The organism is Acinetobacter sp. YH12254 (genome assembly GCF_013417415.1).
In the GTDB taxonomy this organism is placed as follows: Bacteria; Pseudomonadota; Gammaproteobacteria; order Pseudomonadales; family Moraxellaceae; genus Acinetobacter; species Acinetobacter pseudolwoffii.
In genome coordinates this window covers 1-57,671 of record NZ_VPEB01000013.1, presented here as the reverse complement: position 1 = coordinate 57,671, position 57,671 = coordinate 1, and the positions used below count along the sequence as shown (strand labels likewise).

The 57,671-nt window shown below is 44.1% G+C and carries 53 protein-coding genes; 32 read left to right on the top strand and 21 right to left on the bottom strand.

Annotated features, from left to right (window positions below; genetic code table 11):
- Positions 1 to 397: 397 nt before the first annotated feature.
- A complete protein-coding gene (locus tag FTV29_RS10655; RefSeq protein WP_159138497.1) occupies positions 398 to 2,584 on the bottom strand; it encodes a carboxy terminal-processing peptidase in 2,187 nt (728 codons plus the stop codon).
- 199 nt (positions 2,585 to 2,783) lie between these two features.
- Between FTV29_RS10655 and nagZ the strand changes: the two genes are divergently transcribed.
- Both nagZ and FTV29_RS10645 read left to right on the top strand, forming a co-directional pair.
- Entirely contained in the window at positions 2,784 to 3,806 is a 1,023-nt protein-coding gene (gene nagZ, locus FTV29_RS10650) for a beta-N-acetylhexosaminidase (RefSeq protein ID WP_005172743.1), read from the top strand.
- A 121-nt stretch (positions 3,807 to 3,927) separates the two neighbouring features.
- Positions 3,928 to 4,794, top strand: coding sequence for a class I SAM-dependent methyltransferase (locus tag FTV29_RS10645; RefSeq protein WP_005172745.1), 867 nt, complete (start codon positions 3,928 to 3,930; stop codon positions 4,792 to 4,794).
- 24 nt (positions 4,795 to 4,818) lie between these two features.
- Here FTV29_RS10645 and FTV29_RS10640 read toward each other — a convergent pair whose 3' ends face one another.
- The gene (locus tag FTV29_RS10640; protein WP_005172747.1) at positions 4,819 to 6,156 is read right to left on the bottom strand and encodes an alpha/beta fold hydrolase; all 1,338 of its coding nucleotides are present in this window, start codon (positions 6,154 to 6,156) and stop codon (positions 4,819 to 4,821) included.
- A gap of 322 nt (positions 6,157 to 6,478) precedes the next feature.
- Here FTV29_RS10640 and FTV29_RS10635 point away from each other — a divergent pair, with 322 nt between their 5' ends.
- The 4 genes from FTV29_RS10635 to FTV29_RS10620 all read left to right on the top strand — a co-directional run bounded on the left by FTV29_RS10635 (position 6,479) and on the right by FTV29_RS10620 (position 11,975).
- Positions 6,479 to 7,744 carry a glutamate-5-semialdehyde dehydrogenase gene (locus FTV29_RS10635; RefSeq protein WP_034609142.1) on the top strand — a complete coding sequence of 422 codons (1,266 nt, stop codon included), beginning with the start codon at positions 6,479 to 6,481 and terminating at the stop codon, positions 7,742 to 7,744.
- Positions 7,745 to 8,193: 449 nt separating this feature from the next.
- Positions 8,194 to 9,414, top strand: a complete 1,221-nt coding sequence (locus FTV29_RS10630; RefSeq protein WP_005172750.1) for an acetate/propionate family kinase — start codon at positions 8,194 to 8,196, stop codon at positions 9,412 to 9,414.
- A gap of 54 nt (positions 9,415 to 9,468) precedes the next feature.
- A complete protein-coding gene (gene pta, locus FTV29_RS10625) occupies positions 9,469 to 11,607 on the top strand; it encodes a phosphate acetyltransferase (RefSeq protein ID WP_100329250.1) in 2,139 nt (712 codons plus the stop codon).
- 227 nt (positions 11,608 to 11,834) lie between these two features.
- The gene (locus tag FTV29_RS10620) at positions 11,835 to 11,975 is read left to right on the top strand and encodes a hypothetical protein (RefSeq protein ID WP_159138498.1); all 141 of its coding nucleotides are present in this window, start codon (positions 11,835 to 11,837) and stop codon (positions 11,973 to 11,975) included.
- Positions 11,976 to 12,401: 426 nt separating this feature from the next.
- Here FTV29_RS10620 and FTV29_RS10615 read toward each other — a convergent pair whose 3' ends face one another.
- Positions 12,402 to 12,641, bottom strand: coding sequence for a DUF2171 domain-containing protein (locus FTV29_RS10615; RefSeq protein ID WP_005095591.1), 240 nt, complete (start codon positions 12,639 to 12,641; stop codon positions 12,402 to 12,404).
- Between the two features lie 731 nt (positions 12,642 to 13,372).
- On the opposite strand from FTV29_RS10615, the gene FTV29_RS10610 reads away from it, so the two are divergent.
- On the top strand, positions 13,373 to 14,899 hold the full coding sequence (locus FTV29_RS10610) for a fumarate hydratase (RefSeq protein WP_159138499.1): 1,527 nt from the start codon (positions 13,373 to 13,375) through the stop codon (positions 14,897 to 14,899).
- A 431-nt stretch (positions 14,900 to 15,330) separates the two neighbouring features.
- On the opposite strand, the gene FTV29_RS10605 is transcribed toward FTV29_RS10610, so the two are convergent.
- From FTV29_RS10605 to tig, 4 genes are all read right to left on the bottom strand, one after another.
- The gene (locus FTV29_RS10605) at positions 15,331 to 16,047 is read right to left on the bottom strand and encodes a DUF2846 domain-containing protein (protein WP_100357538.1); all 717 of its coding nucleotides are present in this window, start codon (positions 16,045 to 16,047) and stop codon (positions 15,331 to 15,333) included.
- A gap of 170 nt (positions 16,048 to 16,217) precedes the next feature.
- On the bottom strand, positions 16,218 to 17,528 hold the full coding sequence (gene clpX, locus FTV29_RS10600; protein ID WP_005095585.1) for an ATP-dependent protease ATP-binding subunit ClpX: 1,311 nt from the start codon (positions 17,526 to 17,528) through the stop codon (positions 16,218 to 16,220).
- A 29-nt stretch (positions 17,529 to 17,557) separates the two neighbouring features.
- Positions 17,558 to 18,163: an ATP-dependent Clp endopeptidase proteolytic subunit ClpP gene (gene clpP / locus FTV29_RS10595; protein ID WP_005095582.1), complete on the bottom strand. Its 606-nt coding sequence runs from the start codon at positions 18,161 to 18,163 to the stop codon at positions 17,558 to 17,560.
- A gap of 195 nt (positions 18,164 to 18,358) precedes the next feature.
- Positions 18,359 to 19,690, bottom strand: a complete 1,332-nt coding sequence (gene tig, locus FTV29_RS10590) for a trigger factor (RefSeq protein ID WP_005095580.1) — start codon at positions 19,688 to 19,690, stop codon at positions 18,359 to 18,361.
- A gap of 265 nt (positions 19,691 to 19,955) precedes the next feature.
- Here tig and FTV29_RS10585 point away from each other — a divergent pair, with 265 nt between their 5' ends.
- The 8 genes from FTV29_RS10585 (at position 19,956) to rdgB (ending at position 30,920) form a co-directional block, all read left to right on the top strand.
- The gene (locus FTV29_RS10585; RefSeq protein ID WP_159138501.1) at positions 19,956 to 22,205 is read left to right on the top strand and encodes a TonB-dependent receptor domain-containing protein; all 2,250 of its coding nucleotides are present in this window, start codon (positions 19,956 to 19,958) and stop codon (positions 22,203 to 22,205) included.
- 314 nt (positions 22,206 to 22,519) lie between these two features.
- Positions 22,520 to 24,850 carry a TonB-dependent siderophore receptor gene (locus FTV29_RS10580; RefSeq protein ID WP_159138502.1) on the top strand — a complete coding sequence of 777 codons (2,331 nt, stop codon included), beginning with the start codon at positions 22,520 to 22,522 and terminating at the stop codon, positions 24,848 to 24,850.
- A 79-nt stretch (positions 24,851 to 24,929) separates the two neighbouring features.
- The gene (locus FTV29_RS10575; protein ID WP_159138503.1) at positions 24,930 to 25,613 is read left to right on the top strand and encodes a Fe2+-dependent dioxygenase; all 684 of its coding nucleotides are present in this window, start codon (positions 24,930 to 24,932) and stop codon (positions 25,611 to 25,613) included.
- 428 nt (positions 25,614 to 26,041) lie between these two features.
- Positions 26,042 to 27,739, top strand: coding sequence for a 2-isopropylmalate synthase (gene leuA, locus FTV29_RS10570; protein WP_180075496.1), 1,698 nt, complete (start codon positions 26,042 to 26,044; stop codon positions 27,737 to 27,739).
- A gap of 112 nt (positions 27,740 to 27,851) precedes the next feature.
- Entirely contained in the window at positions 27,852 to 29,012 is a 1,161-nt protein-coding gene (locus FTV29_RS10565) for a homoserine O-acetyltransferase (protein WP_180075495.1), read from the top strand.
- The gene (gene metW / locus FTV29_RS10560) at positions 29,012 to 29,605 is read left to right on the top strand and encodes a methionine biosynthesis protein MetW (protein ID WP_005095565.1); all 594 of its coding nucleotides are present in this window, start codon (positions 29,012 to 29,014) and stop codon (positions 29,603 to 29,605) included. The genes FTV29_RS10565 and metW overlap by 1 nt, the downstream gene beginning before the upstream one ends.
- On the top strand, positions 29,602 to 30,192 hold the full coding sequence (locus tag FTV29_RS10555; protein ID WP_005095562.1) for a tetratricopeptide repeat protein: 591 nt from the start codon (positions 29,602 to 29,604) through the stop codon (positions 30,190 to 30,192). The genes metW and FTV29_RS10555 overlap by 4 nt, the downstream gene beginning before the upstream one ends.
- 101 nt (positions 30,193 to 30,293) lie before the next feature.
- Positions 30,294 to 30,920 (top strand): RdgB/HAM1 family non-canonical purine NTP pyrophosphatase, encoded by a 627-nt coding sequence (rdgB, locus tag FTV29_RS10550; protein ID WP_180075494.1) that lies wholly within the window; start codon positions 30,294 to 30,296, stop codon positions 30,918 to 30,920.
- Between the two features lie 130 nt (positions 30,921 to 31,050).
- Here the strand turns inward: rdgB and FTV29_RS10545 are convergent, their stop codons facing one another.
- Entirely contained in the window at positions 31,051 to 31,932 is an 882-nt protein-coding gene (locus tag FTV29_RS10545; protein ID WP_100534627.1) for a permease, read from the bottom strand.
- A 185-nt stretch (positions 31,933 to 32,117) separates the two neighbouring features.
- Here FTV29_RS10545 and tatA point away from each other — a divergent pair, with 185 nt between their 5' ends.
- From tatA to FTV29_RS10525, 4 genes are all read left to right on the top strand, one after another.
- The gene (gene tatA / locus FTV29_RS10540; RefSeq protein WP_100355649.1) at positions 32,118 to 32,336 is read left to right on the top strand and encodes a Sec-independent protein translocase subunit TatA; all 219 of its coding nucleotides are present in this window, start codon (positions 32,118 to 32,120) and stop codon (positions 32,334 to 32,336) included.
- 9 nt (positions 32,337 to 32,345) lie between these two features.
- Positions 32,346 to 32,768: a Sec-independent protein translocase protein TatB gene (gene tatB, locus FTV29_RS10535; protein ID WP_180075493.1), complete on the top strand. Its 423-nt coding sequence runs from the start codon at positions 32,346 to 32,348 to the stop codon at positions 32,766 to 32,768.
- Positions 32,765 to 33,541: a twin-arginine translocase subunit TatC gene (tatC, locus tag FTV29_RS10530; protein ID WP_100355647.1), complete on the top strand. Its 777-nt coding sequence runs from the start codon at positions 32,765 to 32,767 to the stop codon at positions 33,539 to 33,541. Before tatB ends, tatC begins: the two co-directional genes overlap by 4 nt.
- Positions 33,542 to 33,735: 194 nt before the next feature.
- A complete protein-coding gene (locus FTV29_RS10525; RefSeq protein ID WP_180075492.1) occupies positions 33,736 to 35,988 on the top strand; it encodes a PhoX family phosphatase in 2,253 nt (750 codons plus the stop codon).
- Between the two features lie 52 nt (positions 35,989 to 36,040).
- Here the strand turns inward: FTV29_RS10525 and FTV29_RS10520 are convergent, their stop codons facing one another.
- Complete coding sequence (locus FTV29_RS10520) at positions 36,041 to 36,823, bottom strand: NRDE family protein (protein ID WP_005095550.1); 783 nt, start codon at positions 36,821 to 36,823, stop codon at positions 36,041 to 36,043.
- A gap of 93 nt (positions 36,824 to 36,916) precedes the next feature.
- Between FTV29_RS10520 and lgt the strand changes: the two genes are divergently transcribed.
- From lgt to FTV29_RS10505, 3 genes are all read left to right on the top strand, one after another.
- Entirely contained in the window at positions 36,917 to 37,726 is an 810-nt protein-coding gene (lgt, locus tag FTV29_RS10515) for a prolipoprotein diacylglyceryl transferase (RefSeq protein ID WP_005095548.1), read from the top strand.
- A gap of 90 nt (positions 37,727 to 37,816) precedes the next feature.
- Positions 37,817 to 38,209, top strand: a complete 393-nt coding sequence (locus tag FTV29_RS10510) for a hypothetical protein (RefSeq protein WP_100534632.1) — start codon at positions 37,817 to 37,819, stop codon at positions 38,207 to 38,209.
- The gene (locus FTV29_RS10505; RefSeq protein ID WP_180075491.1) at positions 38,202 to 38,588 is read left to right on the top strand and encodes a hypothetical protein; all 387 of its coding nucleotides are present in this window, start codon (positions 38,202 to 38,204) and stop codon (positions 38,586 to 38,588) included. The genes FTV29_RS10510 and FTV29_RS10505 overlap by 8 nt, the downstream gene beginning before the upstream one ends.
- An 18-nt stretch (positions 38,589 to 38,606) precedes the next feature.
- Here FTV29_RS10505 and FTV29_RS10500 read toward each other — a convergent pair whose 3' ends face one another.
- Positions 38,607 to 39,122: a hypothetical protein gene (locus FTV29_RS10500; RefSeq protein WP_005103142.1), complete on the bottom strand. Its 516-nt coding sequence runs from the start codon at positions 39,120 to 39,122 to the stop codon at positions 38,607 to 38,609.
- Positions 39,123 to 39,522: 400 nt separating this feature from the next.
- Between FTV29_RS10500 and FTV29_RS10495 the strand changes: the two genes are divergently transcribed.
- From FTV29_RS10495 to msrA, 6 genes are all read left to right on the top strand, one after another.
- Positions 39,523 to 40,014, top strand: coding sequence for a lipocalin family protein (locus tag FTV29_RS10495; protein ID WP_100329265.1), 492 nt, complete (start codon positions 39,523 to 39,525; stop codon positions 40,012 to 40,014).
- A gap of 181 nt (positions 40,015 to 40,195) precedes the next feature.
- Positions 40,196 to 41,038, top strand: coding sequence for a thymidylate synthase (thyA, locus tag FTV29_RS10490; protein ID WP_159138509.1), 843 nt, complete (start codon positions 40,196 to 40,198; stop codon positions 41,036 to 41,038).
- Between the two features lie 97 nt (positions 41,039 to 41,135).
- Positions 41,136 to 41,648, top strand: a complete 513-nt coding sequence (locus FTV29_RS10485; protein ID WP_159138510.1) for a dihydrofolate reductase — start codon at positions 41,136 to 41,138, stop codon at positions 41,646 to 41,648.
- A 26-nt stretch (positions 41,649 to 41,674) separates the two neighbouring features.
- Positions 41,675 to 42,721, top strand: a complete 1,047-nt coding sequence (locus FTV29_RS10480) for a DUF4105 domain-containing protein (RefSeq protein WP_159138511.1) — start codon at positions 41,675 to 41,677, stop codon at positions 42,719 to 42,721.
- Between the two features lie 101 nt (positions 42,722 to 42,822).
- On the top strand, positions 42,823 to 43,284 hold the full coding sequence (locus tag FTV29_RS10475) for an META domain-containing protein (protein ID WP_100355793.1): 462 nt from the start codon (positions 42,823 to 42,825) through the stop codon (positions 43,282 to 43,284).
- A gap of 102 nt (positions 43,285 to 43,386) precedes the next feature.
- Positions 43,387 to 43,911 carry a peptide-methionine (S)-S-oxide reductase MsrA gene (gene msrA / locus FTV29_RS10470; RefSeq protein WP_180075490.1) on the top strand — a complete coding sequence of 175 codons (525 nt, stop codon included), beginning with the start codon at positions 43,387 to 43,389 and terminating at the stop codon, positions 43,909 to 43,911.
- A 65-nt stretch (positions 43,912 to 43,976) separates the two neighbouring features.
- Here the strand turns inward: msrA and FTV29_RS10465 are convergent, their stop codons facing one another.
- The 5 genes from FTV29_RS10465 to FTV29_RS10445 form a co-directional block, all read right to left on the bottom strand.
- Positions 43,977 to 44,381, bottom strand: a complete 405-nt coding sequence (locus tag FTV29_RS10465) for a biopolymer transporter ExbD (protein WP_180075489.1) — start codon at positions 44,379 to 44,381, stop codon at positions 43,977 to 43,979.
- Positions 44,381 to 45,004 carry a MotA/TolQ/ExbB proton channel family protein gene (locus FTV29_RS10460; RefSeq protein ID WP_005095531.1) on the bottom strand — a complete coding sequence of 208 codons (624 nt, stop codon included), beginning with the start codon at positions 45,002 to 45,004 and terminating at the stop codon, positions 44,381 to 44,383. The genes FTV29_RS10465 and FTV29_RS10460 overlap by 1 nt, the downstream gene beginning before the upstream one ends.
- A gap of 25 nt (positions 45,005 to 45,029) precedes the next feature.
- Positions 45,030 to 45,800 carry a hypothetical protein gene (locus FTV29_RS10455; protein WP_005095529.1) on the bottom strand — a complete coding sequence of 257 codons (771 nt, stop codon included), beginning with the start codon at positions 45,798 to 45,800 and terminating at the stop codon, positions 45,030 to 45,032.
- Positions 45,801 to 45,993: 193 nt separating this feature from the next.
- Positions 45,994 to 46,860 carry a formyltetrahydrofolate deformylase gene (gene purU / locus FTV29_RS10450; protein WP_005095527.1) on the bottom strand — a complete coding sequence of 289 codons (867 nt, stop codon included), beginning with the start codon at positions 46,858 to 46,860 and terminating at the stop codon, positions 45,994 to 45,996.
- A 47-nt stretch (positions 46,861 to 46,907) separates the two neighbouring features.
- Positions 46,908 to 47,639 (bottom strand): TetR/AcrR family transcriptional regulator, encoded by a 732-nt coding sequence (locus FTV29_RS10445; RefSeq protein ID WP_034437998.1) that lies wholly within the window; start codon positions 47,637 to 47,639, stop codon positions 46,908 to 46,910.
- A gap of 115 nt (positions 47,640 to 47,754) precedes the next feature.
- On the opposite strand from FTV29_RS10445, the gene FTV29_RS10440 reads away from it, so the two are divergent.
- From FTV29_RS10440 to FTV29_RS10425, 4 genes are all read left to right on the top strand, one after another.
- Entirely contained in the window at positions 47,755 to 49,203 is a 1,449-nt protein-coding gene (locus FTV29_RS10440; RefSeq protein WP_005261753.1) for a coniferyl aldehyde dehydrogenase, read from the top strand.
- A gap of 165 nt (positions 49,204 to 49,368) precedes the next feature.
- Positions 49,369 to 49,605, top strand: coding sequence for a 50S ribosomal protein L28 (gene rpmB, locus FTV29_RS10435; protein WP_000048256.1), 237 nt, complete (start codon positions 49,369 to 49,371; stop codon positions 49,603 to 49,605).
- Positions 49,606 to 49,617: 12 nt separating this feature from the next.
- The gene (gene rpmG, locus FTV29_RS10430; RefSeq protein WP_001205031.1) at positions 49,618 to 49,773 is read left to right on the top strand and encodes a 50S ribosomal protein L33; all 156 of its coding nucleotides are present in this window, start codon (positions 49,618 to 49,620) and stop codon (positions 49,771 to 49,773) included.
- Between the two features lie 135 nt (positions 49,774 to 49,908).
- On the top strand, positions 49,909 to 51,624 hold the full coding sequence (locus tag FTV29_RS10425; RefSeq protein ID WP_159138513.1) for a cation:proton antiporter: 1,716 nt from the start codon (positions 49,909 to 49,911) through the stop codon (positions 51,622 to 51,624).
- Between the two features lie 223 nt (positions 51,625 to 51,847).
- On the opposite strand, the gene FTV29_RS10420 is transcribed toward FTV29_RS10425, so the two are convergent.
- The 6 genes from FTV29_RS10420 to FTV29_RS10395 form a co-directional block, all read right to left on the bottom strand.
- Positions 51,848 to 52,126 (bottom strand): hypothetical protein, encoded by a 279-nt coding sequence (locus FTV29_RS10420; protein WP_004278462.1) that lies wholly within the window; start codon positions 52,124 to 52,126, stop codon positions 51,848 to 51,850.
- 105 nt (positions 52,127 to 52,231) lie between these two features.
- Positions 52,232 to 52,735, bottom strand: coding sequence for a DUF6586 family protein (locus tag FTV29_RS10415; protein ID WP_159138514.1), 504 nt, complete (start codon positions 52,733 to 52,735; stop codon positions 52,232 to 52,234).
- A 204-nt stretch (positions 52,736 to 52,939) separates the two neighbouring features.
- Positions 52,940 to 53,191 carry an RNA-binding protein gene (locus FTV29_RS10410; RefSeq protein WP_005095517.1) on the bottom strand — a complete coding sequence of 84 codons (252 nt, stop codon included), beginning with the start codon at positions 53,189 to 53,191 and terminating at the stop codon, positions 52,940 to 52,942.
- Positions 53,192 to 53,274: 83 nt separating this feature from the next.
- Positions 53,275 to 55,263: an ATP-dependent helicase gene (locus FTV29_RS10405; RefSeq protein ID WP_180075488.1), complete on the bottom strand. Its 1,989-nt coding sequence runs from the start codon at positions 55,261 to 55,263 to the stop codon at positions 53,275 to 53,277.
- Between the two features lie 294 nt (positions 55,264 to 55,557).
- Entirely contained in the window at positions 55,558 to 56,703 is a 1,146-nt protein-coding gene (locus FTV29_RS10400; RefSeq protein WP_159138515.1) for a glycerate kinase, read from the bottom strand.
- 64 nt (positions 56,704 to 56,767) lie between these two features.
- Positions 56,768 to 57,523, bottom strand: coding sequence for a hypothetical protein (locus tag FTV29_RS10395; protein ID WP_005172813.1), 756 nt, complete (start codon positions 57,521 to 57,523; stop codon positions 56,768 to 56,770).
- Between the last annotated feature and the right edge of the window lie 148 nt (positions 57,524 to 57,671).

Genomic DNA, 57,671 nt, shown 5'->3' with positions numbered 1-57,671 from the left:
TTCTATTTCCACCTGTTCAAGTTTAAAGCCGTCAGAATCGTAAAGTTGACAAGCAATGCACATGTGTCGCTGTGCAAAGCCTCTGGTTTTAAATAAAATTAGAATTTATATTTCTTTAATTCAGTGTCGAGAACAGATTCTGAAATCATGATGAGCATCAGCATAAAATATGACTTCTATCTTATGAGTCTTGAAAATTTTAGCAAATGTTTAAATCTATTTTTCCAGTTTATTTATTCGACCACCGTCACAATTTTTTTCTTTTTATTTAGACAGCTAGCAATTCATGTGAAAAATTTATTCTGATTTTTAAATAGCCGGATATCATAAAAAAATAGCCTGTCGAAACAGGCTATTTTTTTAGATCCTTAGATACTTAAATGGACATGCTTAAAAGTTACTGTTTGGCCTGTAACTTGGCATAGTCCAGTAACACATTTGCCGCTTCAATTACAAAAGCTTCTTCCTCAGGCAAAGCCGGACGTTCTTTGGCCTTCATCTTGGCACGTGTTTCAATCAAGGCATCCAGCGAAGCCTGATAACTTTCCCAATTTGGATAAGGTTTCAGACCTGTTGCAGCACGGCGAGTGTTTTCTGCGTCCAGCGTTTTTTGCTCCATGGCAATCAACTCAGCTTTACGCTGTTGCAAGTCCAGTACCTGACGTTTCTCTTCTTCGGCTTTCTTCATCACGGCTTTACGCTGTTCTAAATACTTGAACTGAGAATCCAGTGTGACCCGTTGCTGAGAAAGTTTAGCCAATTCAGGAACGTATTTCTGTACAGCGCCTTCACGTTTAAATGGTGCCGTTGGAATGGTATCCCACTGCAAGGCATTTTTAGCCTTACGCTCACCAAACTCTTCGTTATAAATATCGACCAGTTTAATGTCCGGAACGACGCCTTTATTCTGGGTACTGCCACCGGTCACACGGTAGAATTTACGCTGCGTCAATGTCGCCTGACCATGCGCCAGACTATCCAGTTGTACTTGTGCTGTACCTTTACCGGTGGTAGTACTGCCAATCACAATCCCGCGTTCATAATCCTGAATCGCAGCAGAGTAAATTTCACTGGCCGATGCAGAGGCAAGATTCACCATCACTGCCAGTGGACCCGCATAGGTTTGTGCACCGCCATCATCATCTTCAAAGACGCTAACATTGCCATTACCATCACGAATCTGCACCACTGGGCCAGATTTAATCACCTGCCCCAACATACGTGCCACTTCTTCTAGTGAGCCACCCGGGTTATTACGCAAATCGACAATAATTCCGGCAACATTTTTGGCCGCCAGTTCTTTTAAAGCCTTATTGGTATCTTCAGAGACTGAACGATAATCTGTACCGGCACGACGTGCACGATAGTTCAGGTAGAACGACGGGATTTCAATCACACCATATTGATATTTCTTGCCATCGCGCTGAATGTCGACGACACGCGTACGCACACCGGCATCTTCTTCCTGAATCACATCACGGGTAATGGTCACGTTACGTGCCTGCCCCATGGTCGCGCCTGCACCGAGTAAACGTAGAGTGACTTTAGTGCCACGCTTGCCGCGAATCAGACCGACAATTTCATTGCTTGGCCAGCCAATCACATCGACCATCTGTTCGCCATCCTGGGCTACACCAATGATACGATCACCCGATTTCACCTGACCGGATTTACTCGCAGGACCACCTTCGACAATGGTTTCAATCTTGGTGTAATCTTCATTGCCACGTTCAGGACGAATCGAGACCCCAACCCCTTCGAGCTGCAAAGTGGTCTGACGATTCAGCTCCATCGCATCTACAGGCGGGAAATAATTACTATGCGGATCATAGGTCAGCATCATCGCATTCAAGGTCTTGTCGAGCACATCATCACTCTTGATCCGGCTGACACGTTCCAGCTGACGGGTATAACGCTTGGTCAAGGTTTGTGCAGGCGTCAGATCTTCAGGACCGGTAAGGTCTTGTCCATTGGCCAGTTCTGGATTGGCCTTCAGTGCTTTCTGTTTGGCCTGTTCTTCTTCTTTACTGATGGTCAGATTGATCAGCTGGGACACCAGCATTTTTGACCAGTGCGCGCGCTGTTCAGCCTCAGTTTTAAAGAATGGTGCTTTTTCACGATCCGTTTCGATATAGACATTTGGCTGATTCAGGTTCTGTGGTTTTTTCAGCTCATCCAGCATATAAGTATAGAACTGAGTCAGGCGCTGACGATATTGCGCATGGATTTCATAAGAACCCGACAAATTGCCAGCTTTCAGGTGAGCACCGAAATTGGCCCCATAACGTTTCTTGTAATTTTCAACTTCTGGTGCCAGAAATAAGCTATGTTCCGGATCCAGACTATCGATATAGAAATCGAAAATACGCTGCGAAGTCTGGGCATCCAGACGCATATTCAAATAGTGCTGACGATCCACCAGCGTCGCCAGTTGACGTGATACCAATGCCTGTTCCTGAGATGGCTGAATGGCTTTGCTGACCACTTCTGCACTATTGGCTGCAATCGCATCATTCACGACATGGGTAAAAAAGAAGCCACCTGTCGCAATCGCAACGGCGCAAGCTATCGTTTGAAATTTCATAAATAATTCGTACTTCCTTGGCCTAGAGACCAATGTGACCGTGTTGCTTTTCGACCAGAATTTAAAGTATTCAGCATCTTAAACAACTTAATATGTTTATGTCGTGTAGTTTTATCATATTCTGTGCTGACAAAGTGTAGCAAATCATTGCAGAAATCAGGTATTGTTTCCCGGAAAAATTCTAAAACGGATTCCGCATATGATTGGCGCATTGATGCTCGACATCGCAGGCACAACCCTGACTCAAGAAGATATTGAACTATTCGGTGCGCCGCAAGTCGGTGGAGTCATTTTATTTGGACGTAACATCGAATCTGCGGCTCAAGTCCGTGCCTTAACCGATCACATGCGCCAGATTCGTCCTGATATTTTGATTGCAGTCGATCAGGAAGGTGGACGTGTGCAGCGCTTAAGACAGGGCTTTACCCTGCTCCCTGCGATGGGGAAATTTGGCGAACTGTATGCTCATGATTCGCAGCGTGCTTTAGATTTGGCCGAAAAATGCGGCTGGCTGATGGCGATTGAAGTACTGGCTGTCGGGATTGATTTCAGTTTTGCGCCGGTGCTGGATTTAAACGACATCAGTGATGTGATTGGTGACCGAAGCTTTGCCAGAAATATTTCAGATATTATTCCACTGGCCAGCGCATTTTTAAAAGGGATGAAACGTGCAGGAATGGCATCAACTGGGAAACATTTCCCGGGTCATGGTTCAGTCAAAGCGGATTCACATGTTGCCGCAGCCATTGATATGCGCAGCTATGAAGACATTCAGCAAAAAGACATGCAGACCTTTATCCAGTTACAGCCGCAACTCGATGCTTTAATGCCAGCGCATGTGATTTATAGTCAGGTAGATCCCAATCCGGCCGGATTCTCGGAATTCTGGATTCAGAAAGTTTTGCGTCAGCAACTCGGTTTTGACGGCGTTCTGTTCTCGGATGATTTAAGCATGCAGGCCGCCTGTGTGGCAGGCGGTGCCGATGCCCGAATTCAGGCCGCACTGAAAGCCGGGTGTGATATGGGGCTGGTCTGTAATGATCGTGCAGCACAATGTATTGCACTGGAAGGCATTGCCGACCTGCCGTTGCCAAATCAGGAACGTTTAGAACGTATGCGCGGTCAAATTCCAGCGATTCAAATTGGCACTGAACTGGATCTGGGTGATGAATGGCGCAAGATTCGTGATGAAATACTGGTATTCAAGCAGCAGACTAGCTGAAACTTTTTAAATCCAATCAATATGATAAAGGAACACGACAAAGTGTTCCTTTTTTATTATGATGTTAAAAAGGCGCTACTTCTGTAGCACCCAACTAAAATAACAATAAGGTCAGAACCCTATGCCAAAATCACTTTCGCAGCATCGCCATATTTCTTTTACAGCACATTATACCGGCTATATCTGGTATCAAATGGGGATCTCACATCCGGTTTTTGCCACGACTAAAGGCAAGTTTCTGGCCACACTGCTACATCCACTCGAAGTATGGGCAGAACGCTCTGTGGGTGGCAGTATGCGTACCACACTCAAGCAGCGTCATCAGATGATTGATGAACATCTGTGTCAGTTGATCGAGCAACATCCACAACTTCAGATTCTTGAAATTGCCTGCGGTTTGTCTCCACGTAGCTGGAATTTCAGACAAAAATTTCCCGAGATTGATTATCGCGAACTGGATCTTCCCGACATGGCCAGAATCAAGACCCAAGCCTTGCAGCAGATTGATCAGCAGGCTCCCGAAGTGCTCACTGCAGATATTTTTAGTGAAGAGTTGGACTGTATCTTTCAGATGTTTGATCCCGACCAACCTTTGGTGGTAATTAATGAGGGGCTGATTAATTACTTTGATCAACGCATGTTGCGTATTCTGTTGCAAGGTATTGCAGAGAATGCACGACATTTTCCAGCCTTGCATTACCTTAGCGACATTTACCCAGAACCCGTCAAAAATAAATTGGCGAATTTTATTTGGAGCTGTAGCCGTCTGCTTAAATTCATGTCACGCAGTGCATTTACCTTTCATTTTAAAACCCCCCAAGAATTACAGCACTTTTTTCAAGATGCCGGTTTCAATCAGGTTGAGGTACAACAACCGCAACGTTATTTTGCCGAGCCTCGTCAGCAAAATCTGACACCGGAGCAGGATGAACATCTCGGTGATCTGGTCTGGATGATTCATGCAGTGAAAAAAAACAGCGTTAAATGACGCTGTTTTTTTATTAAGCCCCGATTAAATCACTGCATCGAAAGCGTCTTCTTGCTGAAGGATTTTCTGTTGTTGCACAAAAGCCAATAAACGTTCTGCCACTTCAAAACTGCCATGTTTAAACAGGGCCCGCACTTGAGTCTCATCCTGTTCAAAGATCAGACATTCGATCTTGAACTCGCCGTTTTCATCTTCCAGATGCAAGGCCAGATCACGCGGATAAGCTGCGGCACACTCTGTCTGTCCTGCGTCTAACTCCAGCAATACTCCAAAGAAATTCATGTCGATAATTTCTACATTCAACAGCAGATCCGAATGACGATGACTCAAATAACGTTGTGGCTGTTGCACACAAATCCGTTCTTCACCGCGCCGTTCAATCTGCTGCATCTGTTCACGGCTAAACGGAATAATTCCCGGCAACTGCTCGACTGCTTCATCACGCAAGAAGGTGGCAAACAGATGCATAGTTTCTTTCCTGCGCTGCAACTGAGGCACATGGTCAGCACCGGCAATTTGTACATACTGCATATTTGGACATTGCAGGGCAAAATTGGCATTCTCATGTGGCAAGGTAAAACTGTCATATTGACCACAGGCCACCAGAACCTTGCACTGTGGAATCGGCACGTGGGTCAGACGCAATAGACGGTTGCAGTTAATATCATAACGCTCTTGTTCGGTCACCGTGAATTCTGACATCTGCTTGAAGAATAAGCGCTTTGCTGTTGGTGACATGCGGGTTTCTTTGAGACGGGCATGATTGACCAGATATAAAATGACCGCCTGACCAAATTCATCCATGCGCTGTTCTTTCATCAGATGCAAGGATTCTTCCAATAGCATGCGCCAGCTTTTGCGGGTTTTCTGCATTACGCCCATCAGGATCATCCGATCCACCAGTTCAGGGCGCTGGTCTGCCAGACAGGAGGCGACTACTGAGCCTAAGGACATGCCTAAAATTGAAACTTGAGGAAGTTGCATCTGCTCCAGCCATTGCCCCAGCATGGCAGCAAGGTCTTCAAGCTCTAGAGTTCCAGCCGACAGACCAGTATCCACATTGCTGATCTGCTGGTTGGCTCCCATCGAAGGCAAGTCAATCAGAATGATCGGGCCGGCAGCGAAGAGCTGTTCGACACAATATTTATAGGAATTAAAATTCTGGAAGGCGCCCCCAATGATCACCATCGGCCTGAGATGCAAGGTATCCGGACGGGCAATCGCCATATATTCGATTTTCCAGCCATCCATCCAGGTGCTTCGTGCTGGCTGCTTAAAACTGTGCTTATCATAAAGATCAAAAAAACCATAATGGCTTTGCGAATCCAATACATGGGCATCCATGTGGATAATGGAATTCATTTTCCTTTTCCTCCGTCCTTGCCTTATTTTTATTGTGCAAGTCATGATTAACAGATCTTATGCTTCAGACACATTCCGATGAGCCTGAACACGCATCCTGCTCTTTAATAATTATATATGACTTCAATGTCGCTTATTTCATTCTATACAGAGCGGCTTTTCACAAGCAACCGCTTCAGCGACCACTTATCTGCTTTTAAACAGAAAACAATTTCAAAATGTTTAGAAGTCCGCGAAAACGGATGATTTTTAACAGATGGGCTTCATTGTCCGGCAGCAGACTGTTAATATCGAAGTGAAATTTCTAAGTGATCAAAGCGCTATGCAAGAGTCTATTGAACAATATATGCAAACGGTAGGACAGCAGGCACGCCAGGCTTCTCGCATTTTGGCTCGTGCGTCCACCCAAACCAAAAACAACGCACTATCGGCTATTTATACGGCTTTGGAAAATAGCCAGCCGGCTATTTTGGCTGCCAACCAGAAAGATATGACCAAAGCGCATAATAACAATCTGGACAGTGCCCTGCTTGATCGCTTAGAACTCAACCCCGCACGCTTTAAAGGTATGTTAGAAGGCCTGAAAGATGTGATTGGCCTGAAAGATCCGATTGGTGAAATTAGCGATATGGCTTATCGCCCATCTGGCATTCAACTGGGCAAGATGCGTGTACCTTTAGGTGTGGTCGGCATGATTTATGAATCACGTCCCAACGTGACCCTGGAAGCGGCTTCACTGGCGCTGAAATCAGGCAATGCGATTATTTTACGTGGCGGTTCAGAAGCACTGGAATCCAATCAGGCGATTGCCGCGGCAATTCAACATGCGCTGAAAATTTCCGGCCTGCCAGAATCAGCAGTACAAGTGATCAATACCGTTGATCGTGCTGCAGTCGGCCAGCTCATTACCATGACCGAATATGTCGATGTGATTGTGCCTCGTGGCGGCAAGAGCCTGATCGAGCGCATTACTGAAGAAGCTCGTGTCCCGGTGATCAAACATTTGGATGGTAATTGCCATATCTATGTGGAAGCACAGGCGGATCTGTTAAAAGCCTTACCCATTGCTTTAAATGCTAAAACCCATCGTTATGGCGTGTGTAATGCCATGGAAACTTTGCTAGTCGATGAAAAAGTCGCTGAAGAGTTCTTGCCCCGCATCGCAGAACTTTATCAGGAGAAAAAAGTAGAGCTCCGTGGTTGCAAAGAAACCCAGCGTATTCTTGCTGATGCAGTGATTGCGGCCACTGAAGAAGACTGGTATACCGAATATCTGGGCCCAATTCTGGCCATCAAAGTGGTTTCTGGCATAGAAGAAGCGATTGAACATATTAATCAGTATGGCTCACATCATACCGATTCGATCATTACTGAAAATTACAGTCTGGCACGCGAGTTTTTGGCCGGTGTCGATTCGAGTTCGGTGATGATCAATGCCTCGACCCGCTTTGCTGATGGTTTTGAATATGGCTTAGGCGCGGAAATCGGAATTTCAACCGATAAAATTCATGCCCGTGGTCCGGTTGGTCTTGAAGGCCTGACCTCACAAAAATGGATCGTATTTGGTGATGGTCAGATTCGCCAATAACTATTTCAGCTGATCACTTTAAAAATCAGCTTTGTTCGCAAGGCTGATTTTTTATGGATATAAAAATTAAAACCGAAATGGATCAGAACCTTTGGGTCATTTTATTGATGAATCTCTGTATAGAATTGTATGTATAAGTCATATTTGCTGTTTTAGGCACTAAACTGAAAGCAATCTGTTCCAGTACGACATTGAAAATAGAATTTGGCAGCTTTATTGATTATATTTTCAGCATCATTTTATTTATAAATGAAAACTATGAACTGATAAATTTTAGTTATTATTGTCAGCCTGGTCGATAATGCTTAAGTCTAATCTGCTAAAGTCTATCTAGGACAGAAAAAAAACAAATGTTAAAACATCAATATTGATTCAGCTTAGTGCCTTTTTGCTGATCACTGGATCAAGTCAATGGACGAGAATTTTAATTAAAAATCGGGTAATCAATCGTGTCTAAATCAGTATTAGTTATTAATTGTGGCTCTTCTTCAATCAAGTTTGCATTACTTCTTGAGGAACAGAACTTCCGTATTCATGGTTTAGCTGAGAACTTAGGCACAGAGAATGCTCGTATCAAAGGCGTGACTGTCGGTAACGAACCAGTCGATATCCATATTCCATTTGCAGATCATAAAAAAGCCCTTGAAGTTGGTTTGGAGCGTCTGGCTAACTATCGCCCAGATGCGATTGGTCACCGTGTGGTACATGGTGGCAGCCTGACCAAAGCAGAATTGATCAATGATGAAATTATTGAAAAGATTCGTGAAGCAACGCCGCTTGCGCCCTTACACAATCCGGCACATCTGATTGGCATTGAAGCCACCAAACGCTTGTTCCCAGACTTACCGCAAATAGCAGTATTTGATACCGCATTCCATCAAAGCATGCCAGCACATGCATATCGCTATGCCCTGCCAAAATTCTTATATACAGCCCATGGTGTGCGTCGTTATGGTTTCCACGGCACCAGCCATGCTTATGTTTCAGACCGTGGTTCTGAACTGGCAGGTAGCCTGAAACAAGGCGGCTGGTTAACAGCACATCTCGGTAATGGCAGCTCGACCTGTGCCGTGTGGAATGGGAAAAGTGTAGATACGTCAATGGGCTTAACCCCGCTTGAAGGTATTGTCATGGGCACCCGCAGTGGCGATGTCGACCCAAGCCTGCACAGCTTCCTGGCAAAGAACCTGGGTTGGGATATCTATAAAATTGACAAGATGCTGAATAGCCAGAGCGGTCTGTTGGGTCTGTCTGATTTGTCGAATGACATGCGTACCCTGATTGAAGCATCGGAACAAGGTAATGAAGATGCTGCATTAGCGATTGAAGTATTCTGCTACCGTCTAGCCAAATCTCTGGCAGCACTGAGCTGTGGTCTGCCACGTATTGATGGCTTGTTCTTCACTGGCGGTATTGGCGAAAATTCTGCCTATATCCGTGAAAAAACCATGACTTATCTGCCCCACTTCGGCTTCAACCTGGATAAAAGTGCCAATAATGACCTGAAACGTGGCACTGAAGGCCGTATCGATTCAGGTACAGGTCCACAAATCTGGGTAGTGCCAACAGACGAAGAAGGTCGTATCGCTCAAGAAGTACATAGCGTTGTAGAACTTGAAGTGGAGCAAAAAAACGCAAAAAAGTCTGAAGCTGAGGTAGCGCTTGCATAAGCAAGCAGGGCCACTTTTTAACTGATTTTTATTATTGTGTGACTGACGTAACTTATGAAAACGATTCTATTGGTTCCCACTGGGGAAGGCGTAGGCTTAACTTCTGCATGTTTAGGCCTGATTTATGCACTGGAATGCCAAGGGGTTAAAGCTGGCTTTCTCAAACCTTTTGCTCAGGAATTGAATGAAGTCGAAGACCGTACTACGGCTTTGTATCGTCATATTTCTCAAAGTGAAACTGTTGAACCAATCCGTTATAGCAAAGTCTTGCAGCAGATTAATCTGGGTGAACAGGATGAACTGCTGGAAGAAGCGGTACGTCTGCATCGTCAAATTGCCAGACAACATGACCTGATTATTGTCGAAGGTCTATTGCCAAATGCTCAGGACAGTTTTGCCGATGATCTGAATGCCTCGCTGGCGCAGGCTTTGGATGCCAAAGTGATTGTGGTCAGCAATGCCAATATCCAGCAGCCAGGTCAGACTGCCGATAAAGTTGAAAACCAGATTCGCAACTTTGGTGGCGCCAGTTCAACCCGCCTGTCTGGCATCCTGTTGATGCGAACCAAAGGTCTGCCTGAAGAATCTGCACAGATTCCTGTAACGCTTGATCCGGATTTACGTCTTGCAGAAGAAACCACACAATTTATTCGTGCCATCCAGCAAACCCATCCACATATTGGTTCAGAAAAGTTACCTGTAATTGGACTGGTGCCTTTCAGTAAAACTTTAAGTGTGCCGCGTATATCTGATCTGGCGGCACATATTCAGGCCTACTGGATTAATGAAGGCGAAGCGAAACAGCGCCGTGTCCAGCACAGCAGCCTGATTTCGGCCAATATTGAACATGAATTGCATAAATTTGTAGCGGGTGAATTGATCATCAGTGCATCTGACCGGATTGATGTGTTATTGGCCAGCAGTCTGGCCAGCAGCAATGGTATTCCTTTGGCTGGCTTGGTGCTAACTGAACATCATCAACCAAATGATCACGTACTGGAATTTTGCCAGACCGCCATCAAACAAGGTTTACCAATTTTACATACACCGCTTAGTACCTTTGAAACCGCACAAAAACTGGTAAATCTCAGCAATGAAATTCCAGTAGATGATACGGAACGTGCAGATCAGGTCACGCGCTTTGTTTCGAGTCACATCAATCCGGAATGGCTCGGTCAGATGTTGAATGGTTCTTATAAGCCACGTCTCTCGCCTTCAGCCTTCCGGCATGAACTGGTACAAAAATCGATTGCGGCCAAAAAACGTATTGTATTACCTGAAGGTGATGAACCACGTACGATACAAGCTGCAGCAATCTGTCAGTCGCGTGGCATTGCACAATGTATTTTATTGGCCAATCCCGAATCTGTTTTAGAAGTGGCAAAAGCTCGTGGTATCGAATTGCCTGAAGATCTGGAAATTCTGGATCCGGATCTGATTCGTGATAACTATATCGACAAGATGGTCGAGCTACGTAAAGGCAAACTCAACGAACTGCAAGCGCGTGAACAGCTGCAAGACACTGTGGTGCTCGGCACCATGATGCTGGCGCTGGATCAGGTTGATGGTCTGGTCTCTGGCGCGGTACATACCACGGCCAATACCGTACGTCCTGCCTTTCAGCTGATCAAGACTGCACCGGATTATTCATTGGTTTCTTCTGTGTTCTTTATGCTGCTGCCAGATGAAGTCTATGTTTATGGCGACTGTGCGATTAATCCTGATCCAGATGCAGAGCAGCTGGCCGAGATTGCGATTCAATCAGCAGATTCTGCCAAAGCCTTTGGCATTGACCCGCGGATTGCCATGATTTCTTACTCTACCGGAACTTCAGGTATGGGTGCCGATGTCGAGAAAGTGGCTGAAGCAACACGAATTGCCAAAGAACGTCGTCCTGACCTGCTAATTGATGGGCCATTACAATATGATGCTGCCTCGGTTGAAAGTGTTGGCCGTCAAAAAGCACCAGATTCACAAGTGGCCGGACGTGCCAATGTCTTTATTTTCCCGGATTTAAATACGGGTAATACGACTTATAAAGCTGTGCAACGTGCTGCCAATGTAGTCAGTGTCGGGCCAATGTTGCAAGGTTTGAACAAACCGGTGAACGACCTGTCTCGTGGTGCTTTGGTCGATGATATTGTATTTACCATCGCCTTAACCGCGATTCAGGCAGAACAGCAGGCTCAATAAATTTAATAGCTCCGCACTCACCACCCTCTCGCAAGATGGGGTGGTTTTTTTAATCATTTTTGTTCTAAAGTCGGACATTCTATAATCTGTCGATTACTTTTCTAAAAATAAAAAATGCTCTCAAAGAGCATCACATCAACACTGATCTTAAATGGAACCGCATCTACTTACACTTACTGAAAGTTAAAAATCTACTCACATTTTTAGCGCTCACGCAAATCGATGAAATGCGTTATATGACCGGCTTGAAATGGCATTTTACACTTGAAGATATGCAGGCACATAGTCAGCGCTGTTTGGCTGATCCAACCCGTTATGACTTTGCGATTTGTTTAAACCATCATGATGAAATGATCGGTAAACTTTGAATTCTAGAAATCAATCTTGTGCTCAACATGCTGAATTTTGTATTGCAATCTCAACAATCACTTGGACAGCTCAAGGCTGTGGCAGTGAAGCGCTCAAGTTGGTCAAAGAGTTTTTCTTTAAGCCATTACAACTCAAAAGTCTTTGGACATAATTGAGGTGGAAGTCGTGCCTAGGAAAAATGTGGTTTTCAAACGCTAAAAATCATACAAAATGGTTTTGAATATGAAGGGAAATTTTCAGATAAAATCATCATACAGGCTCAAAATCCATTTCTGGCAGAATGCAAAACCAAATAAAAAAGAATCAACTACGCATAATAAATGCCAGTCTTTCGAACTGGCATTTTCAACGATTACTAATAAAGTCTGTGACATAAAAAATTAAGCTGAGACAGCCCTGCTTTTCAGTCCATTGACTTTAATTTTTTATAAGGTGGTCCACTCTTTACGCACATCTTCTGCTGTTTTATTGAGCACTACGCTATCGTCTTTGATTTCGCTTACCCAACTCAAGGGAATCAGATGATGCTCATTATTTTCATCATCACTTCTTGTCAATTTAATTGAATCCTGACCTTCTAAATGGTCTACCTTCCCGACTTGAGTACCACATGAAGCAATGACTGAAGCATGTTCTTTAATATCACTTGCATTAAAATTGTTCATTCTACTTGCCTGTTTCTAGAAGTTGGGAGAAACAGTCTAAGCAATAAAAAACGCCACATGTGTAAGGCTTTTCAGGCTTTGGGTTTTGAAGGGTTAAGAATGTAAACGCTTAGCACGGTTTAACCCACTACATAACAAAAATGCTTTTTGAAGTTGAGTATTCAGATATTTTTATAGCTTGATGAATTGGATGTGAAGATGTGAAGATTTGAAGATTTGAAGATTTGAAGATTTGAAGATTTGAAGATTTGAAGATTTGAAGATTTGAAGATAGCGTAATTTAATAACACCTTAAAATAGGAGAAAGAAGATAAGCTTAGGCTTGCTCTTCTTTCTGACCGTACATCCAAGTTGCAGCGATATATACACAAAAACCAGCTGCCATCAAAATACCTGTAACCATTGTTAGGATCTCCTTTATTTGATAGCTGCATTATGTAAAAGTTTTATGACAGTTATATGACAATCTGGTTTTTTATTAAATTTTAAATAAATAATAAAATTCAATTACTTAATACAAAATCATAAAAATTATACGTATTTTTAATCTGAAATATGACACTGAATATGACAACTTGCTGTCATATTTGACCCATTGAATAGCTAAAGTCCTTGCTCAGATTACTTAAACTATAAACTTTCGGCCAATGCTCGCCCAAAATGCCCACAACCCGATTCTTTTGTCTTATAATTTAGCCCGCTAGCTATCAGCCCGCTCAAGAGATATTTGTATGACAACTATTATCAAGCAAGATGACTTGATCACATCGGTTAAAGATGCGCTTCAGTTCATTTCTTACTATCACCCACAAGACTTTATCCAAGCGATGAGCCGTGCGTATGATCGTGAAGAGAACAAAGCTGCTAAAGATGCGATCGCGCAAATCTTAATTAACTCACGCATGTGTGCAGAAGGCCACCGCCCAATCTGTCAAGATACCGGTATCGTCAACGTATTTGTTGAAGTGGGCATGGACGTTAAATTCGATTTAACCATGAGCCTGGATGATGCAATCAATGAAGGCGTACGTCAGGGTTATTTAGAAAACTCGAACGTGCTTCGTGCATCAGTTCTGGCCGATCCTGCTTTTGGTCGTAAGAATACCAAAGACAACACTCCTGCCGTGATTTACCACAAGCTTGTGCCTGGTAATAAAGTAGATATCACTGTAGCAGCCAAAGGTGGCGGTTCAGAAAACAAATCTAAACTGGCGATGTTGAACCCATCTGATTCAATCGTAGATTGGGTACTGAAAACTGTTCCAACCATGGGTGCAGGCTGGTGTCCTCCTGGTATGCTCGGGATCGGGATTGGTGGTACTGCCGAAAAAGCCATGATGCTGGCCAAAGAAGCATTGATGGAAGAGATCAACATGGACGAATTGCTTCGTCGTGGTCCACAAAGCAAAATGGAAGAGCTTCGTATCGAAATCTTCGAAAAAGTAAATGCTCTGGGTATTGGTGCACAAGGTCTCGGCGGTTTAACCACTGTACTTGATATTAAAATCAAAGATTATCCATGTCATGCTGCGGGTAAGCCAGTCGGTATGATCCCGAACTGTGCTGCGACTCGTCATGCACACTTTACATTAGATGGTACGGGTGTTGCCAACATCATCGCACCAAAACTTGAAGACTATCCTGAAGTCACTTGGGATTCTTCAAGCTCTAAACGTGTTGACCTCGACACAATTACTCAAGAAGAGATGAATGCTTGGAAACCAGGCGATACGCTTCTTCTTAACGGTACAATCTATACAGGTCGTGATGCTGCACACAAACGTATGGTCGACATGCTCAACAATGGCGAAGAACTTCCTGTTGATCTGAAAGGCAAGTTTATCTACTACGTCGGTCCAGTCGATCCAGTCGGTGATGAAGTTGTAGGCCCTGCTGGTCCAACAACGGCTACGCGTATGGATAAATTCACACGTCAAGTCCTTGAAGCAACTGGCATGTTCGGCATGATCGGTAAAGCGGACCGTGGTCCTGCTGCCGTTGAAGCCATTAAAGACAACCAGGCAACTTACCTCATGGCTGTCGGCGGTGCTGCTTACTTGGTATCGAAAGCGATCCGTGAAGCTGAAGTGGTGGCGTTTGCTGACTTGGGTATGGAAGCAATTTACAAGTTTGTCGTGAAAGATATGCCGGTTTCTGTCGCGGTTGATGTGAATGGTACTTCTATTCACGCGACTGCACCGAAAATCTGGCAAGCTAAAATTGGCAAGATTCCAGTCGTGGACGCTGCTGCAGGCTAATTTTGACTGCAATAACAAAGCACCCTCTATCGGTAATGCCAGTCAGTTAAGGAATTGACTGGCATTTTCTTTTTCAAATTCATGATTATATCTGATAGATAGAAAAGTCATCCGCAACTGTTTGAGGCATGAGGTGTATTGCACCGCAAGATTTAAAAATGATTGTTTCTGCGACAAACTTACTGGTCGATGGTGGCTGACGAGTTTTGCGGATGAGGAGTGTTGCTCCGCAAGATGCCTTCCTTGCGAAGCTTCGCTTCTCATTTGGGCGAAACCAAAGTAACAAATAATTTACAAGAATTTGATTTATAAAATTAATACTCCGCTGTGAATGACTAAAAAATTAAAGAGTCTATTTCTAAACTCCTTAACTGATCAACATTACCCTCTATCGGTGCTTTTTTATTATATTTATTCTGGGAAATGTTCCATTACCAAGTACGCGGATCCCAAAGTTTAAAAGGTGCCTTCAACTGTACATCTAATGATGGATCATAAGCAGTTGGTTCAATTTTCTGGGCTTTTTTGCGAATCTGGCCAGTTTCCTGATCTTGCGCCACAAAGTTAAAACTGTGAGATTTAAGCTGAGTAAAAGCAATTTCATTCAGACCGACCTTTTCCGGCATGAGCATGAAGGGCCCCGAGACACTACGCCGGGTGCTGATATTTTCTTCATCATATTTAATAAAATAGGATTGTCCTGCTTCCACACTAAAATCCAGATATTTAGGCTTCTGAAAATGCAAAGCACCCAACGGTCGACTGGTACTTAAACGATATGTTCCTGTAGGAACTTCAATCCAGTAATAATGATTATGCAAAAGACTTGGAATATGTTCTTGATTGATAAACAGGCTGGCAGCGACAATTTCCTGACGGTTCCATCTGGAATCAGGACGGTATAAGTACACGATGGCGGCTTGATCATGTTGTGGTTTCACCGTTTGAAACTGATTGCCCTGCTTTTGATTGACCCAGCCACCAATAGTAAACATACCAATACGATGCTGTTCCACAAAGCCCGGTTTTTTTTCAAGATCAATATTTTTTAGAGTGCTGAGTGACTGTGTAGGCTCAACGACGGCTTTCTTACCATGACACCCCAGCAATGCCAAACTGCTGATGAGTACAATTGCGACTCCACGCATACTTATCCCTCACTGCGTCTTTATTCTTTTATATGCAAGTGCTTTGCGATTTATTTTTTATAAGTTTTAGGCATCCACGTCTAGTCAATCAGATTAACATCCAGCTTTATTTTTGGAAATAAAAAACCTGCGAAAACACGGAGTTTTCGCAGGTTTCGGATGAATAGCAGTTAAGCAGATTTGCTATTCACCACTTTTAAATCTATTTTTGTCGCTGTCTCTTGCTGCTCATGCGGTTGACGCTCGGCACGATATTCTGGCTCTGCTTCACCTTTAATCACCGCTTCATTGACGACCACCGTGCCGACATCGCTACGGCTTGGCAGGTCATACATAGTTTCGAGTAATGAATTTTCCAGGATCGAACGTAGACCACGCGCGCCAGTATTACGCTCAACCGCTTTTTTCGCCACGGCACGTAATGCGGATTCTTCAAAGACCAGATCCACGTCTTCCATATCAAACAGATGTTGATACTGACGGGTTAATGCATTCTTCGGTTCAGTCAGAATCTGCATCAAGGCTTCTTCATCTAACTCATCCAAAGTGGCAATCACCGGCAAACGACCAATAAATTCTGGAATTAAACCAAATTTCACTAGGTCTGTTGCTTCAACTTGACGGAACAGATCAGACAGCTTCTTGGTTTCATCTTTTTTACGCACTTCTGCGGTAAAGCCGATGCCACCTTTTTCCTGACGCTGCTGCACAATTTTCTCAAGTCCAGAGAATGCACCACCACAGATAAACAGAATGTTGGATGTATCAATCTGAATGAATTCTTGCTGCGGATGCTTACGGCCACCTTGGGGCGGAATCGAAGCAACCGTACCTTCGATCATTTTCAATAAAGCCTGCTGTACGCCTTCACCCGATACATCACGCGTAATCGATGGATTTTCAGACTTGCGGGTAATCTTGTCGATCTCGTCGATATAGATAATGCCCTTCTGTGCTTTCTCGACATCATAATCGGCTTTTTGCAAAAGCTTCTGTACAATGTTTTCTACATCTTCACCCACATAACCTGCTTCGGTCAGTGTGGTTGCATCTGCCATGGCAAAGGGTACATCAAGAAGGCGCGCCAGCGTTTGTGCAAGCAAGGTTTTGCCTGAGCCCGTCGGGCCGACCAGCATGATATTACTTTTTGAAAGTTCAACTGAATCGTCAGCTTTTTTGCCATTATTCTGCACTTTCAGGCGCTTGTAATGGTTATACACTGCAACCGACAAGGTCTTTTTTGCGATATCCTGACCAATGACATATTGATCCAAGGCCGCACGGATTTCCTGTGGTTTCGGCAAAGGACGATTGGCCCAGTCATTGGTTTCCACCTGTTGACTGGTTTGAACCAAATCTAAGCATACGTCCACACATTCGTTACAAATGTATGCGTCCTCGCCTGCAATCAGCTTCCCGACTTCAGACTGCGTTTTACCGCAAAATGAACAATGCTTTTGTCCTTGAGGATGTTCGGACATATTTACTCCACTATCTGAATCTTTAAAACTTATGGACGTTTAGTTAAAACTTCGTCCACAAGACCGTATTCTTTCGCTTGCTGAGCAGTCATAAAGTTATCACGGTCTGTATCGCGTGCTACTTTCTCGTATTCCTGACCGCTGTGTTCAGCCATTAAACGATTTAAACGTTCTTTAATAAATAGAATTTCACGGGCATGAATTTCAATATCCGAAGCCTGACCACGGAAACCACCGAGTGGCTGATGAATCATAACACGGGCATTTTCTAAGCAGTAACGCTTACCTTTAGTTCCGGCATTGAGCAGGAAGGCACCCATAGATGCTGCCTGCCCCATACAATAGGTCACCACGTCAGGTTTGATAAACTGCATGGTGTCATAAATTGCCATACCTGCAGTCACTGAACCACCTGGCGAGTTGATATATAAATGAATATCTTTATCTGGATTTTCAGCCTCTAAAAACAACATTTGCGCAACGATAAGGTTCGCCATATTGTCTTCAACTTCGCCCGTCATAAAAATTACACGTTCACGCAAAAGGCGTGAATAAATATCAAAAGAACGCTCACCACGAGAGGATTGTTCTACCACCATTGGCACTAAAGCGTTTTCAATCGTTGGAACATACATACGTTTATTTATTCCTAAATTTTTTGTGACCTAACCCATAATCACAATATGAGGGATAATCACTGAAATTGCAAAAAATTCGCCAATAAATCCATCATATTTTTTGCATTAGTTTTGTGAAAATCAGAAATACTTTTTTCAGGCATCAATATGAAAAAAAGGCGCATCAAGCGCCTTTTTTATGGAAAGCTAAAATTAAGCTTGTTGACGAGCTTGCTGCTCTTTCAATAAGTCTTCATAGCTTACAGTCGCATCAGTTACTTTAGCAGAAGCCAAAATGTAATCAACAACTTGGTCTTCTAGTACAACAGCTTCGATTTGTTGACGTTGTTGCGCATCGTTTTTGAAGTATTCGATCACTTCGTTTGGATCTTCATAAGAAGACGCCATGTCTTGGATATACGCTTCAACACGTGCAGCATCTACTTCGATTTTCGCATCAGCTAAAACACGGCTAACCAATACACCAAGTTTTACAGATTTTTCAGCTTGTTCTTTGAACAATTCGTCTGGAAGCATGCTTGAATCAAATGCTTGCGCACCTTGAGCACCGAACTGTTGAGTGAACTGCTGAATCATTTGTTGACGTTGACGGTCAATTTCTTGAGCAAGCATAGCCGCTGGAAGTTCAACTTCGTTTGCAGCTACAAGCGCATCAAAAGTCGCACCTTTTACCTGGTTACGCAGGCCGTTTTTCACTTCACGTTCCATGTTTTTACGAACGTCAGCTTTCAACTTCTCAACGCCTTCTTCTTCAGACACACCGAAGATTTCCAGGAATTCAGCATCAATTTCTGGAAGTTTTTGTTTTTCAACAAGCTTCACAGTGATTTTGAATTGAGCTTGTTTACCCGCAAGGTTTTCAGCTTGGTAATCTTCAGGGAAAGTTACATCGATCACTTTCTCTTCGCCTTTCTTCATACCAACGATGCCGTCTTCGAAGCCAGGAATCATACGGCCAGAACCGAGTACAAGTTTGAAGTCTTCAGCAGCGCCGCCTTCAAATTTCTCGCCATCAACCGTACCTTCGAAATCAAAAGTCACTTGCATGTCTTTTTTAGCCATGCCTTTGGTTTCAGCCCAAGCAGCACGTTGTTTTTGAAGATTTTCGATCATCTTCTCAACGTCTTTATCGTTGACTTCAGTTGCTTTACGTTCAACTTCCAGACCTTCGAATTTCACTTCAACTTCTGGATAAACTTCAACAGTCGCTGTATATACCAGCGCGTCGTCTTTCATTTCAGTTTTTTCGATGTTTGGCATGCCCACAGCATTGATTTTCTCTTGCTGGATTGCTTCGAAAACTGTGTCACGAATAATATCGTTTACCACTTCTTGGTAGATACCCGCGCCGTATTCACGACGAACTACGTTTACAGGCACTTTACCTGGACGGAAGCCGTTGATCTTCGCAGTTTTAGCAGTGCGTTTTAAACGAGCTTCAAATTGCTCATTAATACGGCTCGTCGGTACAGAAACATTTAAACGACGGGCAACGCCCGAAACCGCTTCAGAAGTTACTTGCATGGCTTCCTCTATATATTAGGTTATAACAGGTTTATAAAAATGTGCCACATTATATGACAACATTTAAGGATATACAAAAAATACGCGCGAGTTCCAGTTTTTAAACCCTTTTTTTACTTGAATTGGCGTCTTTTCAAATATTCAGGCGATTAAATTGAAATGAAGGAATTGTATATTTTTATTGCAAATGATAAATATTATCACTAGTATTCACTTTCAAATTTGATACAAAACTCTGAACTCTCTCCATATTGGAATTTTGGTTATGCGTGATTTTAATCTTCGACCTTTAGCTGTGGCTATTCTTGGGGTTACAACAGCTGCTGCACATGCTGAAACAACAAGCACAACATCTGTTCCGACAACTCAACTTTCCACGATTGTGGTGTCAGCGACTGGCTTTGAACAAGAATTAAAAAATGCACCTGCCTCTATTAGTGTGGTCACTGCTGAAGACCTAAAGAAAAAGGGCATTACCAGCATTGCTGATGCACTTACAGAAGTTCCTGGTGTTGACGTACGTAATGGTCAAGGTAAAACAGGCGGCCTTAATATCCAAATGCGTGGTTTAAATCAAAGCTACACCCTTATTTTAATTGATGGTCAACGTCAAAATACCTCTGGCTCAATTGGCCCAAACGGTTTTGGTGAATTCTCTACCAGTTTTATGCCACCTTTAGCTTCTATTGAACGTATTGAAGTGATTCGTGGTCCAATGTCTACACTATATGGCTCAGATGCAATGGGCGGTATTATCAACATCATTACCAAAAAGGTCTCTTCTGAGTGGAATGGTAATGTTTCTGTTGAGCAAAATATTCAAGAAAATTCTGAGATTGGCAATAACTGGAAAACTAGCGCAGTCGTAAATGGTCCATTGATTCAAGATAAGCTTGGCATTCAAGTACGCGGTGAGTTTTTCCATCGTGACGAATCAGATCGACTTGTGACACCTGCAAAAACTATTGATGAAGGTAGTCAAGGACGAGATCCTCGTACTGTAGAAGCAAATAATTATGCTGTTGGTACAAAATTGACCTATAACCTGAATGATAATGTGTCTACTTGGGTTGATTTCGATCATTCTGAACAACGTTTCAATAATAGCGATGCTCGCTTAGGCGAACTTTACGAATTCAACCGCACGACAGGTTTACCATCTGGCCCAGGCTCATATAAAGATGAAATCAAATTTTTAAGAGATCGTATTTCTGCTGGTGTCGATACTGAGTTAAATTTCGGTCAATGGAAAACGTTTGCAAGCTATGTAACTTCTGAACAAGAAGGTCGTCGCTTACCTAAAGGTAATGTTCCTGAATACAACTATTTCTCTGATGGTACCCAAGATCGTATCTTAGAAAATAAAGACTTAACTGTTGATTCTCGTATAATTTCAACGCTTGGCAATCATAAAGTTACTGCTGGTGTTGAATATAAAGATGGTGAAACCATTGACAATTCAGCAGGTAATAGTGTTGCATTTGAGCAAGACTCTTGGTCTATATTTGCTGAAGATGAATGGAATCTAACTGATTCACTTGCGCTCACTTTCGGTGGTCGCTACGAAGACCATAGCGCTTTTGGTGGCCACTTCACACCTCGTGCTTACTTAGTTTGGAATACGAATGATCAATGGACATTAAAAGGTGGCGTGAGCACAGGCTATAAAGTTCCAACAGCCAATGATCTCCATAGCGGCATTAACGGATTTAGCTCTCAAGGTCGAAACGTGACCTTGGGTAATCCAGATCTTAAGCCTGAAGAAACCACAAACTATGAGCTTGGTTTCGTTTACGATAACTTATCTAATTTCTCTTTAACGACTACGGCATTCTTTACTCAATTTAAAGACATTATTGTCAGCGATGCACGTGTGTTTGAAAACTGTTTATGGGCAGGTCGCCCAGCAGGACAAGCGCCTGCGAGTGACTGTATGACTGTAGGTAGTTTCGATAATCAACAAAACTTCGGCTTTGAAGGTAATGCTGATAAAGCTGAAAGCTATGGTGTTGAGCTAAGTGCAAAATACGATATCTCTCCAAGCTTTGATGTAAAAGCAAACTATACGTGGTTAGAATCTGAAATTACCGAAGGTGAAAACAAAGGTAATCCTATTGAAAATACACCTCGTCATGCTTTGAACTTCACAGGAACTTGGTATGTTAATGATAAGTTCACCACATGGTTAGAAGCTGAATATAAATCTGATCGTGTTCGCTTCACGAATCCTAATCTTAATGATGTAAATATAAGTCGCGAGATTGATGCCGTTGGTAATAAATTAAAAGCATATGAGTTATTCAATTTAGGTGCTTCTTATAAAGTAAGTAACCAAGTGACGGTTTCAGGTCGAGTGAATAACTTATTGAACAAAGACTTTGGCGACTACAAAACGTTCATCAACAGTGATAATGATGTAGAAAATGCCTTTCTTTATACTAAAACTACAAGTGGTTTAGCAGGAACATATATTCCTGATCGCAACTACTGGTTATCTCTGTCTTATGACTTCTAAAACTTAAAGTAATTGCAATAAAAAACCCTGCCCTAGCAGGGTTTTTTACTGTCGCTAGACCAGCACCTTCCGAAACCTTGCTAATTTATACCCTTCCATAAACATCACTATTATCAATAAAAATTTAACAATCCAATTTATTTTTCAATATTAATTAAAAACAAATACTTAAATAACTATTGTTACATCATTACATTTAAGAACTCATTTAACATTTTCTTAAAGATCATGAATTCCCATGATAAAAAGATCAAAGTAAAAACAAGAATCATTATTATTCGCATACATTTTCAAATTCATTTCTTAGGTTTAACATGACCTTTATTAAAACACGTAAAAAAATCGTTTCCTCTGCAATTGTTTCGTCTTTATCAATTGTCGGAACACATGCAATTGCTGAAGAAAATGTAGTTCGACTTGACACCATTCATCAAGAAGTCAAAGCTGAACAAGCACCCAGCTTAAAAGTAGATCAATCTGCAAACAGTAAATTTGTTGCTCCTTTACTCGACACACCAAAATCAGTATCCGTTATTTCAAAACAGCTGATTGCAGATACGCAAGTGACGACTTTAAGTGATGCTTTACGTACTGTGCCGGGTATTACCCTAGGTGCAGGTGAAGGGGGCAATCCAAACGGCGATCGTCCGTTTATTCGTGGTTATAACTCTGAAAGCTCCATGTATGTAGACGGCGTTCGTAATGCCACTTCACAAAACCGTGAAATGTTTGCTGTCGAACAGGTCGAAGTGACTAAAGGTTCTGCGTCTGCCATGGGCGGCGCAGGAGCGACCGGTGGTAGCATCAACATGATTTCTAAAGTTGCGAAGAAAGGTGACTTTTTAGAAGGCTCGGTCGCTGGCGGCACAGATAACTATCAACGTATTACTTTAGATGGCAATAAAGATTTCGGAAATGGTATCGCAGCACGTGTTGCGGTAATGGGCCATCATAATGAAAAAGCTGGCCAGAAAGATGGTGCGGAATATAAACGTGCCGGTATTGCGCCAAGTATTAGCTTTGGTCTGGACACCCCTACTCGCGCGACTTTGGGCTATTACTACTTAAAGTCTGATGATACGCCTGATGCTGGTGTACCTTACGGGACACTTGGAACTGCTGATACTATTGGTAAACCCATTGATGTAAAACAAGGCATTTACTACGGATGGCTTAATCGTGACTTCCAAAAACAAGAAAATCAAATTGGTACATTTAAGTTAGAACATGATTTAAATGAAAATTTAACACTTTCTAACATTGCAAGTTATACCCGATCAAAAAATAATTATGTATGGACTCAACCTGACGATAGTCAAAAAAATATTGCCAATGATGAAGTTTGGCGCCGTGCCAATACGCGTATTACCGACACAGAAGGCTATAGCGATCAGCTAAGCTTACGCGGCAAGTTTAATACAGGTGCTTTACAACATAGCTTTAATATCGGTGCTGAATATAGTTATCTAGAATCAGATAAAGGCAATTATACAGTTAACAATTCTGGCAATGTTAAACCTGTTCAAACAGTTGATGCTGCTGGCAACCCAGTCTTTGATAAAGATGGTAAACCTGTAATGACCAACCCAATTGGAGGTAACCCTGCATCTGGTGCATGTTCTACAAATTACGGTTATGGACAAGGTGCTGCATCTGAATACTGGTGTACTTCTGCTCTTAACCCTAATTCACGAGATCCATGGTTAGGCAGTATTACTGTAAATAAAGCCGTCACCACAACAACTGCAGAAACAACATCTATCTATTTATTAGACAGCATAGAAATCAATCCTCAATGGATAGTCGATCTAGGTGCACGTTGGGATAAATTCGATACGGAACTTAAAACCAATGCAACCGGTGTAAAAATTGAAAACAATACGGACTTTTTCTCATATCAAGCAGGCTTAACATTTAAACCTGTAGAAAATGGTTCGATCTATGCGAGTTATTCGACTTCTGCAAACCCAGTAGGGATTGATGCAGGTGATGGCTCTGAAGCAACAGTCAATGCCAACAATAAAGACCTTGACCCTGAAGAAGCTCGTACTTTTGAAATCGGAACAAAATGGGACTTATTAGATGAAAAACTGAATTTAACTGCTGCCATTTTCCGAACAGAAAAACAAAATACGCGGATTCAACTGGATGCTAGTACATATACTAATGGCGGTGAAACCCAAGTTGATGGTATCGAATTGGGCTTAAACGGTAATATTACCGATAAATGGGCAGTTTCAGCTGGCTATACTTATCTAGACAGCGAAACTGTGAATCCAGGTCCATCTTGTAACCGTCAAGGCGTGTGTACACCGGATAACCCTGCCAAAGGTAAACAAATGCAGAATGTGCCTAAAAACAGCGCAACCCTGTGGACAACTTATGCAATAACTCCAGCTTTAACTTTAGGTGCGGGTGCTGTGGCAATGGATAAAGTCTATGGCGATGCTGCGAATACAAAATATGTTCCGGGCTATGTACGTTACGACGCGATGGCACGTTATAACGTAAATAAAAATGTTGATTTACAATTGAACGTCAACAACCTGTCTGATGAACGTTACTTTACCAAAGCTTATGCATCTCACTATGCCACTGAAGCAGAAGGTCGTAGCGCGGTATTGGCAGTCAACTTTAAATACTAATCATTCTTGAGCAATAACGCTGCATAGTCTCTAAATTGAGGCTATGCTATTTTCAAACTAAAATATTCGGGAAGTCTTCGTGCTGCATCATATCCCAAACGTACTGAGCAAAGAACAAGTGCAATATTTCCGTGAGGAGATGAATAAAATCGAGTGGGTGAATGGCAAGGTTACGGCTGGTACGCTCTCTGCAACGGTGAAACAGAATCAGCAATTGCCTGAAGATTATCCCCTGACCCATCATTTAAGTAATATTATTCTTGAATCATTGGGTCAACATCCGCTATTTCTATCGGCTGCGATTCCACTCGATATCATTCCCCCTCTGTTCAACCGTTATGAAAATAACGAAGCCTTCGGTTTCCATGTCGACAACTCCATTCGCCGTATTCGCGGCACGAATGAACGTCTCAGAACCGACTTATCCTGTACGGTTTTTTTGAGTGAACCTGAAGAATATGCCGGTGGTGAACTGGTGGTCGAAGACACTTACGGTTATCACGAAGTAAAATTGCCTGCCGGCGATATGATTCTGTATCCATCCACCAGCCTGCATGAAGTCACGCCCATCACTGCCGGTTGTCGAATTGCTTCATTTTTTTGGGTACAAAGCATGATCCGGGATGATGCAGAACGGCATATGCTGTTTAATCTGGATCAGAGTATTCAAAACCTGAGAATGCAGCTGGGTGATCAGCATGCCGAAGTTATGAAACTGACCAATTTGTATCACAACCTCATGCGCAAATGGGCCGAGCTTTAAAAGCTTGCCCGGATTAAATGTCTTTAGCCATCTAGGGCTATCTTTTCTAAAAACATAGGCTGATATGGCATGATTGGGTGTAAAAAATAACGGCTTATTTCAAAATTAAGAAAATATAAAACACTATACTTAAAATACATGGGAATATTTTTCAAAACTTAAAGCTTATAAGAAAATCTTTATTAAGATACGACTAAAATCTATTAAAAAAGCAAAAACTTTTCGGTTTAACTGGATTAAACTTAAAGTTATAAGTTGATCATGCAGGTTTTGTGATTAAAACTAAATCCCAAATATTCCAGAAGATTTTTAGTTTTAATGCTGGTTCCAATCTGTATGTAGACGATTATAGACACAATCTATTCGGTAACCTTTGCCAGTGCTTTAACCAAGCGCAGACTCTATCAGGTTACACAAGGAGCTCTCTCATGATGTTGGCTGATCCAAGTAAAAAATACCGTCGCATGTATCAACGTGTGGACTTACCAGACCGTCAATGGCCGAACAATGAAATCAACAAAGCGCCAATCTGGATGAGTACTGACCTGCGTGATGGTAACCAGGCGATCTTCGAGCCAATGAACATGGAGCAAAAATTCAAGATGTTCCAGATGTTGGTGAAAATCGGTTTCAAGCATATTGAAATTGGTTTCCCTTCAGCATCGCAAATTGACTTTGATTTCACTCGTAAATTGATTGAAGAAGATCATATTCCTGAAGATGTTTATATCGAAGTTTTGGTTCAAGCCCGTGATCATTTAATTGCTCGTACCTTTGAATCTTTACAGGGTGCAAAACGTGCCATTGTGCATATCTACAACTCCAATTCACCGACTTTCCGCGAGAAAGTCTTGAATGTAGATGTAGCGGGCGCAAAACAATTAGCCGTCAATGCAGCACAAAAAGTCAAAGAATATGCCGCAAAACAGCCTGAAACTGAATTTGTCTTCCAGTACAGTCCGGAATGTTTCACTGCGACTGAATTAGAAGTCGCAAAAGATGTCTGTGATGCTGTGACTGAAATCTGGGAAGCATCACCGACCAATAAAGTGATCTTGAATTTGCCAGCAACGGTAGAAGTCTCAGGTCCACACATCTATGCCGATCAAATCGAATGGATGCACCGCAACATTCAGCGTCGTGACGGCGTGATTATTTCTGTGCACTGTCATAATGACCGTGGTTGCGGCATCGCGGCATCTGAATTGGCGATTATGGCCGGTGCCGATCGTGTTGAAGGTTGTGTGTTTGGGAACGGTGAGCGTACCGGTAACGTCGATGTGGCAGCAATCGCATTGAACATGTATACCCAGGGTGTTGCGCCAAACCTGGATTTCTCCAATATCAATGAAATTATCGCAACTGTAGAAGAATGTACCGGTTTGCCAGTACATCCACGTCATCCATACGCAGGTGATTTGGTCTTTACTGCATTCTCCGGTTCACATCAGGATGCGATCAAAAAAGGTTTCGAATTCCAGAAAGACCAAGAAATGTGGGATATGCCATATTTACCAATCGATCCAAAAGACTTGGATCGTGACTATGATGCGGTGATTCGCGTTAACTCACAGTCAGGTAAAGGCGGCATTGCCTACTTGTTAGAATCGAATTACAACGTGACTTTACCACGTCGTTTACAAATCGAGTTCTCGCAAATTGTACAAAAACGTACTGATGAACAAGGCACTGAAATTTCTGCAACCGAGATCTGGAAGTTGTTTAAAGAAACCTATGTCGATGTTAAACATGTACATTATTCAACCAAAAACTACAAGTTATCGGATGACAATGGCAATCAGGTGATTGAGCTGGATCTTGAAATTGATGGCCAGTCACGTCGTGTTCGTGGTGAAGGCAATGGTCCAATTTCTGCGATTTTGGATGCACTTCAGTTGCCGATTGACGTGGTGAACTATGAAGAGCGCAGCATCAGTTCGGGTGCTCATGCCAAAGCCTTGGCCTTGATCGAACTTCAAGTGAAAGGTACTGGTAAATCTGCATTTGGTGCAGGAGTACATGACAACATCGTGACCTCTTCAATTGAAGCAATTATTGCCTCGACCAACCGTCTGATTGATCAGGGTGTATTAAGCACTGATCAGGTGATTGCTGCTGCGGTCTAAACGACTGTATTAGAATTAGCAATAATTCATAGCACTAAAATGACTTTAGAAGGATATCCGCTAGTGGTATCCTTTTATTATTCATACTAAAGATTTAAGGCGAATCCTCCCCGTGTCTTTTCCAGCTGACTCAGTGGGCATTGTTGTCCCACAAAAGTTCCAATTTGAAGAGCCGTTAGAGCTTGAATGCGGTCGCATCCTCCCACGTTTTGAACTGATGGTTGAAACTTATGGCGAACTCAATGCCGATAAGTCCAATGCCATTCTGATTTGTCATGCCCTTTCCGGTCATCACCATGCTGCTGGCTATCATCATGAAGATGATAAAAAAGCCGGCTGGTGGGATTCATGTATTGGTCCCGGCAAAGCTATTGATACGTCAAAATTCTTTGTGGTTTCACTGAATAATATTGGTGGCTGTAGCGGCTCTACCGGCCCGATCTCGCCAAACCCTGAAAATGACTACCGTCCTTATGGCCCCGATTTTCCATTGGTTACGGTACGTGACTGGGTCAAAACCCAAGCCCTGCTCTCTGATCGTTTAGGAATTGATACCTGGGATGCCATCATTGGCGGTTCACTGGGTGGCATGCAGGCATTGCAATGGTCAGTGGATTATCCAAACCGTTTAAGAAAATGCGTGATCATTGCCAGCGCTCCAAAGCTTTCTGCACAGAATATTGCTTTTAACGAAGTGGCACGTCAGTCGATTTTGTCAGACCCGGATTTCCATAATGGTCGTTATCTGGAAAATGACAGCTATCCAAAACGTGGCCTGATCCTGGCGCGTATGGTCGGTCATATTACCTACCTGTCCGAAGAAGCCATGAAGCAGAAATTTGGCCGTGATCTGAAATCTGGCAAATTTATGTATGGTTTTGATGTCGAATTCCAGGTCGAAAGTTATTTGCGTTATCAGGGTGAACAGTTCAGCCGTAACTTCGATGCCAATACCTATCTGATCATGACCAAAGCACTGGATTATTTTGATCCGTCACGTGAATATGAGCAGTCACTGAAAAAAGCCATGGCCCATACCCGGTGCAAATTTTTGGTGGTGTCCTTCACGACTGACTGGCGTTTTACCCCTGCCCGCTCGCAGGAAATTGTAGATGCCTTAATTAGCAACCATAAACCGGTGAGCTATTTAGATATTGATGCCGAACAGGGTCATGATTCCTTCCTGTTCCCGATTCCGCTCTATGTAAAATCTTTGCGTGCATTCCTGGGTGGTGAAGAACACCTGAAAGCCACACCGAAGGAGGCCGTATAATGCGTATCGATCAACAACTCGCTGAAAAGTGGATTAAGCCCGGTTCTAGCGTACTTGACCTCGGTTGTGGCGATGGTGAACTGCTGGCACAAATGAGTAAAAAACACGATATTCGTGCATACGGATTAGAAATTGATCAGGAAAAGATTGCAATTGCGGTCAGTCGCGGGTTAAATATCATCCAACAAGACTTAAACCTCGGTTTAAGCCGCTTTGCCGACCAGTCTTTTGACAATGTGGTCATGGCACAAGCTTTGCAGGCTGTAGATGCACCTGACGTATTATTGCGTGATATGGTGCGTGTAGGGAAACAGGCCATTATTACGTTTCCAAACTTTGCCCACTGGAAGACCCGTTCTTTCTTGGCGATCAAAGGAAAAATGCCGGTTTCTGAAGCCTTGCCTTATATGTGGTATAACACCCCGAATATCCACTTATGTACATTCCGTGACTTTGAAGCACTCTGTGCGGAAAATAACATCAAAATTATTAATCGACTCGCTGTGAACGGGAATCAAGAAGATAGTTTGCTCAGCAAACATCTCCCTAATCTATTTGGTGAAGTCGCAATTTATCGAGTGAGCGCGCTATGAAAAAATTATTATTAGGTACGACGCTACTGGCTGGACTTTTTGGCATGCAAGCCCATGCAGACTATGTTGCTCCAAGTCCTTCTGTTGCCAGTCAAGCGGCTCAGTATTCAATAATGGATATCAACAGTCTGATCAAAGCAGCTAAAGCAGGTCAGGCCGGTGCACAGTTTTATCTGGCCACCAAATACCAGTATGGCAAAGACATTCAAAAAGATGAACGACAGGCCTTTGCCTGGTACAAAGCTGCTGCCGATCAAGGTTTAGCTGTGGCGCAGTTAAATGTCGGCCGTATGCTGGCAGATGGCATGGGCACCCGAAAAGATGAAGCGCTGGCACGTCAGTATTTTGAAAAAGCAGCCAGCCGTGGTGATAACCGTGCCAGCTTTAACCTGGCCATGATGGAAGAGAAAAAGAAAAACTACATGGGTGCTTATCAGTGGTATGAACTGTCTACCCGTGATGGCATGCTCGACAATAAAGTGATTACCCTTTCTGAAGGCAAGAAAACAGCATTGGCGGCCAACTTGACCCAGGAACAGATCCGTCAGGCGCGTGACCGTGCCGACAGATGGATTCAGGCACAATAAGCTGAATGGTATAAATAGCACCTTCGGGTGCTTTTTTATTGCCTACAAATCCGCAATGGCAGTTAAAATAGCACGATTGATATTTAGAGAATGAGTGACATATGGCTTCTACAGATTGGTTATCCCAAGGCACACTGGTATTGGCAAGTAATAACAAAGGTAAAATTGCCGAGTTTGAGAAAATGTTTGCGGAACTGCAACTGCCGGTAGATGTGATTCCTCAAGGTCAACTGAATATCGAAGATGCCATCGAAGATGGTTTAAGCTTTGTTGAAAATGCCATTATCAAGGCACGCCACGCGGCTAAAATCTCAGGTAAACCTGCGATTGCCGATGACTCAGGCATTTGTGTGCCAGTTCTTGGCGGAGCTCCTGGGATCTACTCAGCACGTTATGCCGGTGAACATGGCAATGATGCCGCCAACAATAAGAAACTGCTGGCAGATTTGAAACCATTGCGTAAAGATAGCGAAGCGATTGAAGGCATGTTTGTCTGTGTACTGGCACTGGTTCAACATGCTGAAGATCCACTGCCACAAATTTTCCAGGGCATCTGGACGGGTGAAATTTTAGAAGCAGCACGCGGTGAAAATGGCTTCGGTTATGACCCGCTGTTCTGGTTGCCGGAACTCGGTATTTCCAGTGCAGAAATGAGCAAAGAAGAAAAGAATAAAATCAGTCATCGTGGTCAGGCCATGCAGCTGTTTAAAGCCAGTTTGGCGAAATAATTTGTTTTACCCCTCCCTTTCCCAAAGGGAGGTTGGGAGAGATTTAAACATTAATGAATCCCCCTAAATCCCCATTTTTCAAAGGGGGACTTTATAACTCTTTCTAGCCTTCTCTCCAAAAAAGGAAACTTTATAGCGTAGGCATCACCGCATGCAACACCAGCCCATAGATCCCAATCAAAATTGCACTCGCAATCGTCCCCGAAGCAATATATTTAGCGGAATGCCCTGTGCCCTGATAATGGGTTTCTAAAGCCACGATGTTCGCTGCCGGTGGCAATAAGAAATACATCATCATTACACTATAAGTCAGGAGCTGATGTGGAATCGGCAAGAATATATAGGCAATACCAGCCAAGCCTAATGCAAAAATAAAGCGCCCGCTGATCAGCACCAGACTGCGCTTTAAATCCCTCAGCTGAATACGGACATGACGAAGCCACATGCCCAAAATGCACATTCCTGCAAAAGTGACTAAAAATTTATTGGCTGCATATGCCCATTGAAGGATGGGATGAAACTCATAATGACTAAAGTCCCAAAATGATAAAACCCCTGCAATACTGAGTGCGATCACCGGTGGTGATTGCAGGACATTTTTCAGAATAAATGTCCAATCTTGGCGAGTTTGGCTCACGGCAATGACAGCACTGACATTCCCAAATAATGAGCCACCAATATAAAGTGCAATCATGGTCGACATTGCGTCAGTGCCAAACACTGCTAAGGCAAACGGCAGACCGAGCCATACGCCATTCAAATAGCTAAAACACAGCGCACGCAATTTATCTTTGGCAAAATAATAAAACAGGCTAAACAGCACAATTGAACTAAAAATACTAAAGCCCATCAGCCACAGACTGCCCGCTTTATAAAACACCATATTGTAAATAATCAGCACAGGAATCAGGACACGTGCCAATAAAGCCGCCAAGACAGGTCGAATTGGCTTTAAATATTGCACGCCCCAATAACCAATCAAAAAAGACAGCAGGGGAAGAATCAAGGCCATGACAGTGCTGCTGAGATTTCCATATCAGGTTATATGCTAGCACAGCATCCTTTTCATCTAATGATAGATTTTTCATATGAATTACTCATTACACTGCTGCCGTGTCGGCAAACTGTCATTAAAGCGTCACTGCATTGTCATACAAGCCTGCTGAGATAGGGGCATGAAATATAGAGGATAAAATAATGGCAGGATTATCAATTTGGCATGTGCTGATTTTTGCAATTGTGGTGATTTTATTGTTTGGTACATCGAAGCTGAAAAACCTGGGTAAAGATGTCGGCGGTGCAATTAAAGACTTTAAAAAATCAGTCAAAGATGAAGAAGCAGAAATGGCCAAGCTGCAAGAACCGCGAACGATTGATGCACAAGTCAAAACCCCTGAAACCTCGATCAAGAGTTAAGAGTCCGCTATGCTCAATATCGGAATGACCGAGCTGCTGATTTTCGGGATTATTGCACTTCTGGTGCTTGGGCCAGACAAGTTGCCTGAGGCAGTCCGTTTTGTCGGAACATGGTATGGCAAGATCAAGCGCATGGTCAGCAATGTTCAGAACGATCTGGATCGTGAATTACGCTTGTCCGAACTGCGAGAACAGATGCAGGCCGAAATGCAGCGGATCCAGCAACTCGAAGCCAAGATGCAGGCACAAATGGCAGATTTGCAGCAGCCGATTGCAACTGATGAATTAAAAGTAAAGCCTCAGGCTGCCCAGCCCGTGCTTCGCTATCAGCCTGTAGTACAGCCCGTATCAGCGGTGTATTTACCTCAGCCTGCACAAACTCAAGCAGTGATTTCCCAACAACGCTATACAGAAATGAAGGTGGCCGTATGACGTCTTTACCGACCACACCTGCCTCAAATGATGCTGCAGCGCTGAACCTTGAAGAGATGCCGATTACCCAGCATTTGGTGGTGTTAAGAAAACATCTGTTTAAAGTGGTTGCTGTCCTGATTGGCCTGTTTTTCTGTTTGCTGCCTTTCGCCAATCAGACCTATCAATGGTTATCTGAACCTTTACGGGCACAATTGCCTGCCAGCTCGACCATGATTGCCACGGATGTGACGGCAACATTCATGGCACCGTTTAAGCTGAATTTCTTTGTGGCGCTGATGATCACAATGCCGTTTATTCTGTATCAGCTCTGGACATTTGTTAAACCGGCGTTATATGCCAAAGAAAAGAGTCTGGCGCTGCCGCTTTTGATCGGCAGTATTGTGCTGTTTTATACCGGGATCAGCTTTGCCTACTTTGTGGCCTTACCTTCGATCCTGCATTTTTTTATCAGTGTCTCGCCGGAAACTGTGGCACCGATGACCGACATTAACAGTTATCTTAGCTTCTGTTTAAAGCTGTTTCTGGTCTTTGGTTTTACCTTTGAAATCCCGATTATTACCTTGGTTTTAATCCTGATTGGGGCAGTTTCAACACAAACCCTGGTGGAGAAACGGCGCTTTATTATTGTCGGCTGTTTCTTTGTCGCGATGTTCGTGACACCGCCAGATGCACTGTCGATGATCATGTTAGCTGTACCGATGTGGTTGCTGTTTGAACTGGGTTTGCTGGCCGGAAAACTGATCGAAAAACGGCGTTTAAAAGCGCAATAAGAACAATCAGCCAAAACAAAAATCATGCTTTAACTCAGGCAGCTCCGGCTGTCTTTTTATTTTCAAAATATTATTAAAATACTGATTTATTTAATCTTAATGTCACATTTCCTTAAGATTAGTGTCACATCCCAGACTTAAGGTATTGAAAACTTCTACACCACCAAGCACTTATTTTTACTTGAGACTTTAAAATGAAAAACGAAGACATGATACCTTGCCAGGATCTGGTTGAAGACAGTAATAATTCAAACAATAGCCACTTTCAAACAATTCTGGATCAATACACCAGTCGCCGTAGTTTTATTGCAAAAACCACCAGTGGGGCAATGGCCTTAGCCTTTGCAGCAACAGTAAGTGGTTGTTCAGATGATGATAATGATTCTGGCACGCCTGACACTAATCCCACTACACCACCAGACACCACGAACCCAGATCAACATGCATGGAGTGACCTGAAAGCGCGCCCGAATAAATTGACCTTTGAGCCGGTTCGCAAAAATACACAAAACTTCTTTAGCGTGCCTGAAGGCTATGAACTGAAAGTGCTATATGCGGTCGGTGATCCAATTAACCCCGCGTATCCAGAAAAGACAGATGCAACATTAGCATCAGGTGCTTCTTATCAGTTCCGTGCAGGCGACAACCATGACGGCATGAGCTTTTTCGGTATGCATCCAAGCAACAAAAACTATGCGGCCAAAGAGTCCACCCAAGGTTTACTGGTTTTAAATCACGAATACCTGCAACAAGCTCAACTCCATACGCCAGAAGGCCCGATTACGATCGACGGTGTACGTCCGGAAGATCAGGTCCTTCGTGAAGTGAATGCGCATGGGGTTTCGGTAATTGAGATTAGCAAAGATGCCAATACACAAGAGGTTAAAATTAACTTAAATTCTAAGTTTAACCGTCGTATCACGGCAGCAACCGAGATGGAAATTCATGGACCGGCTCGCGGTTCTGACTTGGTCAAAACGATTTTCTCACCCGATGGAACGTTGACGCGCGGCACCTTTGCCAACTGTGGTAATGGGTATACACCTTGGGGCACTTACTTAACGGCTGAAGAAAACTGGAGTGGTTATTTTGCCCGTCAAGCCAATGACACCCGCGCGATTGCAAAAGAAGAAATTGCCTTGTCACGTTATGGTCGTGGCGGTAGTGAGGCCCGTTCATCTCAATACCGCTGGAATACTCCGGTTGCTGAATTAACCGGTGATAAAGGACTGTATGATCGTTGGGATATTTCAGTGAAAGGCACCAGTGCTTTAGCCGATTATCGTAATGTCATGAATACCTGCGGATTCATTGTCGAGATTGATCCATTTAGCGCGAACACACGTCCGGTTAAACGTACTGCATTGGGCCGCTTTGCCCATGAAGACTGCCGCTGTAGTAATCCGATTCCGGGTCAGCCATTAGCCTTCTATATGGGGGATGATGCAACAGGCGAATATATCTATAAATTTGTTTCTGATGCAGTCTGGGATCCGAAAGATGTCAATGGGGGTTATACCGCTGGTGATAAATACATGGATAAAGGCACATTATATGTCGCTAAATTCAATGATGATGGTACTGGTGAATGGTTAGAACTCAGTTATGGTGAAAATGGTTTAACTGCTGCCAACGAAATTTATCCATTTGCAGGCCAAGATGATATCGTCATTAATCTCCGTCTTGCTGCCGACCATGTCGGCGCGACCAAAATGGACCGTCCGGAATGGGTTGCCGTCAATCCGGAAAATGGTGAAGTCTATGTCACTCTCACCAATAACGGTAACCGTGGTCGTGCATATGAAACTGATGCTGCCAACCCACGTAGCTATATCGACTTCAAAGGTTCAAATGCCAGCAATTCAGGCAATATGAATGGTCATATTATCCGTTTTAGTGAAAATGAGAATAATGTCAAAGCCACGACATTTGCCTGGGATATCTTCCTGTTCGGTGCAGAAGCACGTGCTGCCTCTAACATCAACCTGTCAGGTCTGGATGATTTAAATGACTTCTCTAGCCCGGACGGGATGTGGTTCGATTCGCGTGGTATTTTGTGGATCCAGACGGATGATGGCCAGTACACCGATGAAACCAACTGTATGATGCTGGCAGCCCTGCCAGGTACAGTCGGTGATGGCAGAAAAGCATTGGCAGCCAGCACCAAGGCTGAAGGACAGGAAACCTTTGTCGGTGCCAAACTGAATAATGATCGGGTTCGCCGCTTCCTCACAGGGCCATCGGGCTGTGAAATTACCGGTGTGACGATTACGCCGGACTACAAAGCAATTTTCGTCAATGTGCAGCATCCAGGCGGTGCATGGCCAGCCAATCAAAGCGAGCGTTATAGCCGTTTAGGCAAAGTGCCTCGCTCTGCGACTGTGGTCATTACCCGTAAGGATGGCGGTGCGATTGCCGGTGAAGCCTTGGAACAAGCGACAGCATAAAAAAATAAGTTTCATTAAAATGCCGGCAGATGTCGGCATTTTTTATCTGGGATTATTGTTGTAGCATCATGATTTTCTCGATCAATTGCCCTGCAGTCACACCTTGTTGTGACTTCTCGATCCAGTGCCATTGTCCTCGCTGCATTCTTAGAAAATTCGAGCAACGGGTGCCGTAAGTCGGGCTTTGAATAAAAGTCGAGGACAGCAGATGTTCCATTTCAACCGAGATCCCTGTTTCCGGCAGCAGTTCAGGAATCACCTTGCGTTCATCTTCCAGAATATCCCAAACCGCATGACACAGATCAGTTTCTGGCATGGCTGGTTGTTGCAGCATGGGTAAAAATTCCTGGGTAAAGCGTTTACGCAAATGCCGGGTCTTATACCAGTCTTCGCTCATCAGGCCGTTAGAGACAACATAGACGCCTTGTGCCAGCACTTGCGGTGCTTCGCCGCGATTGCTCATATACACCGCCTGCTGCTGGTCTCCAACGAACAGGTTAAAACCGGCATAGTCACACTGCCGTTGTTCCAGATCTTGTGCGAAACGAATCGGCGTTAAGTCCGAATTTAAAAAATCCTGGATGATATGACCACGTGAAGTCGGATAATCTGTCCGATCTTGCCCGTTGCGAAAATTGGTAATCACTGCCCAGCGACCTGAGGCCGTGATACCCATCCAGGTGCCGCCCGACTGCAAATCCTGCCCGGCAATAATCGGACTATCTTCCCATTCATGCAATGCCTGTGTAGGCCGCTGATAGAATTCATCCCGATTTGAAATCAGACATAATGGGGTCTCATCCACAACCCGCCAAGCCAGTGCCACGATACACATAATTTACGCTCTCGATCTTTACACATTGAATGTACAACATTTTTCTTTGCTTTCAGCTAAAATCTGTGCAAAACAGAATCACAAGGAACAGGAATGCTCACCTATCCCAATATTGATCCCGTCGCGATTTCGCTCGGGCCCCTGCAAGTCCACTGGTATGGACTGATGTACTTACTGGCATTTTTATTTGCCTGGGGATTGGCAACGTTTCGAGCCAAACAACGCGGCTGGACGCCAGATATGGTCTCTGACCTGATTTTCTTCGGTGCGCTTGGTGTCATCATCGGTGGCCGTGTCGGTTATGTCTTGTTCTATGGTTTTTCTCAGTTCCTCGCAGATCCTTTATGGTTATTCCAGATCTGGACCGGTGGTATGAGCTTCCACGGTGGTTTCCTCGGTGTCATTCTGGCCATGCTGTGGTGGTGCCGGAAATACAAGATGACCTGGTTCCAGACCCTGGATTTTATCGCACCCTGCGTACCAACGGGGCTGATGTTTGGCCGGATTGGTAATTTTATTGGCGGTGAATTGTATGGCCGTCAGGTGACCGATCCCAACTTTGCCTGGGGCATGATTTTCCCGACCGATCCTTTGCAGCTGGTGCGTCATCCATCACAATTGTATCAGGCGCTGTGTGAAGGCCTGATTCTGTTTATTGTATTGTGGTGGTTCAGTTCCAAGCCGCGTCCACGTATGGCGGTCTCTGCACTGTTCCTGATCGGTTATGGTCTGGCACGCTTCGTGGTCGAGTTCTTCCGTGAGCCGGACAATGGTCAGCTGTTTATTGGCTGGATGAGCAAGGGCCAATTCCTGAGCCTGCCAATGATCCTGATTGGCTTGTGGATGATGTGGTATGCCTACCAAAAGAAAATCTATGACTGGGGGCCACAGAAAAACAGTTAAAACCAGCTTAATTGAGCGAGGCACAGGCCTCGCTTTTTTATAGCCAAAATATGCTAAAGTGCCGATTATCTTTTCGATTTCTTCATCACTATGCTTGAGTTCTGGTTCAATCCACAGGTGTCTGTTCTAAAAAAACTGTTGATCTTTATTGTGATTGCCGTGACAGCTGCAGTGTTGTACTGGATGGAACCGCTGCCCTTAGATGCAATTCTGATGTTTGTCGGTACAGGTGTGATTTTTCTGATTTGTCGTTACTGCAAAATCCACTTTGCCAGCAAAAAGCCGACCGGTTTACTGTATAGACTACTGACCTGGATTCCAATTGCCTTATTGATTGCTTTAGTTTTTATGAACATGCAACAGGGTGAAATCCTGATTCCGGGTGCACAAGGCATTGCTTTTATGGCACTGGCGATTTGCCTGTTTTCACCGCTATCGCTGCTCAATCAGAACTCTCACGATCCAGAGCCGCCACATGCTTGAATTTTGGTATTCCGAACGCTGTCACCGTCAAATCAAACTGATGGTGATTATTGCAACCTGTATTGTCATTTACGCAGCATCAACTGTGGCCCAGTTAGGTCCGGTGTTGGTCGCAGTCAGTCTGGGTATTGGAATTGTCGTGCATTTACTGCATCATTTCCGCTTGAAAATCTCGAAGTCCAATCCCTATGCCAATGGTTTTAGCGCCTTAAGCCGGGTCATTCCTATCATTGCCTTAATTACCCTGTTTGGCTATTTGCCTGAACAGCACCAACAATGGGGCAAATTTGCCTGGGGTCTGCAATGTCTTGGCTTTGCCGCGATTGGATTATTTATCGTTTCAATCTATGAAAGCCGTGCGAAGCGTTTTGAGGACTGATCACTTCGCAGTATTTTCTTAGAAGTAAGTTTCCAGACGATAGTAACTATAAGTCACGTTTTTATTGCGATAAACCGCATGATCTCGCTGTTTGAAATCCGATACCCAGGCACTACCTGAATAAGCCGCGATATGTCCATATTTATGTCCCTGAGTACGGTCAATAATATAGATATCGCCTTTTTTCGGCCGATCAAAAGAAGCATTAATTTTCTTATAGCCCAGCTGCATCAGGGTACTTCCCCAATCTGCCGCTGCGACTGGATGGTTCACAATTTTCGCACCAGAGGATTGCAGACCGACACGAATACTGCGCGCACATTTCTGTGTACTGGTATTTCGGGTAATGCCTTGCAGATAACTGGTAAATTTCTCGATATTGATACGATGGCCATTGCTTACGCCTGAAGCATTACGGACAGTGGCTTTGTGGGATGACTTTTTAGGTCTTTGCTCCGATTGGGAACGCACAATGATATTCGCTTGGACAGGAGCATATACTTCGCTCATGTTTACTTGATGATCATAGATCATGCCTTACCAACCGCTCCTCGCCTGTAATTTAGGCTTTCATATTGTTAATAAGCCGAGAATACTAGTCGTTTAAATGTTATCTTTCACATTAAAAATGTAAATAAATTTGTCTATTTTTGCGGCATTCAAATTAAGCCGTTCTTTCTAATACAGTTACAAAACCCATCATCTTTGCAAAAAAAATGTAAAGCAAAGCCAACTCCGACGCCTTGCAAAGTCTTTTCAGCCTGAAATACACAAAATGAGTCCTTATTTTTTTTCTACTCAAACGTGTGACTTTAAGCTGTAGCTCGGCCATTTTCAGACAACATTTCACTACATGATTACATCATTTTGAGCTTTGCACCCTGTATTACACTGATTCGGCATTTTTAAATATTGAACTAAACGGAGAAGAAAAATGAGTCAGACTTTAAGTACCGTTTCAAATTTTAATTTAGAACAATATTTAGGCACCTGGTATGAAATTGCACGTTTGCCGATGAAACACCAACCCGAGAACAGCACCGATATTTCTGCGGTATATAGCTTAAATGAAAATGGCAAGGTTCGGGTTCAGAACCGCTGTCTGGATGGTGAGGGTAAGCTGGATGAAGCCATTGCTGAAGCGACCATTGTCGATGCAGAACATGCCAAGCTCGAAGTCAGTTTTTTACCTGAAGGCCTGCGTTGGATTCCGTTTACCAAGGGCGATTATTGGGTATTAAAAATCGATCCGGATTATCAGACGGCCCTTGTGGGCGAACCTGGTAAAGAATACTTATGGCTGCTACATCGCGGGACGACTTTAGATGAAGCCACTCAACGTGAATATTTAAGCTATGCAGAATCCTTAGGTTATGATCTGTCCGATCTGATTCACACCGTGCATACTGGCCATAAAACGGCTTAATTTACTGTAAAAAGACCTCTATCAGGAGGTCTTTTTTATTCTGGTTTGAGCGATGAAAGCTCATCAAAAAATGTTATGATATGCGCAATTTAAATTCTCCCTTTCGACAGCAAATTATTTTGGAAATAATCTATACTGCTGTTAAAACGGCGATTTTCAACAGATTTAAATAGAGAGACCTATGCGCCAATATCTTGACCTTTTACAACACATTCTCGACAACGGCGGTGATAAAGGCGACCGTACCGGTACAGGGACACGTTCGGTATTTGGTCATCAGCTGCGCTTCGATCTTTCCCAAGGTTTCCCTTTACTTACCACCAAAAAAGTTCATTTCCGTTCTATCGTGATTGAATTATTATGGTTTTTAAAAGGCGACACCAACGTTCAATATTTAAAAGAGCATAAAGTTTCGATTTGGGATGAGTGGGCAACCGCCGAACAGACCGCGCGTTTTGGCCGCCCTGAAGGTGAACTGGGGCCAGTTTACGGTCACCAGTGGCGTAATTTTGGTGCCAGCAAAAATGCAGATAATAGCTATAATCAGGATGGTTTTGACCAGATCAAATGGTTGATTAATGAAATTAAAACCAATCCGAATTCGCGCCGTCTGATTGTATCTGGCTGGAATCCGAATGAAGCGGGCCAAGTGGCATTACCGCCTTGCCATACCCTGTTCCAGTTCTTTGTCCACAATGGCAAATTGTCTTGTCAGCTGTATCAGCGTAGCGCCGATGTTTTTCTCGGTGTTCCATTTAATATCGCCAGCTATGCCCTGTTGACACATATGATCGCGCAAGTCTGTGAGCTGGAGGTCGGTGATTTTGTCTGGACCGGTGGCGATACACACCTGTATAGCAATCACTTCGAGCAAGCCCAGTTACAGCTTAGCCGTGAGCCCTTGGGCCTGTGCCAACTTAAATTGAATCCTGAAATCAAAGACCTGTTCGACTTCAAATTTGAAGATATTGAAATTATTGGTTATGAATCACATCCGGGGATTAAAGCACCCGTTGCAGTGTAAATATTCCCAAACCAAAGAAAATCAAAATCCCACTTTGCTTAAAGTGGGATTTTGCATTTTAATAGGAGCAAATTTTTATTTGTTTTTGAGTGTAGGTATGGCATTTCAGGATTTAGAAGTCGTTCATGTCGTTGCAATGGATCAGCAGCGCTGTATTGGTAAGGACAATGACCTGCCTTGGCATATCTCAGCCGATCTCAAGCATTTTAAAGAAATCACTCAGGGCGGTGTGATTATCATGGGCCGCAAGACCCTTGAATCGATGGGGCGTGCGCTCCCTAAACGCGTGAACTGGGTCATTACCCGTGATCCTGACTGGTCTTTTCAAGGCACTAAAGTTGCTCATAACATTGAAGATGCGCTTATTCAGGCAGTTACTGATGTACACAGCTCAGAAAAACCGACGTCTATTTTTATTATTGGTGGCGGTGAAATCTTTAAACAGACCATGGACATTGCCGACCGTCTGGAACTGACCCATGTCGACCTGGATGTACAAGGTCATGCCTATTATCCTGAAATTCCGGCAGAATTCAAAAAAGTCGCGACCGAGCAACATATTGACGACAAAACCGGGATTGCTTTTGAGTTTGCAACCTACAGAAAATAAAGCCTATTTCTCATGAAAAAGTGACTATGCAGGGACGCGAATATATTTCCAAGCACTGGAGTCTGTGGCTGCTGGGTAGCCTGTTTACCCTCTTTGTCATTCTGTCGAGTCTGTGGCTCAGCCTGATGCTCTGGGTTCAGCAACCTCTCGGCAAGATTGGCAGCTTGATCCTGATTGGTGTTTGGTTAACGTTTTCCCTGCTGGTACTCGGGATCTACTTCACCCGGCACCTGATCTCGCGTAAAGTCGATAGCATTCTATATCTTCTGGTCTTTCTGTTTTGTCTGCTGGGCTATTTTAGTCTGCAAGCGCGTCAGGATCGGGAGTGGAATCCTGAAGTGGCTCAGTTGTTGCACTATGAACAACAAGGCGATCAGGTCACCCTGCACAATATCCGGAACTTTGACTGGCAAGCTGATGGTCGTTATATCGAACGTTGGGAAAGCCGCAGTTTTGACCTGAACCAGATTAGCGGGGTGAATATCATTACCTCCTACTGGATGGGTCCGAAAATTGCCCACACGTTGGTCAGCTTCGATTTTGCCAATCAAAAACCTCTCACTTTCTCGATTGAAATCCGCAAGGAAAAACATGAAGAGTTTTCTGCAATTGGTGGGTTTTTCCGTAAATATGAATTGAGTCTGGTGGCATCGGACGAAAAAGATATTGTGTATACACGTAGTAATATTCGCGGGGAGCAGGTGTATTTCTTTCCGGTAAATATGCCACAAGCTCAGGCCAAAGCCTTATTCAAAGAATATCTGGCCCAGACCGATGAATTGGCCAGAGAACCCAAGTGGTATAACACCCTGACCAGTAATTGCACCACTCTAGTCTTTGATATGGTTCAGGCAGTATCGCAACAACAATTGCCTTCAGATTATCGACTGTTAGCGTCCGGCTATTTACCGAATTATCTCTATGATCTGAAAGTGCTGGATCAATCCTGGGATATGCACACCTGGTACCAACGGGCGCATGTGAATCCACGAGTCAAACAGAGCGCCGATCTGTCCAGCCAGGAATATTCGCAGCGACTTCGTCAAGGCCTGCCTGCACCTCAGACACATTAACTGGCGTTTTATTACTGTAAATAAAGATACAAAATCAACTGGAACCTGAGTCATTTTTTTGTTTATATACAAATAGCTAGTCAATAATCAGAGTATCTTTCATGCTAAAAAAATTAACTGCAATCGCCCTATTGGGTTCGATATTGGCTGTGATGGGCTGCGAAACCGTGCCGAATACCGCCACCACACAAACCACGAATCATTTACAACTTTTGCAAAATCGCACCTGGATTGCCACACAGATTGGCAATACTGAAATCAAGACAGCGCCAACTGTACGCAATATTCCAAGTCTGCAATTTGATGCCAGTACCCAGCGTGTTTCAGGTTCAGATGGCTGTAACCGGATCATGGGCAGCTATACGGCAGGCAAAGACAGCCTGAATTTAAGCCAGATGGCAACAACACGCATGGCCTGTATGCATAATGATCAGCTCGATCAGAAATTTAATGAAGCTTTAGCCAAGGTGACGCATTATCAGGTATTTGGTAAAACCCTAAAACTATTGGATCGTCATGGTAATGTGTTAATTCAGCTGGAAAGTGCAGTTCAGCCACGTTAAGACTTCCCTACAAAAAGCCTGTATTGGCGGGCTTTTTTATCTTTCATACTGATGGGCCAGGATTTAACCATCAGCCCAGTTCAATCGAATGAGGAATCAGCCATGCAACAAGCACTTTTTGGTGGTGGATGCTTTTGGTGTACCGAAGCGGTATTTTTACAAATTCAGGGCGTTCAGCAAGTCCTGAGTGGCTATGCCGGCGGTCATACCACTGAGCCAAGTTATGAGGCCGTGTGCGGCGGTGAAACCGGCCATGCTGAAGTTATTCTGGTTGATTTCGACGAAAACCAGATCAGCTATGTCCAGCTCCTTGAGGTGTTTTTTGCGACACATGATCCAACCACTTTGAACCGTCAGGGCAATGACGTCGGCACCCAATATCGTTCCGTGATTTATTATCTGAATGCTGAACAAAAAACTCAGGCAGAAGCAGCCATGGATGCTTTAAAAAATGAAGGCCTGAATATTGTGACTGAACTCAGCCCGATGCCGACCTTCTATCCTGCTGAGGAATATCACCAAAATTTCTTTGCGAAAAATCCAAACCAAGGTTACTGCAATTTTGCCATTCCGCCAAAACTGAATAAATTACGCAGTAAATTTATGACTTTGTTAAAAACCCATTAATTTGCATAAAAAATGGGGATAAAAAAAGCGACTGAAATCAGTCGCTTTTTTTCGTTAGCTGAATCTTAGTTATCGGTTGAAAAGGCAATGTCGCTGAGTCCGGCTCCACTCGCACGCGACATGACTTGAGCTACCGTGTCATAACGGGATTCTTTATCTGCTTTCAGCACAATCGTCGGCTGACGTTCAGTCTGACCTGCTTCATTAAAACGGGTCTGTAATTCGTCTAGGGTCAGGACATTGCCATTCCAGGCAATCTCACCTTCCGCATTGATGCTGATTGTGACATTTTCAGGCGGCAGATCAATAATCTCCGCAGTGGTTTGTGGCAAGGTTAATGGAATTGATGGGTTCGCAACGGTCGCTGTCACCAAGAAGATGATCATCAATACCAACATAATGTCGATGAGGGGAATGAGGTTCATCTCATTCATACCTACATCGTTGTCTTCACCCAGTTGAAAAGCCATTAAGCTTGACCTCCCACTAAACTCTGTTGTGTTACTTTTTCATCAGACTTTTTTGCAGCAGATTCCTGTTGCAACATGGTGTCAATCAACAAGCCATGTGCCTGATCTTGTAACTCATGCGCCAAACCACGATTGAAACGCACACAGATGTTATAAGCCAGTACCGCAGGAATCGCGACGGCTAAGCCTAGACCCGTCATGATCAAGGCTTCACCGACTGGGGTTGCCACTTGTGCCAGACCAGCCTGACCGCTTTTACCCACTGCAACCAGCGCATGGAAAATACCCCACACGGTACCAAACAAACCGACAAATGGTGAAATCGAAGCAATCGTACCGAGGACGGATACCCCTTTCTCAGCATTGGCTTTTTCGGCTGAAATCTGACGTAACAATGCCTGTTCTGCCACTGCCTTACGCTGTTCAAAGCCCAAAGGAGCCAATTTGGTTTTCAGTTGCTCCAATGCTTGAGACAGCTGGGTATAAGCAACTTGTTTAAGCTGGCGAGTGCCCATTAAACGCAGCACAAAAATGGTCCATGTCGCAATCGACATTGCCAATAACACGAAGTACAGCGTTTTACTGACTGCATCAGCGTGTTGCCAATAAACTGAAAAGTTCATCTTCGAACTCCTAATGGGTTAGCCGTTATTTGGTAATTTGAAAATCGAAAGGTTGCTCAACCCGGGTTGGATAAGCCACACCATTTTCCACATATTTGGTTAGTTGCGCGCGGCGTACCGCTGCTTCAACTTTACGGTTCACTGCCGAGCTACAATCCGAATTACGTGCAGTCGCAGAAACCACTTTACCCTGCTCATTTGCCGCCACATCGACTACCATCGAACAAGTCGCTCTTAACTCACCTGAAGACAAGGAAACTTTCGGTGCGCGCTGCCAGCTCACTCCACCCCCAATCGAGACACTTTTTGGTGATGGCGCAGCAGCAGGTGCTGGCGGTGCTACAGGCGCAGGTGGCGCGACTGGAGCTGGTGCCGGTTGCACTTTGGTTTCGGTGACCACTGTCGGTACCACCGGACTTGGGGTTGGTTTAGCTTCAACGGGTGGTGCTTTCACGACTTTAGGTGCTTCTGCCTTCTTCACCTGTTCTATTTTTTCAACTTTTTTTGGTGGTGGTGGCAGCGGTTTATCTACAATTTTGACTTCTTTGGGCTTAGGCGGCTCTTTTTGTGGCTCGGCCTTCGGCTTTGGCGGTAAAGGTTTTGGTGCTTCCTGCAATTTTACAAAGCGCACTTTAAGCGGCTCTTTCTCTACAGGCTTGAGCTCCGGTGCGTCCATCTGGCTCACTGCCCACAATAGACCCACATGTCCGACGAACACGGCCGCCAGAATCGAGATGACTTTCTTTTTCATCTTGTTGGGCGGTGTAGGTGGCATGGGAGCAGCAACTTGACTCATTAAATCTATTACCTTGAGGAGATGATGTGAAACAAACAATCAAGCTCATCGGTTAGCACAATTAAAGTACGCCAATAATAAATGAGAAGTGTTTTCATTTGCAACTACTAATCATGCCTTTCACTGATTTTTTTTGCATCAAAACAAAAAAAGGCACACTAAAAGTATGCCTTTTTAAATAGGGATGCAAGTTTTATTGGAACACTACAGTTTTATTGCCATCGACAATAATACGGTCTTCCAGATGCCATTTCACTGCACGTGCCAGTACATTACGTTCTACATCCTGACCGAGTTCACGCAACTGTTCAACGGTAAAGTCATGATTGACACGTTCTACGTCCTGCTCGATGATCGGGCCCTGATCCAGATCGGCAGTGACATAGTGTGCAGTCGCACCGATCAGCTTAACACCTTTTTCATGCGCCTGCTTATACGGATTTGCACCGACAAATGCGGGCAGGAATGAATGGTGAATATTGATCACTTTCATTTCCCACTTGCTTACAAATTCTTCATCTAGAATCTGCATATAGCGCGCCAATACCAACAGGTCATTGCCCTGCATTAACTGGTCAATTTCTGCATAGGCTTCAGGCTTGTTGTCTTTGGTCACCGGCACCACTTCAAATGGAATCCCAAAGTTTTCAACCGCTTCGCGTAAAGTCTCGTGATTCGATACCACCTTGGTAATTTCACATGGCAAACCACCACGGGCATGACGCCATAACAGCTCAAGCAAGGCATGATCGACCTTAGACACCAAAATACCGACTTTCTTCACATCGCTGACCAGAGCCAGACGCCATTGCATGCCATAACGCTCTGCGACATTTACCGCAAAAGTCTGGGTAATGCTTTCTTTACGGCTTTGCAGATGATCCAGTTCAAATTCAACGCGCATGAAGTAACGGCCGCCCTGCGCTGCTGTCGCATATTGGTCAAGCGCAGTAATATTGGCACCTTGATGATACAAGAAGCTCGAAACAGCCTGCACGATGCCCGGCTTGTCTTCACAAGTAATCAATAAACGTGCGGTGTTAGCAGTCGTCATATTCATGTTGGTTTAAGTCACTAATCAGTTAAATTAAAAATAAGCCGAGTATTCTAGCGCGTTTCTTGGATATTCTGAATAGTTTGTTCAGATTCAGAATCTTTAGATGACGACAGGCTGGCAAAAAGTTCCGAAGAGCCCAAACTACTCAATAAACCTTCATAGGTTTGACGACTTTCACCACGTAAATACGCCCCTTCCAGGAATACCATTTGACGGAGTGCCTGCCAGACCCATTTTTCTTCCAGCGTATTGGAATCGGTTAAATGACCTGACATATACAGGAAGTTGGTCCAGTTGGTCAGTACAATCCACAGGTTAATGATCAGGGCTTCAATTTCTGAATCGGTCATGTCCATCAGGCCTGCATTAACAAAGCCTTTATAAATTTTCTGGCCCTGCTGCATCACCTGTCCGGCAAAGCGTGGATACATCTTGCGAAAATCTTCGTTATTTTCTACCAGATGATAGACATCACGATGCAGGAAACGGTAAGCCCATAACTGGCTGCTCAGCACCTGAAAATAATGCACCTTATCATTGGCATCCAGTGCACGGTCATCCGGCAGCGCCAGCATTTCCAGGGTCTGATGCTGGTACTGTTCCATCAATTCTTTAATAATTTCATTTTTATTGCGGAAATGATAATACAGGTTACCCGGGCTCATGCCGAGTTCAGCCGCAATGTGATTGGTGGTTACCGATCGTTCGCCACGCTCGTTAAACAGCTGCAAACTGAGCTGCAAGATACGCTCTTTAGTTTTTAAGGTTTTGGTTTGGGACATCCTAAAATAACCATTCAGTTCATGCATTAGCAGGCTAACACACAAAGTCACTTGACTAATTAGAGTATTTGCTCTAAAAATTAATTAATCGATTTTTGAATAATGGTAGTGCGGCATGAACAGTCACACAAAAACAACATCAATGACACCACATTTTTTTGATAGCCAATATCTGAATGAAGTCTTGGCGCAACAAAAACACGCTTACTTACACTACCCTCTGCCGACTGCAAAGGAACGTATCGATCGTTTAGCTCGACTTAAGCGTATCTTAGTTAAGTATCAAGATCAATTTGCTGATGCAATTAATCAGGACTATGGTAACCGTTCCATTGGGGAAACCAAGATTGGTGAACTGCTCACCTGTCTGGAACATATCAAATATTACAGCAAAAACCTGACCCGATGGATGAAACCTTCCAAGCGTCATGTGGGCATTATTCATCAGCCGGCCAAAGCCTGGGTGCAATATCAGCCTTTAGGCGTAGTCGGAATTATCGCACCTTGGAACTATCCGCTGTTATTGTCGATTGGCCCTTTGATTTGCGCACTGGCGGCCGGCAACCATGCCATGATCAAAATTTCCAGTGCATCCGCTGCTTTTGGTGAAGTTCTGGAAAAAGCCCTGGCTGAAGCCTTCCCTAAAGAATTGGTCGCTGTAGTGAATGGTGGCGGTGTGATTTCAGATGCTTTCTGTCGTTTGCCTTTCGATAAACTGATTTTCACCGGCTCAACTGCTGTCGGTAAAACCGTCATGGCAGCCGCTGCCGAAAATCTGGTTCCGGTGATTCTGGAACTGGGCGGTAAATCTCCGGTACTGGTGCATCCGTCGATTGATCTGCGTGATGTGGCACAGCGGATTGCGGTGGGCAAACTCTGGAATGCCGGTCAGACCTGTGTAGCGCCAGACTATATGTTCCTGCCTCGCGGGAAAACTGCCGAGTTCATTGATCACTTTAAAGCCTGTGTCGAAAGCATGTATCCGGATATCACCCATAATCAGGATTACACTTCGATTATCAATGATAAACAGTATAACCGTCTGCAAGGTTATCTGGATGATGCACGCGAACAGGGTGCGCAAGTCATTGAAATTAATCCGCGCAGTGAAAACTCGGCTGATCTGCGTAAGATTGCACCGACCATCGTGACCAATGTCACCCCGATGATGCAGATCATGCAGCATGAAATCTTTGGTCCGCTGCTCCCGATCATGGAATATGATCAAATTGACGATGTCATCGACTTTATTAATAGCCGTCCGCGTCCACTTGCTTTATACTACTTCGACTTTGATCAGGCGCGTGCCGATTATGTCGCACAGCGTACCCATTCAGGGCATTTCGGGCAAAATACGGTACTGACCCATGTTGCGCAGGACGATCTACCATTTGGGGGTGTCGGTGCATCAGGTATGGGTAAATACCATGGCCCAGAAGGCTTCTTCAGTTTGTCGCATGAACGCTCAGTAATGTCGAATCCAAAGCTGTATAGCTTGAAATACATTCTGCCGCCGTTCAATAAACCGATTCACAAGCTGATTTCGAAGACACTTCTCCGCTAAATGATCAAGGCATGAGCTATCGATATAGTTCGTGCCGCGTTTTGACGAAAATCGCTTGTCTTTTAAGCGCATTTTTGATATAAAACGCCCCTTGAATGATTTCAATCCGTTTATTTTTGACTGGCCATACAGATTTGCTGTTGGCTAAATCAATGGAGTTACACCATGTCTAAGGTTTGCCAAGTTACCGGCAAGCGTCCAGTCGTTGGTAACAACGTCTCACACGCCAACAACAAAACTAAGCGCCGGTTCGAGCCGAACCTGCACCACCACCGTTTCTGGTTAGAAAGCGAAAAACGTTTTGTACGTCTTCGTTTAACCACTAAAGGTATGCGTATTATCGACAAATTGGGCATTGAAAAGGTTGTTGCTGACCTACGTGCTCAAGGTCAAAAGATCTAAGGAGTCTGAACCATGCGTGATAAAATTCGCTTAGTTTCTTCAGCTGGTACAGGTTATTTCTATACCACGACTAAGAACAAACGTACTATGCCGGAAAAAATGGAAATCAAAAAATTTGATCCAAAAATCCGTCAACACGTAATCTTCAAAGAAGCTAAAATCAAATAATTTTAGTTTCTTTAAAAAAACGACCTTTGCGGGTCGTTTTTTTTTGCACTTTTTTTATCCGGCTTGATAAACTTTCTGCATGTTTTGGCACTTTTTGTGCTTATTTCCCAGCAAACCTAGCTAAAGGAGTATTTAGTGCCACATGACGTAGAGCTCATTATATTACTGGCTGTTGGTTTTGGCTTAGCTTTGGTCTTTGGCTATCTCGCCGCACGGTTACGTCTCCCCCCTTTGATCGGTTACTTAATTGCCGGCATTCTGATTAGTCCCCACACGCCCGGTGTGGTCGGTGATATTCATCTGGCCAACCAGCTGGCAGAACTTGGCGTCATGTTCCTGATGTTTGGCGTCGGGATGCATTTTTCCCTGAACGATCTGATGCAGGTCCGCCGGATTGCCCTGCCTGGTGCGATTTTACAGATTGCAGTTGCTACCTTGCTCGGGGTCGGAGTTTCGATGCTGTGGGGCTGGAGCTTTGGTTCAGCGCTGGTCTTCGGCCTAAGCCTATCCTGTGCCAGTACCGTGGTTCTACTCAAAGCACTCGGTGATCGCGGCCTTCTCGATTCGATCAATGGCCGGATTGCTGTTGGCTGGTTGCTGGTCGAAGATCTGGTCATGGTCTTGGCGCTGGTACTGTTACCTGCCACTGCGGTACTTTTAGGTGGGCAGGCTCTGGAAGGCGCAAGCGATGAGAATATCTGGCTCACCTTAGGTATCACCCTGCTCAAAGTCGCAGGCTTTATTGCCTTCATGCTGATTATTGGTAAACGCTTGATTCCAATGATCATACGGGTAGTGGCACGTCTCGGTTCACGTGAGCTGTTTACCTTAACTGTGGTAGCTGCTGCTGTTTCGATTGCCTTTGGTGCCTATAAAGTCTTTGGGGTATCTATGGCGCTGGGGGCTTTCTTTGCCGGGATGGTGGTGAAAGAGTCAGATTTCAGTCATCGCGCGGAACAAGAAACCTTGCCGCTGCGTGAAATCTTCTCAATCTTATTCTTTGTTTCTGTCGGCATGCTGTTTGATCCGCGTATTTTACTGGAACAGCCACTCCATGTGCTGACAGTCGTCGGCATTATTCTGATTGGTAAAACTCTTGCAGCAATGGCACTGGTATTGTTCTTCCGCTATCCAATCAATACCGCGCTGACTGTTGGCGCTTCGCTGGCACAGATTGGTGAATTTTCATTTATTTTGGCAGCACTTGGGGTGTCACTGAATCTGCTTTCACTAGAAGGTCAAAACCTGATTCTGGCGGGTGCATTGATCTCGATCACTCTTAATTCCTTTATCTTCTCCGCGATTGAACCGGTACAAAAATGGATTCGGGAACGCTCGACCCTGGCACGCTTACTGGAACGCAGTGGTGATCCATTGGCAATGTTACCCGATGAAGTTTCACAGGATTACTTGCGTGATCAGGTGGTGCTGATTGGTCATGGTGAAGTGGGTCGTCGTATTACCCGCTCATTAATGGAAGAAAATATCAAGGTGGTTATTGCAGAAGAAAACCGCGATATTGTCGAAAATCTGCGTGAAAAAGGTATTGCCGCGGTTTCAGGCGCTGCGACTGAAGCCGGTGTTTTGATCCAGGCGCATATTCAACATGCGCGCTTACTGGTCATTTCCCCTATGGATATCATCGATATTCATAAAATTGTAGATATTGCCAAGACCTTGAATCCGAAAATTCAGGTATTGGTCTGTGCCGAAAGCAAGGAAGAAGCTGAAGCGATCCGTCGTGATAATATCGGCGCGGTGTATTATGCCAAAGAAGAAATGGCGAAAAATATGAGTAATCATATTTTAAACCAGATCGAAATTGCGCATCAGCATCCCCCTTCTCATTAATCTCTCTGCATAAAAAAAGTTGCCCAATGTGGCAACTTTTTTTATGCATAATCACAAGATTTTTTGTAATAAGCTGACTTCAAATCATCAGGAGTAAAATCAAAGAAACGAGGTTTTCATTTCTTGAAACTCACCTTGAGCTCGTACTTAAAATCTAACTTATTCCCCAACCCTTTAAAATCAAAAAGCACACCGATAGTGTGCTTTTGAATACATTGTAATCTTAACTCATATACTTCGGCTCTTCATCCACCACTTCTGCCTGCCATTCATTGACCTGCTGTTCCAGCAAGCCATACAGGGCCGCCTGAATCATCTGTTGCGCAATCACAGGCGTCTGCTCTCCGAGTAGAGCCTTCACCTCGTCATTAAACTGAATCATGACCAAAGGCTGTTTATGCGAACCTGCATTGCGTAAAGCCAAGGCACCACCTTCAAGTTGAACGAGTTCTAAAATCGCGTCTTGATTACCAAATAAGTCTTTCAACTGTTCTATAGACATATATCCTCCATGTTCAACATGGTGGCAAAGAGCCGGGTGCACTTTGCATCATTAGAGTAATTAATATAGGGTTAAAAATTCTAATTTCAAGTACGGTCGATCCGATTAAAATTCAATCATCTCATTGCGAAAACCATCGATGAGTTGTGTCAAGTCACGATGCCATTCTCTTAATATAGCAGGATCAGGTAACCATGCTTGTGGAGACTGTGTGACTTTAATGATGAGATTTGAGGAGGTTTCGTCTTCGGGTTCCGGTGTAATCGGTTCAGGCGCATACTGGCACAGACGATACGCACGTTTTAGTTCAGCAATGAAACCGCTCTTGGATAAGTGTTGTAATACGGCTACTTCGGGTGAAATCTGGCCTTTGGCTGCCATTAGTTCTTCGATCGATTTTAACGTCGGATTGGCATCATTCAGGCGATAGTAACGCACCAGTTCCTGCAAAAATGCCAATAAAGCGCCATGCAAATGAAACACAGTCGCCTCACGTTGTGCCTGAGCCTGTTGCACATGCTCGGTTTGCTCTGCCTGCTGACAGGCAAGACGGGCAAAATACAGTTTTTGATTGGTACGGTCCGCATGATAGCGAGCAACACGGGTCATTGATATTTCCTAAGGTTTTAAACAAATTTTGGCTTTTATAAAGTAAAAGGTTCGCTTTCATTTCGCAATCAAAACATGTTTAAACTGAATCCATCCAGTACTGAAATCCAGAAAATCTAACTGCCTGCACGAGTACAACCATGAGCACAACAAGGCTAAATTTCAGCCATAAAAAAGGAGCATATCAAGTGCTCCTTTTCCAGTTTAAGCCTCGGGCTTATCTTCTGCTTGTTTTACCCGGATTCCATGTCCGTGCAAACGCAAAGTATTCAGGCCTTTAATGGCTTTGATGGCTTCACGTGCATGCGGCATTTCTACAAAGGCAAAGCCTTTTGATTTTCCGGTTGCCGCATCGAGCACCAAAGTACAAGTATTCACTGTGCCATATTCCTGGAACAACTTCAGCAACTCGGCTTCTGTGACCGTACGTTCTAAATTACGAACTAAAATTTTCATCTGATAACCTTAAGAAGATAGGCAAAAAATATCAAAAAGCACGCGCCTACTCTACTTTTTGTATGCAACAACTTTGCTATAGTTTAATCGAGATCAATGCCAAAATCTAAATTAATCGATTGACGTTCAATTAAGGCACTTTTCACGGTCTGCTGCCGGGTTTTGTAATGGGTTTCCGTGGTACATAAATGCCGGGTGAGATCATTCAAGAAATAACTTGCGACTTTACGCCCCTGCGCATCGACCGTTTCCCGCGCCCAGTGATTCAGGTTTTGTTTGGTCAAAATCAATTCATTTTTGGCCCGGGTCAGCGCTACATACAGCACACGACGTTCTTCTTCAACATCATCAAAGTCGCCTTGGGCGCGTGCATGCGGATAATTTCCCGGCGTGACATTGGCCACATAACAGACATTTTGCTCTGTGCCTTTGGCTGAATGAATGGTAATCAGGGTCACTACATCATGATCGGACTGGCGTTCAATTTCCGAAATCGACACTGGATCGAGCACATATTCCTCTAAAAATTCACTCAGCTGTGAGTGCTTGGAGGCCAGTTGTTTCACCAGTTCAAAATCACCCTGACGACGTGGCCAGTCTTTTTTATAGTTCTCTGCCAGTTGTGTTTCAATTGCCTGAATCGCAAGACTGACACAAGCCTGCACTTCGCCTTTCAGCACGCTCATCTGCTTCATGATCAGAATCGCATTTAGAGGTATCTTGCCAAATTTCTCCAGTCTATCGGAGATTTTATCGATTTCAGGTTCCAGCAGAATGTGTTGCGCCAGCTTGCTTGCACCGACATCACCGACACCATTCCACAGGGTCAAGAAACGCATCCAGGCGATATCATCCAGCGGATTGGCGACCACACGCAGCATGCTGAGCAAATCTTTGACATGTGCCGTTTCCAGCAGCTTCATACCGCCAATAAATCGATACGGTACATTGGCCGCGATACAGGCTGCTTCAATATGCCGCGCGGCAAAACTGGAACGCACCAGTACCATATGTTCGCCCCATTTGCTGCCCTGTAGATAATGACGCTCTTTAATATCAATTGCGATCCATTTGGCTTCATCAAACTCATTCGGAAATATATGCATGCGCGGCTTTAGGCCCTCGCCACGATAAGCTTCCAGACGTTTGTCATATTTGATTTCAGACTGATCCAGCAGCCAGTTGGACAGATCCAGAATTTCCTGGGTCGAGCGGTAGTTTTTTTCCAGTTTAAAAATCTGCGCATCTGGTACCCGTTCTTTGAAATGATGAATATTTTCAAAATCGGCACCACGGAAACCATAAATCGATTGAGCATCATCACCGACACAGAACAGGCTAATCCGGTCTTTCAGTGGCTCCAACAAAGCCCATTGCAATGGATTGGTATCCTGCATTTCATCGACCAGCATATGTCGACAGATTGAAGCCACATAATCGACCAAGCCTTCTGATTGTGCCAAAGCTGTCGCCACCACCGCCAGAATATCGTCATAATCCAGAAAACTGCGCGCCTGTTTGCGTGCTTCATATTCCTTCATGATCTCGGCAATTTGATCTTTCAGCGCCAAATATTCCGGCATCTGCTTTTCCAGCGCGAGACTGAGCTTCTGCCGAGTATTACGTGCAAAGGAATATAAATCGCAGAGTTCTTGTGGCTTGGGCAGATGATTGGGATTTTTCTTGTCATCACGGCCACGAATCAGACGGAACATCATCAACTGATCATCACGATCAATAATCGAGAACTGTTCCAGACCAAAGGCCTTCGGAATACGGCGCAACAGATACATACAGAAAGTATGAAAAGTCGAGGCACGCAAACCTTTGGCTTGATCCCCCAAGGCTAATTCCACCCGCGCTACAATTTCACTGGCTGCACGGCGGGTAAAGGTCAGAATCTGAATCTGGTTGGCGGGTACACCCTGCTCAATCAGGTAAGCTGCACGTGCCACGATGGTCTTGGTTTTGCCACAACCTGCCCCGGCCAGCACCAGACTATGTTTTGTTTCTGTGGTCGCTGCTTGCTTTTGTTGGGGATTTAATTCATCAATCAGGTTGGCTAAACTCATTTTCACTCATCGTTTTGTGGATGGCTGTAGTTTAGCAGATCGCTCTTATAATTATGGCTTTTCATCCGCCCTGAAACAGCAGCAAATTTTATCTCTTGATTTGTTTGCTATAGGGTCGACAGCATAGATGCCGTCTGCTGGATTGAGATATAGGAACATACCCTCAATCCAGCAAAGGATTTCTGTTACCTTGCGAAGCAGTGCTTCTCATCCATGAAAAGCAAGATCTGCTTATGCGTTATTATCTGCCATTACGTAAAGCTTGTGCAGCAATGACGATCTTGTAAAAGAAAACTAAATACGCTGTTCCTCAATATTTTTAATTGTTTTGGACACTGCTTTTTCCAGATTCACTTCCGCATTTTTTAAGGCTTCTTCCCGGCTACAATCTGGTGGATTAATCCCGATAATCTGACTAAATCCAGACTCATATAGTGACTCAATCCCATCCCCCACCAGTCCAGCAAATGCAAGCACCGGTTTATTGAATTTTTGTGCTACTTGTGCCACGCCAAATGGGGTTTTGCCTAATTTAGTTTGATGATCAAGCTTGCCCTCACCAGTCAGAACATAATCGGCTTGAGCTATTTTATTGGCTAAATCTGTCTGCTGAATGATGAGTTCCACACCTGATCGAATAGAAGCAGCTGTGAATGCCATTAAGCCAAAACCGAGTCCACCTGCCGCACCCGCACCTGCAACATGACGATGATCACGTCCAATGTGCCGAGCAACCAGATCGGCGAAATGACTGAGGTTTTGATCCAGTTGCTTGACCATTTCCGGTGTCGCACCTTTTTGTGGGCCAAAGATCGCTGAAGCACCATTGGGTCCACACAGCGGATTATTCACATCCGATGCAATGATAATTTCAATATCCGCCAGCCGTGAATCCAGTTCGGATAAATCAATTGCTATGATTTGATCCAGGTTTCCACCGCAAACCTGTATTTCTAATCCTTGGGCATCTAAAAACCGAGCGCCTAAAGCCTGTGCCATTCCCGCACCGGCATCGTTCGTCACACTGCCACCCAAGCCAATGATGATTTTACTGGCCTCTAAATCGAGCGCAGACTTGATCATTTCTCCTGTGCCACAGGTTGAAGTCAGCAGAGGATTACGCCTTGCAGCTTCCAGCAGATCTATGCCATTGGCTTTGGCCATTTCAATGATTGCGGCTTTTCCTGCATCAATTACGCCAAAATACGTCTGGATGCGCTGATCAGGCAATGGGCCTGTCACTTCACAGGGAATGCGCTGTCCTTTTGAACTTGAGATCAGCGTATCGACAGTGCCTTCCCCTCCATCCGCCATAGGAACATGAATACACAAAGCATCAGGCAACACGTTTTGAATGCCACGCTGCATGGCCTGACAGGCTTGTTCAGCACTCATACTTTCTTTAAAGGAATCTGGAGCAAGAACAAAAGTAAGCGGCATATGGTTATTTTTATCTATCAATAAAGTCTAGATTCTGGATAAATCCAAGAGAATCTACAAGTCTTTATTTCCAGCCCAACTCAATTGCTGTGATCTCATTAATCAGGGTCTGATCCAGAGATCCCGGCATTTTACTCGTGGTTTCGGACAGCGGGATATGTCCTGCCATCAGTTCTGCCTTGGCTTGTGGGAACACAGGTTGCTGATCTGGAAATGCATAACCTATTGGATAAATCGGCTGACCTGTGGCCAGATCATATTTATCACTGGCACCAAAGGCATGCAGTAACTCATGTACCAAAACAATTTTATTTTGTTCAGACTGCTTTTGAGAGGCAAACAGGTTGACCGAACCAATCCGGCCTTTTTGCAAGGCAGTTGAATGCTTTAATTGCCGGGTTTGTGCCGGATCATAATAATTTAAAAACAGGGTCAGACTGGCAGAAGGGTCCGAACTTTGTTGCTGTTTCCAGGCATAAAATCGAAACTTTAAACTCCATACAACAGTATCGAAAATTGAGGCCTGCTCAGGGACTTTAGGCGGTAAAACTTTAAGCTCACGACCCAAATTAAAATAAAAATAAGTGGGTTGATTACGATATTGCTGTGCTGATTTTTGTAGAAAGTCTCTTGCCGTTTCTAGATCCTGAACTGACAGTTGCTGGATGTATTGCTGTGTGGTCGGTAATCCATCTGCATTAATTGGATGCAACAGAACCATGACCGGCTTTGACCAGTTCTGATTTTGATCACGATAGGCATTGACTGCAACGATCAATAAAATACTTAATAAAATCAGAATCCGAATCTTTTTCCACATATCCCCCAGCAACCTTATTTATTTCGCAGATTCAAATCTCAAGTGCGACACATTTGTAGTTAGTTGAAAAAGTTAGGTGTATTCGTAGAATCATTGGACTTTTTCAACTCGCAATTGGAAAGCACACAATGAAGAAATACACCCAACT

Excerpts from the sequence above, each read along its gene's own strand:
- FTV29_RS10440 (WP_005261753.1), top strand. The coding sequence starts at position 47,755 with ATGAACAGTCACACAAAAACAACATCAATGACACCACATTTTTTTGAT.
- FTV29_RS10405 (WP_180075488.1), bottom strand. The coding sequence starts at position 55,263 with ATGAGTTTAGCCAACCTGATTGATGAATTAAATCCCCAACAAAAGCAA.
- FTV29_RS10395 (WP_005172813.1), bottom strand. The coding sequence starts at position 57,523 with ATGTGGAAAAAGATTCGGATTCTGATTTTATTAAGTATTTTATTGATC.
- pta (WP_100329250.1), top strand. The coding sequence starts at position 9,469 with ATGAAAACGATTCTATTGGTTCCCACTGGGGAAGGCGTAGGCTTAACT.
- clpP (WP_005095582.1), bottom strand. The coding sequence starts at position 18,163 with ATGTATGTTCCAACGATTGAAAACGCTTTAGTGCCAATGGTGGTAGAA.
- tatA (WP_100355649.1), top strand. The coding sequence starts at position 32,118 with ATGGCAGGATTATCAATTTGGCATGTGCTGATTTTTGCAATTGTGGTG.
- FTV29_RS10480 (WP_159138511.1), top strand. The coding sequence starts at position 41,675 with ATGCAGGGACGCGAATATATTTCCAAGCACTGGAGTCTGTGGCTGCTG.
- rpmG (WP_001205031.1), top strand. The coding sequence starts at position 49,618 with ATGCGTGATAAAATTCGCTTAGTTTCTTCAGCTGGTACAGGTTATTTC.
- leuA (WP_180075496.1), top strand. The coding sequence starts at position 26,042 with ATGATGTTGGCTGATCCAAGTAAAAAATACCGTCGCATGTATCAACGT.
- FTV29_RS10500 (WP_005103142.1), bottom strand. The coding sequence starts at position 39,122 with ATGATCTATGATCATCAAGTAAACATGAGCGAAGTATATGCTCCTGTC.
- FTV29_RS10620 (WP_159138498.1), top strand. The coding sequence starts at position 11,835 with ATGCGTTATATGACCGGCTTGAAATGGCATTTTACACTTGAAGATATG.
- FTV29_RS10410 (WP_005095517.1), bottom strand. The coding sequence starts at position 53,191 with ATGAAAATTTTAGTTCGTAATTTAGAACGTACGGTCACAGAAGCCGAG.
- FTV29_RS10525 (WP_180075492.1), top strand. The coding sequence starts at position 33,736 with ATGAAAAACGAAGACATGATACCTTGCCAGGATCTGGTTGAAGACAGT.
- FTV29_RS10475 (WP_100355793.1), top strand. The coding sequence starts at position 42,823 with ATGCTAAAAAAATTAACTGCAATCGCCCTATTGGGTTCGATATTGGCT.
- lgt (WP_005095548.1), top strand. The coding sequence starts at position 36,917 with ATGCTCACCTATCCCAATATTGATCCCGTCGCGATTTCGCTCGGGCCC.
- FTV29_RS10465 (WP_180075489.1), bottom strand. The coding sequence starts at position 44,381 with ATGGCTTTTCAACTGGGTGAAGACAACGATGTAGGTATGAATGAGATG.
- FTV29_RS10505 (WP_180075491.1), top strand. The coding sequence starts at position 38,202 with ATGCTTGAATTTTGGTATTCCGAACGCTGTCACCGTCAAATCAAACTG.
- FTV29_RS10555 (WP_005095562.1), top strand. The coding sequence starts at position 29,602 with ATGAAAAAATTATTATTAGGTACGACGCTACTGGCTGGACTTTTTGGC.
- FTV29_RS10445 (WP_034437998.1), bottom strand. The coding sequence starts at position 47,639 with ATGTCCCAAACCAAAACCTTAAAAACTAAAGAGCGTATCTTGCAGCTC.
- FTV29_RS10545 (WP_100534627.1), bottom strand. The coding sequence starts at position 31,932 with ATGGCCTTGATTCTTCCCCTGCTGTCTTTTTTGATTGGTTATTGGGGC.
- FTV29_RS10615 (WP_005095591.1), bottom strand. The coding sequence starts at position 12,641 with ATGAACAATTTTAATGCAAGTGATATTAAAGAACATGCTTCAGTCATT.
- tatC (WP_100355647.1), top strand. The coding sequence starts at position 32,765 with ATGACGTCTTTACCGACCACACCTGCCTCAAATGATGCTGCAGCGCTG.
- FTV29_RS10605 (WP_100357538.1), bottom strand. The coding sequence starts at position 16,047 with ATGCGTGGAGTCGCAATTGTACTCATCAGCAGTTTGGCATTGCTGGGG.
- FTV29_RS10585 (WP_159138501.1), top strand. The coding sequence starts at position 19,956 with ATGCGTGATTTTAATCTTCGACCTTTAGCTGTGGCTATTCTTGGGGTT.
- FTV29_RS10640 (WP_005172747.1), bottom strand. The coding sequence starts at position 6,156 with ATGAATTCCATTATCCACATGGATGCCCATGTATTGGATTCGCAAAGC.
- nagZ (WP_005172743.1), top strand. The coding sequence starts at position 2,784 with ATGATTGGCGCATTGATGCTCGACATCGCAGGCACAACCCTGACTCAA.
- FTV29_RS10635 (WP_034609142.1), top strand. The coding sequence starts at position 6,479 with ATGCAAGAGTCTATTGAACAATATATGCAAACGGTAGGACAGCAGGCA.
- FTV29_RS10655 (WP_159138497.1), bottom strand. The coding sequence starts at position 2,584 with ATGAAATTTCAAACGATAGCTTGCGCCGTTGCGATTGCGACAGGTGGC.
- FTV29_RS10520 (WP_005095550.1), bottom strand. The coding sequence starts at position 36,823 with ATGTGTATCGTGGCACTGGCTTGGCGGGTTGTGGATGAGACCCCATTA.
- rpmB (WP_000048256.1), top strand. The coding sequence starts at position 49,369 with ATGTCTAAGGTTTGCCAAGTTACCGGCAAGCGTCCAGTCGTTGGTAAC.
- FTV29_RS10610 (WP_159138499.1), top strand. The coding sequence starts at position 13,373 with ATGACAACTATTATCAAGCAAGATGACTTGATCACATCGGTTAAAGAT.
- FTV29_RS10510 (WP_100534632.1), top strand. The coding sequence starts at position 37,817 with ATGCTTGAGTTCTGGTTCAATCCACAGGTGTCTGTTCTAAAAAAACTG.
- FTV29_RS10495 (WP_100329265.1), top strand. The coding sequence starts at position 39,523 with ATGAGTCAGACTTTAAGTACCGTTTCAAATTTTAATTTAGAACAATAT.
- FTV29_RS10455 (WP_005095529.1), bottom strand. The coding sequence starts at position 45,800 with ATGAGTCAAGTTGCTGCTCCCATGCCACCTACACCGCCCAACAAGATG.
- FTV29_RS10460 (WP_005095531.1), bottom strand. The coding sequence starts at position 45,004 with ATGAACTTTTCAGTTTATTGGCAACACGCTGATGCAGTCAGTAAAACG.
- rdgB (WP_180075494.1), top strand. The coding sequence starts at position 30,294 with ATGGCTTCTACAGATTGGTTATCCCAAGGCACACTGGTATTGGCAAGT.
- FTV29_RS10415 (WP_159138514.1), bottom strand. The coding sequence starts at position 52,735 with ATGACCCGTGTTGCTCGCTATCATGCGGACCGTACCAATCAAAAACTG.
- tig (WP_005095580.1), bottom strand. The coding sequence starts at position 19,690 with ATGCAAGTAACTTCTGAAGCGGTTTCGGGCGTTGCCCGTCGTTTAAAT.
- metW (WP_005095565.1), top strand. The coding sequence starts at position 29,012 with ATGCGTATCGATCAACAACTCGCTGAAAAGTGGATTAAGCCCGGTTCT.
- clpX (WP_005095585.1), bottom strand. The coding sequence starts at position 17,528 with ATGTCCGAACATCCTCAAGGACAAAAGCATTGTTCATTTTGCGGTAAA.
- FTV29_RS10645 (WP_005172745.1), top strand. The coding sequence starts at position 3,928 with ATGCCAAAATCACTTTCGCAGCATCGCCATATTTCTTTTACAGCACAT.
- FTV29_RS10580 (WP_159138502.1), top strand. The coding sequence starts at position 22,520 with ATGACCTTTATTAAAACACGTAAAAAAATCGTTTCCTCTGCAATTGTT.
- FTV29_RS10420 (WP_004278462.1), bottom strand. The coding sequence starts at position 52,126 with ATGTCTATAGAACAGTTGAAAGACTTATTTGGTAATCAAGACGCGATT.
- FTV29_RS10400 (WP_159138515.1), bottom strand. The coding sequence starts at position 56,703 with ATGCCGCTTACTTTTGTTCTTGCTCCAGATTCCTTTAAAGAAAGTATG.
- purU (WP_005095527.1), bottom strand. The coding sequence starts at position 46,860 with ATGAATATGACGACTGCTAACACCGCACGTTTATTGATTACTTGTGAA.
- FTV29_RS10485 (WP_159138510.1), top strand. The coding sequence starts at position 41,136 with ATGGCATTTCAGGATTTAGAAGTCGTTCATGTCGTTGCAATGGATCAG.
- tatB (WP_180075493.1), top strand. The coding sequence starts at position 32,346 with ATGCTCAATATCGGAATGACCGAGCTGCTGATTTTCGGGATTATTGCA.
- msrA (WP_180075490.1), top strand. The coding sequence starts at position 43,387 with ATGCAACAAGCACTTTTTGGTGGTGGATGCTTTTGGTGTACCGAAGCG.
- thyA (WP_159138509.1), top strand. The coding sequence starts at position 40,196 with ATGCGCCAATATCTTGACCTTTTACAACACATTCTCGACAACGGCGGT.